Source organism: Streptomyces viridiviolaceus (assembly GCF_014650995.1).
Taxonomy (GTDB): Bacteria; Actinomycetota; Actinomycetes; order Streptomycetales; family Streptomycetaceae; genus Streptomyces; species Streptomyces viridiviolaceus.
The window spans coordinates 43798-101468 of sequence record NZ_BMWA01000019.1; the positions used below are offsets into that span (position 1 = coordinate 43798).

Annotated in this window: 48 protein-coding genes and 1 riboswitch (1 of these 49 running past the window's edge); of the genes, 17 read left to right on the plus strand and 31 right to left on the minus strand. The window is 71.5% G+C overall.

What is annotated here, in order from left to right:
• Positions 1-197: 197 nt before the first annotated feature.
• A complete protein-coding gene (locus IE260_RS26410; RefSeq protein WP_189876077.1) occupies positions 198-1208 on the minus strand; it encodes a polyprenyl synthetase family protein in 1011 nt (336 codons plus the stop codon).
• A gap of 828 nt (positions 1209-2036) precedes the next feature.
• A riboswitch (cyclic di-AMP (ydaO/yuaA leader) is annotated at positions 2037-2204 on the plus strand.
• 1 nt (position 2205) lies between these two features.
• Here IE260_RS26410 and IE260_RS26415 point away from each other — a divergent pair.
• Positions 2206-2703, plus strand: coding sequence for a transglycosylase SLT domain-containing protein (locus tag IE260_RS26415; protein ID WP_189876079.1), 498 nt, complete (start codon positions 2206-2208; stop codon positions 2701-2703).
• Between the two features lie 21 nt (positions 2704-2724).
• On the opposite strand, the gene IE260_RS26420 is transcribed toward IE260_RS26415, so the two are convergent.
• Positions 2725-3534, minus strand: a complete 810-nt coding sequence (locus IE260_RS26420) for an HAD family hydrolase (protein WP_189876081.1) — start codon at positions 3532-3534, stop codon at positions 2725-2727.
• A gap of 235 nt (positions 3535-3769) precedes the next feature.
• Here IE260_RS26420 and IE260_RS26425 point away from each other — a divergent pair, with 235 nt between their 5' ends.
• From IE260_RS26425 to IE260_RS26435, 3 genes are all read left to right on the plus strand, one after another.
• Positions 3770-4828, plus strand: a complete 1059-nt coding sequence (locus IE260_RS26425) for a GNAT family N-acetyltransferase (protein ID WP_189876301.1) — start codon at positions 3770-3772, stop codon at positions 4826-4828.
• Between the two features lie 59 nt (positions 4829-4887).
• Complete coding sequence (locus tag IE260_RS26430; RefSeq protein WP_189876082.1) at positions 4888-6189, plus strand: glycosyltransferase family 2 protein; 1302 nt, start codon at positions 4888-4890, stop codon at positions 6187-6189.
• Positions 6190-6632: 443 nt separating this feature from the next.
• Positions 6633-7388 carry a polysaccharide deacetylase family protein gene (locus IE260_RS26435; RefSeq protein WP_229881305.1) on the plus strand — a complete coding sequence of 252 codons (756 nt, stop codon included), beginning with the start codon at positions 6633-6635 and terminating at the stop codon, positions 7386-7388.
• Positions 7389-7398: 10 nt separating this feature from the next.
• Here IE260_RS26435 and IE260_RS26440 read toward each other — a convergent pair whose 3' ends face one another.
• From IE260_RS26440 to IE260_RS26460, 5 genes are all read right to left on the minus strand, one after another.
• On the minus strand, positions 7399-8394 hold the full coding sequence (locus IE260_RS26440; protein ID WP_229881280.1) for a glycosyl hydrolase: 996 nt from the start codon (positions 8392-8394) through the stop codon (positions 7399-7401).
• Positions 8395-8558: 164 nt separating this feature from the next.
• Complete coding sequence (locus IE260_RS26445) at positions 8559-9011, minus strand: hypothetical protein (RefSeq protein ID WP_189876087.1); 453 nt, start codon at positions 9009-9011, stop codon at positions 8559-8561.
• A gap of 21 nt (positions 9012-9032) precedes the next feature.
• Complete coding sequence (locus IE260_RS26450; protein WP_229881282.1) at positions 9033-11396, minus strand: glycosyltransferase; 2364 nt, start codon at positions 11394-11396, stop codon at positions 9033-9035.
• Positions 11397-11501: 105 nt separating this feature from the next.
• Positions 11502-13907, minus strand: coding sequence for a lipopolysaccharide biosynthesis protein (locus IE260_RS26455; RefSeq protein ID WP_189876089.1), 2406 nt, complete (start codon positions 13905-13907; stop codon positions 11502-11504).
• The gene (locus tag IE260_RS26460; protein ID WP_189876091.1) at positions 13900-15156 is read right to left on the minus strand and encodes a DegT/DnrJ/EryC1/StrS family aminotransferase; all 1257 of its coding nucleotides are present in this window, start codon (positions 15154-15156) and stop codon (positions 13900-13902) included. Before IE260_RS26460 ends, IE260_RS26455 begins: the two co-directional genes overlap by 8 nt.
• 375 nt (positions 15157-15531) lie before the next feature.
• On the opposite strand from IE260_RS26460, the gene fahA reads away from it, so the two are divergent.
• The 8 genes from fahA (at position 15532) to IE260_RS26500 (ending at position 24904) form a co-directional block, all read left to right on the plus strand.
• Entirely contained in the window at positions 15532-16743 is a 1212-nt protein-coding gene (gene fahA / locus IE260_RS26465; protein ID WP_189876093.1) for a fumarylacetoacetase, read from the plus strand.
• Between the two features lie 187 nt (positions 16744-16930).
• Complete coding sequence (locus IE260_RS26470; protein WP_189876095.1) at positions 16931-17869, plus strand: M56 family metallopeptidase; 939 nt, start codon at positions 16931-16933, stop codon at positions 17867-17869.
• Positions 17870-18071: 202 nt separating this feature from the next.
• A complete protein-coding gene (locus IE260_RS26475; RefSeq protein ID WP_189876097.1) occupies positions 18072-18860 on the plus strand; it encodes a GntR family transcriptional regulator in 789 nt (262 codons plus the stop codon).
• Positions 18861-18905: 45 nt separating this feature from the next.
• Positions 18906-19133: a 4Fe-4S dicluster domain-containing protein gene (locus tag IE260_RS26480; RefSeq protein ID WP_189876099.1), complete on the plus strand. Its 228-nt coding sequence runs from the start codon at positions 18906-18908 to the stop codon at positions 19131-19133.
• A gap of 15 nt (positions 19134-19148) precedes the next feature.
• Positions 19149-20510, plus strand: coding sequence for an ABC transporter substrate-binding protein (locus tag IE260_RS26485; RefSeq protein ID WP_189876101.1), 1362 nt, complete (start codon positions 19149-19151; stop codon positions 20508-20510).
• The gene (locus IE260_RS26490) at positions 20507-21394 is read left to right on the plus strand and encodes an ABC transporter permease (protein ID WP_189876103.1); all 888 of its coding nucleotides are present in this window, start codon (positions 20507-20509) and stop codon (positions 21392-21394) included. Before IE260_RS26485 ends, IE260_RS26490 begins: the two co-directional genes overlap by 4 nt.
• A complete protein-coding gene (locus IE260_RS26495) occupies positions 21372-22163 on the plus strand; it encodes an ABC transporter ATP-binding protein (protein ID WP_189876105.1) in 792 nt (263 codons plus the stop codon). The genes IE260_RS26490 and IE260_RS26495 overlap by 23 nt, the downstream gene beginning before the upstream one ends.
• A gap of 11 nt (positions 22164-22174) precedes the next feature.
• Positions 22175-24904 carry a fumarate reductase/succinate dehydrogenase flavoprotein subunit gene (locus tag IE260_RS26500; protein WP_189876108.1) on the plus strand — a complete coding sequence of 910 codons (2730 nt, stop codon included), beginning with the start codon at positions 22175-22177 and terminating at the stop codon, positions 24902-24904.
• 12 nt (positions 24905-24916) lie between these two features.
• On the opposite strand, the gene recQ is transcribed toward IE260_RS26500, so the two are convergent.
• From recQ to IE260_RS26575, 15 genes are all read right to left on the minus strand, one after another.
• The gene (gene recQ / locus IE260_RS26505; RefSeq protein WP_189876110.1) at positions 24917-26893 is read right to left on the minus strand and encodes a DNA helicase RecQ; all 1977 of its coding nucleotides are present in this window, start codon (positions 26891-26893) and stop codon (positions 24917-24919) included.
• Positions 26894-27081: 188 nt separating this feature from the next.
• Positions 27082-28740: an NADH-quinone oxidoreductase subunit NuoN gene (gene nuoN / locus IE260_RS26510; RefSeq protein ID WP_189876112.1), complete on the minus strand. Its 1659-nt coding sequence runs from the start codon at positions 28738-28740 to the stop codon at positions 27082-27084.
• On the minus strand, positions 28737-30308 hold the full coding sequence (locus IE260_RS26515; RefSeq protein WP_189876114.1) for an NADH-quinone oxidoreductase subunit M: 1572 nt from the start codon (positions 30306-30308) through the stop codon (positions 28737-28739). Before IE260_RS26515 ends, nuoN begins: the two co-directional genes overlap by 4 nt.
• 5 nt (positions 30309-30313) lie before the next feature.
• On the minus strand, positions 30314-32278 hold the full coding sequence (nuoL, locus tag IE260_RS26520; RefSeq protein WP_189876115.1) for an NADH-quinone oxidoreductase subunit L: 1965 nt from the start codon (positions 32276-32278) through the stop codon (positions 30314-30316).
• 14 nt (positions 32279-32292) lie between these two features.
• Positions 32293-32592: an NADH-quinone oxidoreductase subunit NuoK gene (gene nuoK, locus IE260_RS26525; protein WP_004927567.1), complete on the minus strand. Its 300-nt coding sequence runs from the start codon at positions 32590-32592 to the stop codon at positions 32293-32295.
• Complete coding sequence (locus tag IE260_RS26530; protein ID WP_189876117.1) at positions 32589-33431, minus strand: NADH-quinone oxidoreductase subunit J; 843 nt, start codon at positions 33429-33431, stop codon at positions 32589-32591. The genes nuoK and IE260_RS26530 overlap by 4 nt, the downstream gene beginning before the upstream one ends.
• A complete protein-coding gene (gene nuoI / locus IE260_RS26535; RefSeq protein WP_189876119.1) occupies positions 33428-34069 on the minus strand; it encodes an NADH-quinone oxidoreductase subunit NuoI in 642 nt (213 codons plus the stop codon). Before nuoI ends, IE260_RS26530 begins: the two co-directional genes overlap by 4 nt.
• Positions 34062-35438, minus strand: a complete 1377-nt coding sequence (gene nuoH, locus IE260_RS26540; protein ID WP_189876121.1) for an NADH-quinone oxidoreductase subunit NuoH — start codon at positions 35436-35438, stop codon at positions 34062-34064. The genes nuoI and nuoH overlap by 8 nt, the downstream gene beginning before the upstream one ends.
• Positions 35435-37939, minus strand: a complete 2505-nt coding sequence (locus tag IE260_RS26545) for an NADH-quinone oxidoreductase subunit G (protein ID WP_189876123.1) — start codon at positions 37937-37939, stop codon at positions 35435-35437. The genes nuoH and IE260_RS26545 overlap by 4 nt, the downstream gene beginning before the upstream one ends.
• Positions 37936-39288, minus strand: a complete 1353-nt coding sequence (gene nuoF, locus IE260_RS26550) for an NADH-quinone oxidoreductase subunit NuoF (RefSeq protein WP_189876125.1) — start codon at positions 39286-39288, stop codon at positions 37936-37938. The genes IE260_RS26545 and nuoF overlap by 4 nt, the downstream gene beginning before the upstream one ends.
• On the minus strand, positions 39285-40157 hold the full coding sequence (nuoE, locus tag IE260_RS26555) for an NADH-quinone oxidoreductase subunit NuoE (protein WP_189876127.1): 873 nt from the start codon (positions 40155-40157) through the stop codon (positions 39285-39287). Before nuoE ends, nuoF begins: the two co-directional genes overlap by 4 nt.
• Positions 40154-41494 carry an NADH-quinone oxidoreductase subunit D gene (locus tag IE260_RS26560; RefSeq protein ID WP_189876129.1) on the minus strand — a complete coding sequence of 447 codons (1341 nt, stop codon included), beginning with the start codon at positions 41492-41494 and terminating at the stop codon, positions 40154-40156. Before IE260_RS26560 ends, nuoE begins: the two co-directional genes overlap by 4 nt.
• Positions 41491-42231 (minus strand): NADH-quinone oxidoreductase subunit C, encoded by a 741-nt coding sequence (locus IE260_RS26565; RefSeq protein WP_189876131.1) that lies wholly within the window; start codon positions 42229-42231, stop codon positions 41491-41493. The genes IE260_RS26560 and IE260_RS26565 overlap by 4 nt, the downstream gene beginning before the upstream one ends.
• The gene (locus IE260_RS26570) at positions 42228-42782 is read right to left on the minus strand and encodes a NuoB/complex I 20 kDa subunit family protein (protein ID WP_055635348.1); all 555 of its coding nucleotides are present in this window, start codon (positions 42780-42782) and stop codon (positions 42228-42230) included. The genes IE260_RS26565 and IE260_RS26570 overlap by 4 nt, the downstream gene beginning before the upstream one ends.
• Before the next feature lie 13 nt (positions 42783-42795).
• Complete coding sequence (locus IE260_RS26575; RefSeq protein WP_030420561.1) at positions 42796-43155, minus strand: NADH-quinone oxidoreductase subunit A; 360 nt, start codon at positions 43153-43155, stop codon at positions 42796-42798.
• 743 nt (positions 43156-43898) lie between these two features.
• Here IE260_RS26575 and IE260_RS26580 point away from each other — a divergent pair.
• Both IE260_RS26580 and def read left to right on the plus strand, forming a co-directional pair.
• Positions 43899-44744 (plus strand): C40 family peptidase, encoded by an 846-nt coding sequence (locus IE260_RS26580; protein WP_189876133.1) that lies wholly within the window; start codon positions 43899-43901, stop codon positions 44742-44744.
• Between the two features lie 166 nt (positions 44745-44910).
• A complete protein-coding gene (gene def, locus IE260_RS26585; RefSeq protein ID WP_189876135.1) occupies positions 44911-45540 on the plus strand; it encodes a peptide deformylase in 630 nt (209 codons plus the stop codon).
• Here def and IE260_RS26590 read toward each other — a convergent pair whose 3' ends face one another.
• On the minus strand, positions 45541-46875 hold the full coding sequence (locus IE260_RS26590) for a geranylgeranyl reductase family protein (RefSeq protein WP_189876137.1): 1335 nt from the start codon (positions 46873-46875) through the stop codon (positions 45541-45543).
• Positions 46876-46922: 47 nt separating this feature from the next.
• Between IE260_RS26590 and IE260_RS26595 the strand changes: the two genes are divergently transcribed.
• A complete protein-coding gene (locus IE260_RS26595; protein WP_189876139.1) occupies positions 46923-47447 on the plus strand; it encodes a GNAT family N-acetyltransferase in 525 nt (174 codons plus the stop codon).
• A 110-nt stretch (positions 47448-47557) separates the two neighbouring features.
• Positions 47558-47902 carry a PASTA domain-containing protein gene (locus tag IE260_RS26600; RefSeq protein WP_189876141.1) on the plus strand — a complete coding sequence of 115 codons (345 nt, stop codon included), beginning with the start codon at positions 47558-47560 and terminating at the stop codon, positions 47900-47902.
• On the opposite strand, the gene IE260_RS26605 is transcribed toward IE260_RS26600, so the two are convergent.
• Genes IE260_RS26605 through IE260_RS26620 form a run of 4 tightly spaced genes read right to left on the minus strand, consistent with a single transcriptional unit; the run spans position 47899 to position 52308 of the window.
• Positions 47899-48594 (minus strand): demethylmenaquinone methyltransferase, encoded by a 696-nt coding sequence (locus IE260_RS26605; RefSeq protein ID WP_189876143.1) that lies wholly within the window; start codon positions 48592-48594, stop codon positions 47899-47901. The two genes, IE260_RS26600 and IE260_RS26605, sit on opposite strands and share 4 nt — an antisense overlap.
• A 23-nt stretch (positions 48595-48617) precedes the next feature.
• Positions 48618-49709, minus strand: coding sequence for an acyltransferase family protein (locus IE260_RS26610; RefSeq protein WP_189876145.1), 1092 nt, complete (start codon positions 49707-49709; stop codon positions 48618-48620).
• Positions 49709-51958 carry a bifunctional polysaccharide deacetylase/glycosyltransferase family 2 protein gene (locus tag IE260_RS26615; RefSeq protein ID WP_189876148.1) on the minus strand — a complete coding sequence of 750 codons (2250 nt, stop codon included), beginning with the start codon at positions 51956-51958 and terminating at the stop codon, positions 49709-49711. Before IE260_RS26615 ends, IE260_RS26610 begins: the two co-directional genes overlap by 1 nt.
• Positions 51959-51975: 17 nt before the next feature.
• Positions 51976-52308 carry a hypothetical protein gene (locus tag IE260_RS26620; RefSeq protein ID WP_308434696.1) on the minus strand — a complete coding sequence of 111 codons (333 nt, stop codon included), beginning with the start codon at positions 52306-52308 and terminating at the stop codon, positions 51976-51978.
• A 401-nt stretch (positions 52309-52709) separates the two neighbouring features.
• On the opposite strand from IE260_RS26620, the gene IE260_RS26625 reads away from it, so the two are divergent.
• Positions 52710-53741, plus strand: coding sequence for a chitinase (locus IE260_RS26625; RefSeq protein WP_189876151.1), 1032 nt, complete (start codon positions 52710-52712; stop codon positions 53739-53741).
• A 162-nt stretch (positions 53742-53903) separates the two neighbouring features.
• On the opposite strand, the gene IE260_RS26630 is transcribed toward IE260_RS26625, so the two are convergent.
• The 4 genes from IE260_RS26630 to IE260_RS26645 all read right to left on the minus strand — a co-directional run.
• Entirely contained in the window at positions 53904-54362 is a 459-nt protein-coding gene (locus tag IE260_RS26630) for an imidazolonepropionase-like domain-containing protein (protein ID WP_189876153.1), read from the minus strand.
• A 17-nt stretch (positions 54363-54379) separates the two neighbouring features.
• On the minus strand, positions 54380-55579 hold the full coding sequence (gene mqnC / locus IE260_RS26635; protein WP_189876155.1) for a cyclic dehypoxanthinyl futalosine synthase: 1200 nt from the start codon (positions 55577-55579) through the stop codon (positions 54380-54382).
• Between the two features lie 69 nt (positions 55580-55648).
• A complete protein-coding gene (locus IE260_RS26640; protein WP_189876158.1) occupies positions 55649-56470 on the minus strand; it encodes a prepilin peptidase in 822 nt (273 codons plus the stop codon).
• Between the two features lie 10 nt (positions 56471-56480).
• Positions 56481-57671, minus strand: partial view of a BTAD domain-containing putative transcriptional regulator gene (locus tag IE260_RS26645; RefSeq protein WP_189876160.1) — the end only. 1752 nt of this gene lie beyond the right edge of the window; the window shows 1191 of its 2943 coding nt (coding positions 1753-2943); its start codon lies off the right edge, out of view; it ends in the stop codon at positions 56481-56483.

The following is a 57671-nucleotide window of genomic DNA, read 5'->3' on the forward strand; positions in this document are numbered from 1 at the left end:
CGCACTCCGCCGGGCGGGGACCGAGGCGCGGCACGCACTCCGCCGGGCGGGGACCGAGGCGCGGCACGCACTCCGCCGGGCGGGGACCGAGGCGCGGCACGCACTCCGCCGGCCGGGGACCGAGGCGCGGCACGCACTCCGCCGGCCGGGGACCGAGGCGCGGCACGCACTCCGCCGGGCGGGGACCGGCCGGCGTCTCAGCCGGCCCGGTGGACCACCGCGTCGCACAGCTCGACCAGCGCGGTCTTCGCGTCGCACTCCGGCAGCGGGGCCAGCGCCGCGCGCGCCTCCTCGGCATAGCGGACGGTGTCCCGTCGCGCCTGCTCCAGTGCGGGGTGGGCGCGCAGTCCGTGCAGCGCCCGGGCGTGCCGGTCGTCGTCGCTCAGGTCGGAGTCCAGCAGCTCGCACAGCGCGATGTCCTCGGCCAGCCCCAGCCGGGCCGCCCGCTCGCGCAGCCGCAGCACCGGGAGGGTCGCGATGCCCTCGCGCAGGTCCGTGCCCGGGGTCTTGCCCGACTCGTGCGAGTCGGAGGCGATGTCCAGGACGTCGTCCGCGAGCTGGAAGGCGACGCCGAGCCGCTCGCCGTACTGGGTCAGCACGTCCACGACCGTCTCGTCGGCCCCGGACATCATCGCGCCGAACCGGCAGGAGACCGCCACCAGCGATCCCGTCTTGCCGCCCAGCACGTCCAGGTAGTGGTCGACCGGGTCCCGTCCGTCCTGCGGCCCCGCGGTCTCCAGGATCTGGCCGGTGACCAGCCGCTCGAACGCCAGTGCCTGCACCCGGACCGCCTCGGGCCCGAGGTCGGCGAGGATCTGCGAGGCACGGGCGAACAGGAAGTCGCCGGTGAGGACGGCGACCGAGTTGCCCCAGCGGGTGTTCGCGCTGGGCACGCCGCGCCGCACCTCGGCCTCGTCCATCACGTCGTCGTGGTAGAGCGTGGCGAGGTGGGTCAGCTCCACGACGACGGCCGAGGGCACGATGCCGGGGGCGTACGGGTCGCCGAACTGCGCCGCGAGCATCACGAGCAGCGGCCGGAACCTCTTGCCGCCCGCCCGCACCAGGTGCTGGGCGGCTTCCGTGATGAAGGGCACCTCGCTCTTGGTTGCCTCAAGCAACCCTTCCTCGACAGCCGCCAATCCGGCCTGGACATCGGCTTCCAGAGCCTGGTCCCGCACGCTCAGCCCGAACGGCCCGACGACGGTCACGAGGGGTCTCCTGTCTGCTGGTGTCTACTGGCGGTTACACGGTTTGTCGATAGGTCGCTGCCACCACTCAAGTCAGCGTATCCGGTCACGTTTCGATCACCGATAGCGCCCACCGTTACAGGCCGGTCGGTATCGGATCATGCACGGTATGTTTTTGATCAGGTGATATGAGCAGATATTGATCGACATCGCCAGGAGGACACGACGCGGGACGCGCCACTGGATGCAGCACGGAGTGCGCACGGAGCGCGGCACGCCGGGAACCGCCACCCAAGATCCCACCACTCCTCCCAACGCCCCGCACCCCGAGAACGTCACCCGCGCGCGGCACCCACTCCTCCCGCGCTTCCCCCTCCCGAACGGGTGCCCCCGCCGCGCGACGGAACACCGGGCGGCACCGGCCGGACACCGGGCGGCACCGGGGGACACCGGCCGGCGGAACACCGAGCGACACCGCCGACCGGCCGTCGGCCGGGACCGCCGGCGGCGACCGCGGAGACACCGGCACGCCACCGGCACCCAACCCAGGGCCGGTTGGCACCTAGTTAGCCCTAATGCCCGATTTGCCGCCCTTGTTGACGCAAGTGAGTTGGGTCACTCCGGCCACCCCGCCGACCCCACGCCACACAGCCGCCCCACAGACCGCCACCCCTTTGCCTCAAAGGCCAGTTGAGCCTTGGCAACCGCAAAGGATCAAGTACCCCAAACGCCCCAGACCAAGGTCAACATGCGTGTTGGGTGATTCCTGCACTTGTTCCGGACATGTGCTCTCGCATACGTTCCCGGCCTGTCAGGCGGACGCCGAATCCTGCCACCGCCTAGACAACAGTCATCCACTCGACAAACTCGCGGGCAGGAGCGGGGGACCCAGGTAAGTCGCCGCACCGGGCACCACACCGGAGCGGCTTGGGGTGAAGCCGTGCCCGTCAGGGCACGGCCGGGCACCTCCCCGCCCGAACCCGACAGCTCACCTCGCAGGCGTAGGAGAGGAACCCACATGTCTGCGAACGGTCAGCAGCGCTCCACCCGAACCGCCCGCCTCGCCCGCAAGCTCACTGTGGCCGGCACCGGCGCAGCCGTGCTCGCCCTGCCGCTCATCGGCGCGACCAGCGCCTCCGCCGCCACCCCGGCCGCCCCGACGACCGCCACCACGGTCGCGAAGGCGGCGACGTACCCGGACAACCTCGACGGCTGGATCCGCGAGTCGCTCGCCATCCTGAAGCAGAACGGCATCCCCGGGACGTACCACGGCATTCACCGCAACATCATGCGGGAGTCGTCGGGCAACCCGCTCGCCATCAACAACTGGGACATCAACGCCCGCAAGGGCACCCCGTCCAAGGGCCTGCTCCAGGTGATCGACCCGACCTTCCGGGCGTACCACGTGGCGGGCACCTCCTGGGACCCGTACGACCCGGTCGCCAACATCACCGCGGCCTGCAACTACGCGGCCGACCGGTACGGCTCCATCGACAACGTCTTCGGGGCGTACTGAGCCTGAGGAACAAGGCGGGCCCTAGTCCCCGCCGAACAGTCGCTCGAGGACGACGGCGATGCCGTCGTCCTCGTTCGACAGGGTGACCTCGTCGGCCACCGCCTTGAGCTCGTGATGGGCGTTGGCCATGGCGACGCCACGGGCGGCCCAGTGGAACATGGGGATGTCGTTGGGCATGTCCCCGAAGGCGATCGCCTGCCCCGGGCTCAGCCCCAGGTGCTCGGCGGCCAGCGCCAGACCGGTCGCCTTGGTGATGCCGCACGGCTGGAGCTCGACGGTCCCCGGCCCCGACATCGTGACCGTCGCGAGGGAACCGACCACCGCGCGCGCGGTCGCCGCCAACTCGTCGTCCGTCAGGTCGGGGTGGCGCAGCAGCACCTTGCTGATGGGCTCGCTCCACAGTTCCCCGCGCCTCCCCACCCGCACGGCGGGCAGGGTCGGGTGGGGCATCAGGTACCCCGGCTCGATGAGCGTCAGCCCGTCGACGCCGTCCTGGTCGACCGCGGCGTACACCTCGCCCACCTCGGCCTCGATCTTGCCGAGCGCGGTCTCCGCCAACTCCCGGTCGAGGGTGACCGACCACAGCAGCCGGTCGGCGCCGGCGTCGTACACCTGCGCTCCCTGCCCGCACACGGCGAGTCCCGTGCAGCCGAGCCCGTCGAGCAGCGGCCGCACCCGCGGCGCCGGCCGCCCCGTCACCACCAGGTGCCGCGCACCTGCCTCAGCCACCCGTGCGAGCGCGGCCAGCGACCGGTCGGAGACGGTGTCGTCCCCGCGGAGCAACGTTCCGTCGAGGTCGGTGGCGACGAGTGAGTACGCGGTGCGGTGCATGATCAGAGAATACGGACACGGCGACCGTCCGACTCACCCGCGGAAGCCACACGCACGGGGCCTACGTGTCCGAAAGCTGACTCATCATCGGCTAAAGGCAGTTAAAGCCCTGTGCACCGGTTGGCAACAACATGCTCCGCTACCTACCCTCCGGACGGCCCCGGGGGTACCTTCCTTCTGTTCAGGGGGACTTGATCGGGGGGTCGGGTTGAACAGCGGACGTATCCGTGTGCTGATGCCGGAGGAACTGGGCGAGGGGGAACGGGAGCACTGGCGGGAGCTGCGCGCCAAGTCGGGAACGCCGCGCAATCCGTTCATGGAACCGGAGTTCACCGACGTCGTGGGCCGAGTACGGCCGCGGGCGCGGGTGGCGGTCCTGTACGACGGGCGCGAGGCGGCCGGTTTCCTGCCGCACGAACGCGGACCGCTGGGCCAGGGGCGCGCCATCGGGCTCGGGGTCTCGGACTGCCAGGGCGCGGTGCTGCGCCAGGGCCTCGCGCCGGACACCCGTGCGCTGCTGCGGGCCTGTTCGCTGTCGAGCTTCGCCTTCGACAACCTGGAGGCCGAGCAGGGGCTGTTCGTGCCGTACGCCGCCGAGGAGCACACCACCTACGTCATCGACGTGGAGAAGGGGTACGAGGCCTACGAGAGCGTCCTGCGCGCCCAGTCGCCGAAGTTCCTGAAGACCACCCTCGCCAAGGAGCGCAAGCTCGGCCGCCAGGTCGGGGACGTGCGGTTCGTGTTCGACGAACGCGACCCGGCGGCGCTGCGCACGCTCATGGAGTGGAAGTCGGCGCAGTACCGCAGGACCGGGCGCCGGGACCGGTTCGCGCAGGAGTGGATCACCCGGCTCGTCGGCCGGCTCGCCGAGACCCGGGCGCAGGAGTGCACGGGCACGCTGTCCGTGCTGTACGCCGGCGGCCGGCCGATCGCCGCCCACTTCGGGCTGCGCTCGACGACGGTCCTGGCCTGCTGGTTCCCTGCGTACGACCCGGACTTCGCGAAGTACTCCCCGGGGCTGGTGCTGCATCTGCGGATGGCCGAGGCCGCCGCGGCCGAGGGCATCGGCATGCTCGACATGGGGCGGGGCGCGGCCGAGTACAAGGACTCGCTGAAGACCGGCGAACTGCCCGTTTACGAGGGGGCGGTGACGCGTCCGGGGGCGGGCGCGGCGCTGCACTGGCTGAGCCGCGAGCCGGCCCGCCGCGCGCACAGCTTCGTGCGCCAACGGCCGCGGCTGGCATCGGTGGCGGCACGGACGCTGAGGGGCGCGGCCCGACTGCGCCGTTCGTGACGGGTCTGTCATGACGGGCCTTTCATGGCTCAGGTGCGACAAGTGAGGGGGGCGGGCGCATGTCCCGTACAGCACGTGCGCGGCAGGAGACACGGCAGGAGATCGAGCGGTTTCTGAGCATCGATCCGGTGCAGGTCGCCGAGCTGGATCTCAGCGAGGGGGAGGTGGTCCTCAGACCGGGGCCGGGCAGCGCACCGGTGACGTCCGGGCCGGTGTTCGCCCTGGTCAGGAGGGAGGGCCTGCCCGTCGGCACCGTGCTCGGGCACGTACCGGAGGGCGCGGACGCCACGGAGGTGCTGGCCGGGCTCGCCCGGGAGCTGCCCCGGGGGGCGCCGCCGGAGCCGCTGCCCGAGCCGCCGTCCGCCAGTGTCGTCGTCGCCACCCGGGAACGCGCCGATCAGCTCGCCCGCGCGCTCGACTCCCTGCTGGCGCAGGACCACCCGGACTTCGAGATCGTGGTCGTCGACAACGCGCCGGTCACGCAGGAGACCCGGGAGCTGGTCGAGCGGAAGTACGGCGAGCGCGTGCGGTACGTGTGCGAACCGGTCCCCGGGCTCGCGATCGCGCACAACCGGGGGCTCACGGCCGTCCAGGGGGAAGTGGTCGCCTTCACCGACGACGACGTGGTCGCCGATCCGCGCTGGCTCACCGAACTGACGGCGCCGTTCGCCGCGGACCCGCGTCTGGGCTGCGCCACCGGCCTGATCCTGCCCGCGCGGCTGCGCACCCCGGCGCAGGTGCTGCTGGAGAGCCACGGCGGCTTCGCCAAGGGCTTCACACCTCGGACGTACGACCCGGAGCACCCGCCCGCCGACGAGCCGCTGTTCCCCTTCACCGCCGGGCGGTTCGGCTCCGGCGCCAACATGGCCTTCCGTACGGCGGCGCTGCGTGCCGTCGACGGCTTCGACCCGGCCACCGGCGCGGGCACGCGGGCGCGGGGCGGCGACGACCTCTACGGCTTCGTCCGCGTCCTCGCCCAGGGGCACCGGCTGCGGTACACCCCGCGGGCCCTGGTGTGGCACCACCACCGGGAGACGTGGCGGGACCTGGAGACCCAGGCGTACGGCTACGGCGCGGGCCTCACCGCCTACCTCACGGCGATCCTGGTCAACCGCCCCGCGCTGTTCCCGGCGTTCCTCGCCCGGCTGCCGCGCGGCCTGGCGCACGCGCGTGCGCTGACCGCCGTCCGGGACACCGGCGAGGGGGACGCCGCGGCGGGCGTACCGGGCGAGCACGACGCCCGCACGCACCCCTGGCCGCGACGCCTGTCACGCCTGCAACGCCGGGGCATGCTGTACGGCCCCGTCGGCTACCTGCGCGCCCGCCGGGCGCTGCGCAAGGTCGGACTGGAGGCACGATGAGCGAGGGCACTAGAGAGGCCGGGACGGGAGAGGGCGCGAGAGCGGGGGACCCGACGACCGGAGGCACCACCCCACGCGGCGCGAGGACCGGGGACCCGGAAGCGGGAAGCACCAAGGCCCGGGCCGCCTCGGCGGGCAACCCGAAAACGGCGAGCACGCCGGTCCGAGCCGCCTCGGCGGGAAACACGAAGGCGCGAGGCGGGAAGGCCAGGGTCCCCGGAGGCAGCCGCACGACAACCGAGGACGCCGAGGCCGGAGACGCGAAGGCCAAGGTCTCCCGAGGCAGCGGCACGACAACCGAGGACGCCGAGGCCGGAGACGCGAAGGCCAAGGTCTCCCGAGGCAGCGGCACGACAACCGAGGACGCCGAGGCCGCAGGCGGGAGGGCCGGAGGTGTCTCGGTGGGGCGGGGGCACATTCCCGTGTTCCTCTATCACGCCGTGATGGACGATCCGCCCTCCTGGATCGCCGAGTTCACCGTCACGCCCAAGGAGTTCGCCGCGCATCTGGACGCGATCGCCGACAGCGGCCTGACGCCCGTCACGATCAGCGCCCTCGCCGACCACCTCGCGGGACGGGCGCCCCTGCCGGCCAGGCCGGTGCTGCTCACCTTCGACGACGGCTTCGCCGACCTGCCGGGTCCCACGGCCGAGACCCTGGCCGGGCGGGGGATGCCGGCCACCGCCTACCTCACCACCGGTGCCATCGCCCCGGGCGGCCGCAGTCTGCTGCCGCCCGCCCCGATGATGACCCTGGCCCGGGCGGCCGACCTGGAGAGCGCCGGCATGGAGATCGGCAGCCACACCGTCACCCACGCCCAGCTGGACACCCTGTCCGCCAGGGACCTGGCGTACGAACTGCGCGACTCCAAGGCCGTCCTGGAGGACGCCCTCGGCCACCCGGTCCGCCATCTCGCCTACCCGCACGGCTACAACAGCGCCAAGGTGCGGTCGCTGTCGGCCCGCGCCGGGTACGAGACGGCGACGGCCGTGCGGCACGCGCTCAGCTCGGACCGCGACGAGCGGTACCGCATCGCCCGGCTCATCGTGCGGCGGAGCCACACGGTCGCCGACGTCCGGGCCTGGCTGGCCGGAGAGGGCGCCCGGATCGCCCCCTACCGCGACGGACCGAAGACCGTCGCGTGGCGGTGGTACCGGCGGGGCCGTGCCATGCTCCGGGGGCCCGAATTCGCCGGGTGACCGGCTCCGGTCACTTCAGCGGCTGGTTGAGATAGGGGTCGGCGGCCACCTTGCGCAGGCTGGCCCACGCCTGGTCGTTGGCCACCGCCAGATTGCAGTGCGGCCCCGGGTCACGGTAGTTCCACTGGAGGGCGGCCTTGACCCCCTCCAGTCCCTTGAGCACCCGGGGCACCTGCGCGTACCAGTCCGCCTGCCGGTCCGGCCGGTTCGCGTCGGAGGCGCTGCCGAACTCCGAGAGCATCAGCGGCTTGTCGTCGGACAGATGCGTGCGGATCCACTCGTGCGTGGCGGTCTGGGTCTGGGCGAAGGACAGCCAGTCCGCCTTGTGGCAGCGGTAGTAGTTGTACTGGTTGTAGCCGATCCAGTCGACGTACTCGTCCCCGGGATACATCCGCTCGAACAGGTCGGCGTGGTCGAGGTAACCGGTGATGATCCAGGTCCACACGACGTTGTCCACGCCCAGCTCGCGGAAGCGGTCGTGGATGTGCCGGTAGGCCCGGACGTACTCCGCGGGGGTGCCGGCCTCGGGCGTGCGGGTGTCCATCTCCAGGTCGAAGGAGAGGAACACCTTCTTCCCGGTGCGCTCCCCGTACTCCTTCACGCGCTGCGCCTGGACGTCGATCACGGAGGCGTCCAGGTCTCCGTCGGCGATCTGCTTCCAGGTGGGCTGCTGTTTCTTCGTGCCGCCCCACCACTTGCTCTCCCAGGACAGCAGCAGCATGCGGTCCTCGCCGACGCGCTGCTCCTGTTCGGTCAGCAGCTGGCCCTCCAGACGGGTGCCCTCGACCGCGGACATGTCGTGGTACGTGTACACGATGTCGAGCTTGCGGCCCACGTTCTTCTCGTAGCCGTGGACCTTCTCCGCGAGGTTCGCCTTGTCGTGCGGCACGAAGGCACCGAACCAGGCACCGCAGGGCGGTTCGAGGAGCGCGGTCGGCCGGCACTTGGCGTCGGCGGCCGATCCGCTCGCGCCGTTCGGCCCTGAGGCGTCGCGCAGGGCGAGCACGGCCAGCAGGACCGCGCAGGTGGCCGTGGCGGATGTGACGAGCAGGCGGCGGCGCCGGTTCGGGACCTTCGGTCTGCGGTGCTGTCCGGTCGTCGACGAGTCGGCTGAGGTACTGCGGAACGGGCCGGATCGAAACCGGCTACGGCGATCGGGACGGGCGAACCTCACAGAGTGGAACCCTTCCGTGTCCTCGGCGCCGCCCCCGGCGCCGTCCTCGGCGCCGGGGAAGCGCGCAGGCGCGGGCAGAACGCGGCGAGCGTGGTCAGCAGCGTGAGCGTCAGCAGCACGCGCTCCCCGCTGAAGGCGTGCGCGGCGATCAGCACGGTCGAGACGAGCATTGCGGCGCTCACGCTCAGGAAGACGGCCAGCATCAGCCGTTCCAGTTGGTCGGAGTGGCGTTCGAAGTCCGCGTCCCGGCTCTCGACGGGGCCTTCGGCCCGCCGCGACCGCAGCGCGGGGCCGCAGATCCTGACCAGGGCGGCGCCCGGACCGGCGGCCAGGAAGACGGCGACCGCCGCGCCGCGCAGCGGGGAGCCGCCGGGCAGGGCGAGCGCGGCGAGCGCCAGCCAGCCGCCGAACGGGGGCAGCATGCGGATCACAAGGTCCTGAGGTGTCATGGCTGTGCCTCGCTCCCCTTCTCAGCTCGCCGTTTTCAGGACGTAGAGCACGCCGGCGCTGTTCTCCGCCACGCGCTCGAAGCGCGGCGATCCAGCGACGGACTCGCGGATGCGTCTCAGCTGGGCCTGGTCGAGCTGGCCGTTCATCTCCGAGTTCGCCACCTGCCCCTGGGTGAGCAGGAAGTAGGCCCGGGCCGGCCGCTCCACGGCGGCCATGTCGCGGGCGAGCGTGGTGGCCGGGTTGCGCACGATCTCGTCGACGTGGCGCCGGTCGTCGTCGAGGAACCAGTAGTGGTCGACGCGCCAGTACGAGTCGTAGGCGAGCGGATAGTTGCGGTTCGCGGCGACCACGAGGGAGCCGTCGGGCGCCTGGTCGAAGAGCTGCTGGACGAGGGCCACTTCCCGGGGTGGGAAGTAGTTGATCCGGTCCTTGCCGGAGTAGCTCGGCACGAACGCGAGCGTCCCCGTGAGCAGCGCGAGCAGCGGCACCCACGCACCGTACCGCAGCCGGGGCAGCGGGAACCCGCGGCGCCCGGCGGTGCCGGCGGGCTCCCGCCCGCCCCTCTCGCGCGCGGCGGCGTCGGCGGCCAGCGTACGCACCTTGGGCAGCAGCGCGGCGGCGGCGAAGAAGGCCGCGCCGGGCAGCATGAACATCAGCACCCGGAAGATCATCTCGCTGCCGTAGCTGCTCGCCACGAACATCGGCAGCGGGGCCGCCGCGATCAGCAGCAGCGGCAGCGCCCGGTGCCTGAGCACCCGCTGGCGCAGTACGCCCACCAGCGCCAGCAGCAGCACCGAACCCGACAGCAGCCGGGCGGCCCAGGACGTCGCCACCGCTCCGGCGCCGGTCGGGGTGGCCCCGTAACCGGTCTCGACGTTGGCGCCCACGTCACCGACGGAGCGGATCATGTCCGGCATCGCGGCGGACAGGAAGGGCAGCGCGGCCGTCAGGCACCAGGCCAGGAAGATCACGACCGTCGTGACCGTCGGGACCCAGTCGCGGTAGCGGCGCGTGAGGCACAGCGCCAGCAGCGAGACGACCAGCATGCCGGGCGTCAGCTGGTGCGAGACGACGATGGCGGTGACCAGCACGGTGATCAGCACCGTCCACATGGCCTGCCCCTGCCGCCCGCGCCGCCCGCCGGAACGGCCGTACCGGCGCAGCACGACCGCCAGGACGCCCACGTGCAGGGCGAAGGCGACGGACTGGGGCGAGAAGTAGTCCTGGCCCACCCAGTTGGCGACGAAGAACAGCCATACGGCGGTCCAGATCAGCCGCCGGTCCTGGGTGAAGGTGCGGTAGATCAGCAGCAGCGGGAGCAGCAGCATCAGGCTGGAGACCAGCGGCCACCACGCCATGTACATCGCGGTGTTGTCCACGCCGAGCAACCGCACCAGCGCGGCCTGGGCGGCGAAGAAGCCGGGCCACTGGTCGTACACGGCCATGTCGCCGAGCTGGTCCTCGGTCTGGAGTCCGCCGGCCGTCAGCAGGTGGTCGATGACCGCGTCGTGCTTCCACGCCCAGGCGTACAGCGGGGTCGGGTACAGCACGGCCTGGGTGGCCCGCTCCATCACCAGCAGGCCCAGGACGTACGCCAGCGACCAGCCGTTGCCGCGCCGCGGGTTGCGGACCGTGAACCAGAAGCCCGTGGTGAGCACGACGAGGCCGGCCCAGAAGGTGGGATGCAGCGCGGTGACGAGTCCGTAGTCGTCCAGGGCGGACACGTCGGTGTGCCGCATCGCGTAGACCCACAGGGCGAGCGCGGCGAGCAGGGGCAGGGCCGGCCAGGCGGCGGCAGCGCGCCCGGGCCAGGCAGCAGGGGAAAGGTCGGAGAGATCCGTCACGGGCGGCTCGGCGGCGGAGCCGGGTGACTCCTGGGTAGGGGGACGGGTGCCCGAGGCGCCCGGCCGGCTCGGGGTGCGCGAGGCGCGGGACGGACGCGGGGACCGGACGGCCACGTCCTGACCGGGCCGGACGGCCGCTTCCTCACCGGGCCGGACGGCAGGCTCCCGCGCGGGCACCAGGACGGACTCCTCCTCGGAGAGGAGGGAAGGCTCGTCGGCGGACTGCAGGGATGCCTTCTCGGGTGGACGCAGGGAGGCCTCGCCGCTCGGCCTCAGGGACGCCTCGCCCGTGGGCCGGGCGGCCGCGTCGCGCGGTGGGCGGGGGGACGCCTCTTCCGAGGTCCCCGCGGCGGACTCCTGCGAGGCGCGGGGAGCCGCGTCCAGCCGGGCGGCGGCGTCGGCCGCCTGCTCGTGATCGGACTCCGGCTCACGCCCCGAGCGGGTGTCGGAGGCGGCTTCGGTTCCCGGTGCACGCTGGGCCCCGGACTCGCCCGGCGCTTCCGGCTCGGCCGGCGTTTCCGGCGTGTCGGAGGCCGGCACGTCCGGGGTTTCCTGCCCGGGCACGGGCTCTGGTGCGGATCTCTCCCGTGGAGTTGCTGGCGGACGCACGACGGTTCCCCCCTGGCGGTTCGGCTCTGTGCTTGATCAGTCCCTGGATCTGCCGTTCGATCTGGTGCGTTGCGGGGGCTCCGCCGGAAACGCCGGGCGGCGCGGTGACAGGAGCAGGACGACGAGGACGAGCAGCAGGAGGAGAGGCGGCGCGACCGGCGCGAGCGCCTGCCGCCAGACCCAGCCCCCCACCGCGGCGAGATACAGAACCCCCCAGCGTCCCGTCCACGGCAGCCGCCCGCCCACGTGCGCGAGCAGCAGCCACAGCGGTACGAGACACAGCAACTGCAGGACGAGCGGCGCCCAGCGCAGCAGTGGCCCTGGCCCGTCGAGCCCCACTGCCTCCGCGAGAAAGCCGGCCGTCTCCGCATACAACGCCCCATCGACCGGCCGCGGTTCCCGGCCCAGCGCGACGGGCGCCGCGTACAGGGCGAGTACGGCGGCTCCCAGCGCGGCACCGGGGAGCCACGGGTCGGGCCGGGTGCACAGTGTCACCGAGGCCACGAACACCACGAGCAGTGCGGCCCCCGCGAGAAGCGCGGGCAGCGGCAGGCCGTCCAGCAGCTCCCGTCCGGTGAGTTCGGCCGTGGATCCCGACGCCCCGCTCAGCCACGGCAGTTCGCTCAGCGCCGCCCAGAAGACCACGGTGGCGACACCGAGCAGCCCCCACAGGACGAACCGGATCCGCCTCTCCTGGGTCTCGTGCGGGTCGCCCTGCCCCGACGCCTCATCGCGCTCGTACGTGTCGTACGGCCCGTGCCGTCCGTATCCGCCGCCGTCCGCGCCGCCGGCCTCGGCCTCGTCCCGCGCGTCGGTTTCGTCCCGCGCGTCGGCACCGGCCTGTGCCCCCGGGCCGGCCTCCGCCCCGGAACCGGGCTGCTGGGGCCGGACGATGACCGCGAGGGCGTCCGCCTCCAGGGCCTCCCGTTCGTATCCGGGACGCCCGATGAACAGCGTGACCGTGTCCTCCCGCTGCGCCGCGTCGGACTGGCCGCGCTCCTCGTAGGCCGCCCGGCGCGCCCAGCCCGTGCCGTACCCGGCGGTGGCGTTCAGCCGTGCCCAGCGCGTGCCGTAGGCGGGGCTGCCGGAAGCCGGGTCCCGGTCGCCGCGCCGCCCGGTGCCGCCGGAGGCGTCGATGCCGCGCAGGGCGGCACGCAGGCCGGGGACGCAGCCGACGGCGACCACCGTCATGCTCAGCAGCACCGCCCAGCCCGCGCCCGCGATCCCGGCCGGGGTGAACAGCACGGCCGCGCTGCCGAGTACGAGGGTGCACATGGCGCCCTGCACGGCGGCGAGCACGCCGGTACGCCCCTGGACGCGCAGCACGCCGATGTACAGCTCGACGACGATCCTCGGCAGCGCCCCGATGGCGAGGAGCCGCAGCACCGTGGAGCCGTGCTCGGCGTAGTCCGCGTCGAAGGGCGCGAGGATCTGCGGGGCGAAGACGACCAGCACCAGCACCACCGGCACCAGCAGCAGCGTCATGCGGCGCAGCGCGCCGCGGACGCCGTCGGCGAGGCGGCGGGGGTCGTGCGAGGCGTGGGCGGTGAGGGAGGAGGCCATGTTGATGGCCATGAACTCCATGGTGCCGCCGACGGTGTAGGCCACGTAGAAGTAGCCGTTCTCCGCTGCGCTGAAGCGGACCGCGACCATCACCGGCAGCAGGTTGATCATCGCCAGGCTGAACAGCGCGCCCAGTGAGTCCCCGGCGAGGAAGCGGCCCATCTCCCGGACCTTGGGCGGCTCCACGTCGCGGTCGGCGGCTGCCTGGCGCGGAATGAGCCTGCGGAAGATCAGCCAGCCGAGCGGCAGGGTGGAGAAGGCGATGGCCACGGCCCAGGACACGAAGATGCCGAGCACCGGCAGCGCCGAGGCGAAGACGGCCAGCAGGATCAGCTTCCCGACCGAGAACACCGCGTTCCCGGCCGGCACCCACTCGGCCTTGCGCAGCCCGGTCAGCACCCCGTCCTGGAGGGTGAGCAGAGCCCAGGCCACGCAGGCGGCGACGAACAGCGTCCCCGCCTCCAGGGTGCCGAGCGGCGCGTACGACGCCCCCCACAGGTCGAGGGTGAGCAGGAAGACCACGGCGGCCAGGGCGACGACCACCGAACTGGCCGCGTACGTACGCCACACCAGCGGCCCGGTCGCGCGGCCGGCGCGCGGCACGAAGCGGACGACGGCGCCGATCATCGTGGTCGCCGTGATGCTGGCGAGCAGCCGCATCGCGGCGATCGCGGCGGATCCCTGGCCGACGGCCTCCTCCGAGTAGTAGCGGGCGGCCACGAGCCAGAAGCCCAGGCCGAGCACGGCGGAGACGCCGGTGCTGAGCATGAGGAAGTAGGCGTTCTTGAACAGCGAGTCGGCGCCCCGCCCGCTGTCGGGCAGCTTCGAGTCGCCGTCCGCCGGTGCCTCGGCGGCTTCGTGCACCCGAGTCTCAGCCACCGAACGGACCCAGCCCTTCCGGTGCCTCCGCCGGCCGCGCCCCGGACTCCTCCAGCGCCTCCACGACCGTACGGGCGCGCAGCGGATCGACGGGCAGCGCGTGCCGCGCGAACCAGCGCGCCCCCTCGGGCGAGGGCGACGGGTCGGTGAAGTCCGCGCCCGCGTAGTCGTCCAGAGGCGGGTCGTAGAGGTAGCCGACGACGACGCCCCGCCGGGCCAGCGCTGCCGTCGCCGCGTCCCGGTCAGCCACGAACAGCGGCACCCGGAACAGGGGCTGGGCTCTGCCCGACGGCCCGGCACCCCGTCCCGTCCGCCCGGCGGGTCCCGCCCAGGGTGTCGACAGAAGCAGTTCCGTGCCCGCCCGGCACCGCGCCAGCACGTCGTCCAACCGGTCGAGCTTCCGGCCGATGCGCGTGAGCCGGAACCGGCCGGACCGGAGGCGGTAGTCGTGCATGTCGACGCGGACCCAGGGGTCGTGCGCCCCGAGGTCCGGGGCCGAGGCGACCGCGCGGGCCAGCTCCTCCGGACGCAGCGGCATCCGGATCTCCTCGCGCTCCATCAGGCCCAGCATCCGCATCGTGGCCCAGGCGGCCCGCCGCAGCCGCAGCCCGCGCACGGCTGCCTCGGCGTACGGCCGTACGGCATAGGCGACTTCGGCCGTCGTCCGGCGCGGCAGCAGCAGGTCGTCGCAGGTCTTCTCCAGCGCTTCCCGCAGCCCCGCGTCGGCGACCGAGAGGATCCCTCCGGCCTTGGCGCCGACGTGTTTGGACAGGCTGAAAACGGAGGCGTCGCCCCAGGCACCGACGGGGCGTCCGCCCACCTCGCTGCCGATGGCGTGCGCCGCGTCCTCGAACAGCGGGATGCCCAACGCGTCACAGCGGGCCCGCAGTTCGGGCGCCGAGTCCGGGTTGCCGTACAGATTGGTCGTCAGCACGGCGGACAGCGAGCCCCACACCTCCTCGGGCACGGCATCGACGTCGATGGACGCGTCCGCCGGGTTCAGCGGCGCCTGCACGGGCCGCAGCCCGGCCGCGAGCACGACGAAGAAGATGACGTCGTCGTTGACCGGCGACATGAGCACCCGGCCGCCCGGCGGGCACCAGTGACGCAGTGCCGCGTAGAGCCCGAAACGGCACGACGGTACGTACACGCTTTCCCGGCCGAGTCGGCTGCGCATGGTCTCTTCGAGCCGCTCTCTCGGCTGCGAAGTCGACCGCGCCTGACCCGGACCGGCCTCCCCTGTGGCCATCCGCCCCCCTGATGTGCCATGGGAACGCCCCCTCCCCGAGGCCTTCCGGCACCCGCCCAGAGTCGCCCCGTTCGCACCGCTCCGTCAAGATTGCGTTCCGGCCTGTGGACAACTTCCCGCACACAAACGGAAGCGGAGCGCCACGCCCCGGCTCGTCCCCCGACGGTCGGCGAGCCGTCCCACCGGCCACTTTCCCCTCCCTCCGTACCGTCCCCCGGGTCACTCCGCGCACGCCGGCCCGCCCCGTCGAAAACACCACCCGCAGCGCGCCGCCACCTCCCTGCGCTCTGCACAAGACCGCCACGTCACCCGTAACGTGTGGCGCGGCCACGGATCACGTGGCGCACGGCGAGCACGAAAGCGAGGCAGCACCCGATGCCCCCCTTCGATGTCCCCGAGGGCGACCCCTTCGGCCCGCACAACCTTCCGTACGGCGTGTTCTCGATCCCCGGCACGCGGGAGCGGACGGTGGGCGTCCGGCTCGGCGACCACGTCCTCGACGCCGGCGCGGCGGCCCACGCGCTCGGATCGCCGTACGCCTCCCTGCTCGCGCGCCCGACTCTGAACCCGCTGCTGGCGGCCGGCCGCACCACCTGGTCGGACGTACGGCGCGCGCTGACGGCCTGGGTCACGGTCCCGTCCCACCGGGAAACCCTCGAACCCCTCTTCCACCCGCTGTCGTCGGTGACCCTGCACCTGCCCTTCGAGGTCGCGGACTACGTCGACTTCTACGCCTCCGAGAACCACGCCCGGAACGTGGGCCAGATCTTCCGCCCCGACGCCGCGGACTCCCTCACCCCGAACTGGAAGCACCTCCCGATCGGCTACCACGGCCGCTCCGGCACGGTCGTCGTCTCGGGCACGGACGTCGTACGGCCGTCGGGGCAGCGCAAGGCACCGGCCGACCCCGTTCCCGTCTTCGGCCCGTCCGTCCGGCTCGACATCGAGGCCGAGGTCGGCTTCGTGGTGGGCACGCCGTCCAACCTCGGCAAGCCGGTCGCGCTCGGCGACTTCCGCGACCACGTCTTCGGGCTGTGCCTGCTCAACGACTGGTCCGCGCGGGACGTCCAGGCCTGGGAGTACGTCCCCCTCGGCCCGTTCCTCGGCAAGTCCTTCGCCACGTCGGTGTCGGCCTGGATCACGCCCCTGGACGCGCTGGAGGAGGCGCGGGTGGCCCCGCCGGAGCGGACGCACGAACTGCTGCCGTACCTGGACGACGCGGACGAGGAACCCGGCGGTTACGACCTGCGGATCTCCGTCGCCATCAACGGCCACACGGTCTCCGAGCCGCCCTTCTCCACGATGTACTGGACGGCCGCCCAGCAGCTGGCCCACATGACCGTCAACGGGGCCTCGCTGCGCACCGGCGACCTGTACGGCTCGGGAACGGTGAGCGGACCGGCCGAGCGGCAGCGCGGGTCCCTGCTGGAACTGACCTGGAACGGGCGCGACCCGCTGGAACTCCCCGACGGCAAGCGGACGTTCCTGGAGGACGGCGACGTGGTGACCATGTCCGCCTGGGCGCCGGGGCCGGACGGCACCCGGGTGGGGCTGGGCGAGGTGACCGGGCGGGTGGTCGCCGGCTGACCCACGCGCGCCCGGATCCGATGGTCCTCGGCACCTGACTCGCGACGCCCGTCACCGTCATACTGGCGACGGGCGGTGCGCGCTCGGCACGCCTGCCCTCCCGCACGAGCCAGAGCCGCACCATCGCCGAACCACCGCACCACCACAGCCAGAGCCGCCTTTCCGACCAGGATCCGGAGCCCGTGGCATGACCGTCTGCCTGCTCCTGCTGTTCGTCGTCGCCGTCACCGCCGCCGTGCCGGTGCCGCGCGCCCTCACCCGGTCCGCGTGGCCGGAGCGGGATCCCGTGGTCGCGCTGTGGGTGTGGCAGTGCCTGGTCGCCACCGTCCTGCTCTGCTGTCTGACGGCCCTCGCCCTGGGCGCCGCCGCCGTGTTCGGCACCGTCCGCGCCCAGCTCTTCGCCCCGGCGCCGCCGGCGGTGACGGCGGCGTACGACCTCTCCGCGGGCCCGGCCTGGGCAGCCGCCGTGACCCTGCTGCTGGCCTGCGGCGCCGCCTGGACGACCGCCATGCTCGCCCGCGAGCTCGTCGAGGCCCGCCGACGCCACGCCCAGGCCCGCGCCCACCTGCGCGAACGTGCCCCCGACCTGCCCGCCGGGCTGCCCGCCGCCCGCGGTCCCCTGCTGGTGCTGGAGGACGAGTACCCGGACGCCTGGTGGATGCCCGGCAGCCCGCCCCAGCTGATCGTCACCACCGGTGCCCTGCACCGGCTCACCGACCACCAGCTCGACGCCGTCCTCACCCATGAGCGCGGCCACGCCCGCGCCCGCCACGACTGGCTGCTGCACCTGTCCACCGCCCTGGCGACCGGCTTCCCGCGCATCCCGCTCTTCGCCCACTTCTGCGACCAGACCCACCGCCTGGTCGAACTCGCCGCCGACGACACCGCCTCCCGCCGCTGCGGGCACCTGACCACCGCCCTGGCCCTGATCGAGCTGAACCAGCACCGCGGCGTCCTGTCCTGCGCCTCCAGCCACCGCCTCCTCGGCGAACGCGTCGACCGCCTCCTGGAACCCCAGCCGCGCCTGGACCGCCGCCACCGAGCCCTGACCACGGCGACGGCCGCCCTGGTGCCCCTGATCCCCGTGCTGATCACCTTCGCGCCGGGCCTGACGGCCTTGTCGTGAGCAGCGGAGCCACCCGGCGCGGACCCACGCCGCGCCGGTTGCGTCCACCCCGCTCCCACCCCACGGCAACCGGGCGGCACCGGTGGCAGATCTCGCCCTCGTCCCAGAGAAACCGCAGCTCAACGGTGCCCCTGACGGAGCCCGCAGTGGCGCAACAATCCAGCAACACCACCAACCCGACCGGATAGGTATGGTTCCGGCCATGCCACCCACCGACCGCATCCGGGACCACGCCGGTCAGGGCGCGACCACCGTCGCCGCCCACCGCACGCGGCGTCGGCTGCGCGCCGACCGGGCCCGGCAACTCGCCGATCTGCTCCGCCGCCAACTGCTCACCGACGCCTACCCCGACGGCACACTGCCCCACGAGGACGCCCTGGCCACCGACTACGGTGCCTCCCGCAACACCGTCCGCGAGGCACTGGACCTGCTCCGCGCCGAAGGGCTCGTGGCGCGCCAGCCCGGCGTCGGCACCGTGGTCGTGGCCCGCAAGTACCCTCACGGGCTCGACCGGCTGATGGGCCTCGCGGAAACCCTCCACGAACACGGCCGGGTCACCAACGAGGTCCGCACCATGGGCCCGGTCCCGGCACCCGCCCCGGTCGCCGAGCGCCTCCAGGTCGCGCCCGCTTCCGACGTCCTCTACATCGAACGCCTGCGCCGCCTCAACGCCATCCCCCTCTCACTCGACCTCACCTACCTCCCTCTCGACATCGGCTCCGCCCTGCTCGGCGCCGACCTGGAGAACACCGACGTCTTCCGCCTCCTGGAGTCCGTCACCGGCCGGTCCCTCGGGCACGCCGAGATCACCCTGGAGGCGGTCACCGCGGACGCGCATTCCGCCGCGGTGCTCGAGGCCCCGCGCGGCGCGGCGGTCCTCATGCTGGAACGGCTGACCCACCTCGCGGACGGCCGCCCCGTGGACCTCGAGTTCATCCGCTTCCGCGGCGACCGCATCGCGATGAGCGGCCTGCTGCGCCGGTCACTCTGAACGCCTCGCCCACCACCTCTCCCGCGCACCTTCCTGGAGACAGCCATGCCCTTGGCGCCCCAGCGGGCCGACGTGCCCGTGACCATCGACGAGTCGAAGTGCATCGAAGGCTGCACCCTCTGCGTGGACATGTGCCCGCTGGACTCCCTCGCCATCGACGAGAGCAACGGCAAGGCGTACATGCACGTCGACGAGTGCTGGTACTGCGGCCCGTGCGCCGCCCGCTGCCCCACCGGGGCCGTCACGGTCAACATGCCCTACCTGCTCCGGTGAGAGGCCCGAACTCCCATGAAACCCCAACGCTCCGCGATCCCCGCGACGGCAGCCGTCACCGCCCTGCTCCTTCCCCTCACCGCCTGCGGCGGCGACGCGTCGGCCGGCGGTGACGGTTCCACGGTCACCGTGACCGTCGGCTACCAGTCCAGGACGATCAACACGGTCACGGCCGGCACCCTGCTGCGCTCCCTCGGCTACTTCGAGAAACAGCTGAACTCCCTGGGCGACGGCGTCACCTACAAGGTGAACTGGCAGGACTACGCGACCGGCGCCCCCATCACTGCCCAGATGACCGCCGGGAAGATCGACATCGGCTCGATGGGCGACTTCCCGCTGCTCATCAACGCAGCCCGTGGCAAGCAGCTCAACCGCCCGACCCGCCTCGTCTCGGTCACCGGCTACAACCTCCGCGGCGGCCTCAACACCATCGTCACCGCACCCGGCTCCTCGCTCAGCTCCCTGAAGGACCTCAAGGGCAAGAAGGTCTCGACGAGCGTCGGCTCGGCCGCCGACGGCACCCTCGTACGCGCCCTGCAGCGCGCCGGACTCGACCCCGGTAAGGACATCGAGAAGCTCAACCAGCAGCCGGCCGTGGGCGCTTCGGCGCTCGCCGCGGGCAGCGCGGACGCCCTGTCGCAGTTCGTCGCCTGGCCCGGCCTGCTCGCCCACCAGGGCAAGGCCGAGGCCCTGTACGACGGCGCGCAGCTGAACCTGCCCACCTTTCACGGCGTCACGGCCCGCGAGGACTTCGCGAAGAAGCGCCCGGCGGTGCTGGAGGCGTTCCTGAAGGCCCAGACGCAGGCGACCGAGTACCTGGACGACCACCCGGTGGCAGCCGCCGAGAAGGTCGCGAAGGCCACGGGCCTGCCCGCCGAGGCCGTCTACCTCTACAACGGCGCCCAGGGCATCGCCACCTTCGACCCGGCGATCAAGCCGCAGCTCGTCTCGGCCCTGAAGCAGGACGTGGCGATCCTGAAGGCCGCGAAACTGACCGGCGACGTGGACGTGGACGCCTTCGTCGACGACCGGTACGTGAAGAAGGCGCTCGGACCGACGGCGTACGCCGAACGTCTCTCCTCCACACCGCCGCCTCCGGCCGGCGAGGTCTGGCCCGAGGGCGCGCGCGAGACCCTCCGCTTCACCTCGCCCACCGCGCTGCTGCGGCACGTGGCCGAGCACCGCGACACCGTCCGGGCCGCCTACGTCCCCGACGCCACCACCGGCACCCTGTGGTTCGCCGACCGGGCGGTGTGGGTGGCCGACGGCGACGAGCTGCTGCCCTTCGTCGCACCGGCGACCGCGCGGGCGTACGTCGCCGGGCACGGCGGCGCCCGCGTCGTCACGTACGCCGAGGCGCTGGAGCGTGCGTCGTGACCCGGTACGCGCTGCGCGTCGCCTCCCTGGCCCTCGCCCTCGGCCTCTGGCAACTGCTGACCAGCCGGGACGTCGACCTGTGGCTGCGCTTCTCGCAGTTCCCCACCGTCACGGACGTGGGCCGTGCCTTCGCCGACCGGCTGTCCGGGCCCGACTACTGGACGGACCTCACCGACAGCCTCACCCGCATCCTCACCGGTTTCCTGCTCGCCGCCGTCCTGGGCGTGGCCACCGGCGTGCTCGTGGCGCGCTCGCGGCTCGCCGAGGACCTGCTCGGCCCGGTGCTGGAAGTGATCCGCCCGATCCCGGCCATCGCTCTCGTGCCCGTGGCGATCCTCCTGTTCCCCTCCAACGAGCAGGGCATCGTCTTCATCACCTGCACCGCTGCCTTCTTCCCCGTCCTGGTCTCCACCCGGCACGCGGTCCGTGCGCTGGCCCCTGTGTGGGAGGAGGCGGTCCGCACCATGGGCGGCGGCCGTCGGCGGGTCCTCGGCTCGGTGGTCCTTCCGGGCGCGCTGCCCGGCGTCTTCGGCGGCCTGTCGGTCGGCATCGGCGTCTCGTGGATCTGTGTGATCTCCGCCGAGATGATCTCCGGCCAGTACGGCGTCGGTTACCGCACCTGGCAGGACTACACCGTCGTCGACTACCCGGGCGTGTTCGTCGGCATGGTCACCATCGGGGTGCTCGGCTGGGTCACCTCCACGGCCGTGGAACTGCTGGGCCGCCGCCTGACCCGCTGGCTGCCGCGCACGTCGTACGTCCCCGGCACCGCACGCCCGAAGGCCGCCCGGACGACCGCGACCACGTCCCCCGCCCCCGTCCCCGCCGTACGCACCGGGCCCGAAGCCGAGGAGGCACGCGATGAGCACCTCGTCCGAGACTGAGACCCGCCCGAAGACCCGCGCGCGGACGTCGTCCCCGCGCGGCGCCCGGCTCGCCCTCCGCGACGCCACCCTCGGCCGCCCGGACTCCCCCGCACTGACCGGCGTGGACGTCGACGTCTCCCCCGGCGAGGTCCTCACCGTGGTCGGCCCGTCGGGCTGCGGCAAGTCGACGCTGCTGCGCACCCTGGCCGGGCTGCTGCCCCCGCTGGCCGGGGCGGCCGAGCAGGACGGGCACCCGATCGACGGGCCGGGGGCGGACCGTGCCCTGGTCTTCCAGGAGGACGCCCTCCTGCCCTGGCGCACCCTGCGCGCCAACGTCGAACTACCCCTCGCGATCCGGGGCCTGGCGCGTACCGAACGCCGGCAACAGGCGACGTCCTGGCTGGAGCGCGTCGGACTCGCCGCGCAGATCCGGCAGTTGCCGCACCGCGTCTCCGGCGGCCAGCGCCAGCGCGCCCAGCTGGCCCGCGCCCTGGCCGGCCGTCCCCGCGCCGTGCTGATGGACGAGCCGTTCGGCGCGCTGGACGCCCAGACCCGCGCGGGCATGCAGGACGTGCTGGTGGAGGTGCTGCACGGCACGGGCGCGACCGTCGTCTTCGTCACCCACGACGTGGACGAGGCCCTGTTCCTCGGCGACCGCGTCGCCCTGCTCGGCTCCGGCCGCCTGACCGCCGTACGCGACGTGCCCAGCCCCCGGGACCGTACGGCGCACGACGACCCGGCCCGCGTGGCGCTGCGGCGCGACGTCCTGTCCTCCCTCGGTACCTGAAAGGCCCTCTGGTGGAGATCCCCGCCCTCACCGACGCCGAAGAGCTCTCCTGCGACGTCCTCGTCATCGGCGGCGGCACCGCCGGCACCATGGCCGCGCTGACCGCCGCCGAGCACGGCGCGAACGTGCTGCTCCTGGAGAAGGCCCACGTCCGGCACTCCGGCGCCCTCGCCATGGGCATGGACGGCGTCAACAACGCGGTCGTCCCCGGCCGCGCCGAACCCGACGACTACGTCGCCGAGATCACCCGGGCCAACGACGGCATCGTCGACCAGTCCACCGTCCGCCAGACCGCGACCCGCGGCTTCGCCATGGTCCAGCGGCTGGAGTCCTACGGCGTGAAGTTCGAGAAGGACGAGCACGGCGAGTACGCGGTCCGCCAGGTGCACCGCTCCGGCTCCTATGTGCTGCCGATGCCGGAGGGCAAGGACGTCAAGAAGGTCCTGTACCGGCAGCTGCGGCGGCGCGAGATGCGGGAGCGGATCCGCATCGAGAACCGCGTGATGCCGGTGCGGGTGCTGACGGCGGAGGGCCGGGCCGTGGGCGCGGCGGGCTTCAACACGCGCACCGGGCGGTTCGTGGCCGTCCGCGCCGGCGCGGTGATCCTGGCGACCGGTGCCTGCGGCCGGCTCGGCCTGCCCGCGTCCGGCTACCTCTACGGCACCTACGAGAACCCCACCAACGCGGGCGACGGCTACGCCATGGCCTACCACGCGGGCGCCGAGCTGACCGGCATCGAGTGCTTCCAGATCAACCCGCTGATCAAGGACTACAACGGCCCGGCCTGCGCCTACGTCGCCAACCCCTTCGGCGGCTACCAGGTCAACCGGCACGGCGAGCGCTTCGTCGACTCGGACTACTGGTCGGGCCAGATGATGGCCGAGTTCGCCGCGGAGGTCGCCGGCGACCGCGGCCCGGTGTACCTGAAGCTCAGCCACCTCCCCGAGGAGTCGGTCTCCGCCCTGGAGAGCATCCTGCACTCCACCGAGCGCCCGACCCGCGGCACCTTCCACGCGGGCCGCGGGCACGACTACCGCACCCACGACATCGAGATGCACATCTCCGAGATCGGCCTGTGCGGCGGGCACTCCGCCTCGGGCGTACGGGTCGACGACCACGCCCGCACCACCGTCCCCCGGCTGTACGCCGCCGGCGACCTGGCCTGCGTGCCGCACAACTACATGATCGGCGCGTTCGTCTTCGGCGACCTGGCGGGCGCGGACGCCGCCCGGTACCGGCCGTACGCGGGCGAGTTGCCGACCGAACAGCTGCGCGCCGCGCACGAACTGATCTACCGACCGCTGCGCAACCCCGACGGCCCGCCGCAGCCCCAGGTCGAGTACAAGCTGCGCCGCTTCGTGAACGACTACGTGGCCCCGCCGAAGTCCGGCGCCCGGCTGTCGCTCGCCCTGGAGGCCTTCGAGCGGATGCGCGCGGACATCGCGGCGATGGGCGCCCGCACCCCGCACGAGCTGATGCGCTGCGCCGAGGTCACCTTCATCCGCGACTGCGCGGAGATGGCCGCCCGGGCCTCCCTGGCCCGCACGGAGTCCCGCTGGGGCCTCTACCACGACCGTCTCGACCACCCGAGCCGGGACGACGCGTCCTGGTTCCACCATCTCGATCTGCACAAGTCCCCCTCCGGTGCGATGGAGTTCACGGCACGTCCCGTGGCTCCCTATCTGGTTCCGGTCGACGAGTTCACCCCTGTCGGCGGCCCCTCCCGGCACCTCGGCGAGGTACACCCCGAGCAGGTCGCCACGGCCGGCGCCCGCGACGTCGCGCCGATCGCCGCGGGACTCCAGCCTCCGGTCACCGAGGCGGGCGGCGACCACGCCGGCGTGGAGCCGACGGCGACGGCCTCCCCCCGGCTGCTGGAACTCCTGGCCCTTGCCGAGAGCGAACCCGAACTCTCCGCCCTCCGGTCGTACCTGACGGACCCCGAGCCCGCCGTCCGGCGTACGGCGGTCACCGTCCTCACCGAGACGGTCCCTGCCGGCACCGGTCCGGCCCTCGCCACTGCCCTGTCCGACTCCGACGGCGAGGTACGCGGCGCCGCGGCGGCCTCCCTGCGCGAACTCGTCGAGACGCTGACGCCCGAACCCGCGCTGGGCGAGCCTCTCGATCAGGCGCTGTCCCAGTCCGACCCGGTCGTCCGCGCCACCGCACTGGACCTGCTGCGCATACTGCGGCTGGGCAACGCCGACACGTTCACCACGGCCCTCGCCGACCCGGACACCGCCGTGCGCATCGAGGCGGTGCGCGGGCTCGTCTCCCTGGACGCCCCGGAGTCGCTGTCCCCGGCCGCCGCCGACCCGTCCCGCGAGGTCCGGGTCACCGTGGCCAAGGCGCTGGGGACGCTCAAGGCCGACCCTTCGGCCGACGGCTCCCTCCGTCGGCTCACGGAGGACTCCGACGCCCTGGTCCGCGGCGCGGCTTTCACGGCCCTGGCGGAGACCGGCTGCCCCGCCCCGCTGGCGGCACGGGCGGTCTCCGCGCTGGCGGACCCCTCCTGGCAGGTCCGCGCCGGCGCGGCCACCGCGCTGTCCGCCGCCGCTCCCGAGACCGCGGTCCCGGCCCTCGCCAAGGCGCTCGCCGATCCGAACGCCGACGTCCGCAAGGCCGCGGTCCTGGCCCTCACCCGGCACACCGGCACCACGCAGGACGCCCGGTCGGCGCTCGCCACCGCCACGAGCGACACGGACGCGGACGTCAGGGCGTACGCGGCCCGGGCCCTGTGAGGCCGGCGCCGCCTATATCCAGTCCTCCGGCTCCGGCTCCGGCTCGGGCCACTCGTCCGCGTCCGGACCGGCACCGCTCACCGGCGCCGGGGCCGGGGCCGTCTCGCCGGCCGGTGCGCCCAGCCCGGCCAGCACCGCCAGCACTCCCTCCCCGTAGGTCGCCAGCTTCTTCTCGCCGACGCCGCTGATGCCGCCGAGCTGCCCGATCGACGTGGGCCACACCGTGGCGATCTCCCGGAGCGTGGCGTCGTGGAAGATGACGTACGCGGGCACGCCCTGTTCGCGGGCCTGCTCCGCGCGCCAGGCGCGCAGCGCCTCGAAGGCGGGGAGCAGTTCCTCGGGCAGGTCGGCCGCGGCGGCTTTGGGCTTGCGGTCCCCTCGGGTGCCCGCCGCCCGCGCGGCGGCCTGCTTCTTGGGCTCCTTGCGCAGCGGCACCTCCCGCTCGCGCCGCAGCACCGCTCCGCTGGCCTCGGTCAGCACGAGCGTGCCGTACTCCCCCTCGACCGCGAGCAGGCCCTGGGCGAGCAGCTGCCGTGCGACGCCCCGCCACTCACCCTCGGTCAGCTCCTCGCCGATGCCGAACACGGAGAGCTGGTCGTGGTCGAACTGGATCACCTTGGCGGTGCGCTTGCCCAGCAGGATGTCGATGATCTGCCCGGCGCCGAACTTCTGTCCGCGCTCCCGCTTCAGCCGCACCACCGTGGACAGCACCTTCTGCGCCGCGATCGTGCCGTCCCAGGTCTCGGGCGGGGTCAGGCAGGTGTCGCAGTTGCCGCAGCCGGACGGGTCCGCTTCCTGTCCGAAGTAGGCGAGGAGCTGCCCGCGGCGGCACTGGGCGGTCTCGCACAGGGCGAGCATCGCGTCCAGGTGGGACTGGGCCCGCCGGCGGAACGCCTCGTCACCCTCGCCGGACTGGATGAGCTTGCGCTGCTGTATGACGTCGTTGAGTCCGTACGCCATCCAGGCCGTCGAGGGCAGTCCGTCCCGTCCGGCTCGGCCGGTCTCCTGGTAGTAGCCCTCGACCGACTTGGGCAGGTCGAGGTGGGCGACGAACCGCACGTCCGGCTTGTCGATGCCCATCCCGAAGGCGATGGTCGCCACCACGACCAGGCCCTCCTCCCGCAGGAACCGGGACTGGTGCGCCGCGCGGGTGCCCGCGTCCAGACCCGCGTGGTACGGCACCGCCTCGACACCGTTGCGCGTGAGGAACTCGGCCGTCTTCTCGACCGAATTGCGCGAGAGGCAGTACACGATGCCCGCGTCCCCGGGGTGCTCCTCGCGCAGGAAGCTCAGCAGCTGCTTCTTGGGGTCCGTCTTCGGCACGATCCGGTACTGGATGTTGGGCCGGTCGAAGCTCGCCACGAAGTGCCGCGCCCTCGGCATGTTCAGCCGCTCGGTGAGCTCCTGGTGCGTCGCGCGCGTCGCCGTGGCCGTGAGCGCGAGCCGGGGCACGTCCGGCCAGCGCTCGCCGAGCAGGGACAGGGCGAGATAGTCGGGCCGGAAGTCGTGGCCCCACTGCGAGACGCAGTGCGCCTCGTCGATCGCGAAGACGGAGATCTTCCCCCGGGTGAGCAGGTCGAGGGTGCCCTCCAGCCGCAGCCTCTCGGGCGCCAGGTAGAGCAGGTCCAGCTCGCCGGCGAGGAACTCGGCCTCCACCACGCGCCGCTCGTCGAAGTCCTGCGTGGAGTTGATGAACCCGGCGCGCACCCCGAGTGCCCGCAGCGCGTCCACCTGGTCCTGCATCAGCGCGATGAGCGGTGAGATCACGATGCCCGTGCCGGGCCGCACCAGGGCCGGGATCTGGTAGCACAGCGACTTCCCGCCGCCGGTGGGCATGAGGACGACGGCGTCCCCGCCCGCCACCACGTGCTCGACGACCGCTTCCTGCTCGCCGCGGAAGGCCTCGAACCCGAAGACCCGGTGCAGCGTGGCCAGCGCCTCGCTGTCCGTCGACCCTGCCATCTCGCCGATCACGCCCGTCCCGCCCATCGTCCTGTCCCCCGTACGTCCTGCCTCGTCCGTCCTGCCTCGGCCACTGCATCCACGATAGGGGTCCGCGCCGACAGCCCCCGGAGTTATCCACAGGCTCCCGGCCCCGAGCAGCGCGACGGCCCGGTTCCCCGCGTGCGGAACGCGGGGAACCGGGCCGCTGCCGTGCAGGGACGCGCGCCGCTGCGTCAGCGCACGAAGACTCCCGCCTGACCCGCCAGGTCCAGGAAGTACTGCGGCGCCACACCGAGCACCACCGTGACCGCCACACCGACGCCGATCGCCGTCATGGTCAGCGGGGACGGCACGGCGACGGTCGGGCCCTCGGGCCGTGGCTCGCTGAAGAACATCAGCACGATCACGCGGATGTAGAAGAACGCCGCGACCGCCGACGAGATCACACCGATCACGACCAGCGGGGCCGCACCGCCCTCCGCCGCCGCCTTGAACACGGCGAACTTGCCCGCGAACCCGGAGGTCAGCGGAATGCCCGCGAAGGCCAGCAGGAACACCGCGAACACGGCGGCCACCAGTGGCGACCTGCGTCCGAGCCCCGCCCACTTCGACAGGTGCGTCGCCTCGCCCCCCGCGTCGCGCACCAGCGTGACCACCGCGAACGCGCCGATGGTCACGAACGAGTACGCGGCCAGGTAGAAGAGGACGGACGAGACACCGTCCGGCGAGGTCGCGATGACACCCGCGAGGATGAAGCCCGCGTGCGCGATCGACGAGTACGCCAGCAGTCGCTTGATGTCGGTCTGCGTGATCGCGACGATGGCGCCGCCCAGCATGGTGACGATCGCCACGCCCCACATCACCGGCCGCCAGTCCCAGCGCAGGCCCGGCAGGACGACGTACAGGATCCGCAGCAGCGCGCCGAAGGCCGCCACCTTGGTCGCCGCCGCCATGAAGCCGGTCACCGGCGTCGGCGCGCCCTGGTACACGTCCGGTGTCCACATGTGGAACGGCACCGCGCCCACCTTGAACAGCAGGCCCATGACGAGCAGCGCGGCGCCGACGAGCAGCAGTGCGTCGTTGCCCATGGTGTCGGCGAGCGCCGGGGTGACGTTCTGCACCGTGCCGTCGACGACCTGCGCGATCGTCCCGTACGACATCGAGCCCGCGTAGCCGTACAGCAGGGCGATGCCGAACAGTGTGAACGCCGAGGCGAACGCGCCGAGCAGGAAGTACTTGACCGCCGCCTCCTGCGACATCAGCCGCTTGCGGCGGGCCAGCGCGCACAGCAGGTACAGCGGCAGGGAGAAGACCTCCAGGGCCACGAAGAGCGTCAGCAGGTCGTTGGCCGCCGGGAAGATGAGCATGCCGGCCACCGCGAAGAGCAGCAGCGGGAACACCTCGGTGGTGGTGAAGCCGGCCTTGACCGCCTTCTGCTCGCCCTCGCTGCCCGGTACGGCCGCGGCCTGCGCGGCGAAGGAGTCGACACGGTTGCCGTGCGCCGCGGGGTCGAGCCGCCGCTCGGCGAAGGTGAACAGGCCGATCAGTGCCGCCAGCAGGATGGTGCCCTGGAGGAAGAGGGCCGGTCCGTCGACGGCGATCGCGCCCATCGCGGCGATGCGCGCCTTGGTCGTGCCGTATCCGTCCGCCGCCAGCGCGACGACCGCGGCGAAGGCGGCCGTGAGCGCGACGACGGACACGAACGTCTGTGCGTAGTAGCGGGACCTGCGCGGGACGAACGCCTCGATCAGCACGCCGACGATCGCCGCGCCGACCACGATCAGGGTGGGCGACAGCTGCCCGTACTCGATCTTCGGTGCGTCGATCTTCGAGAGCGGTTCGGCCGCCGTCGCCGCTGTTGTCCACAGGCTGTGGACGGCTGTTGTGCTCACTTGGCCGCCTCCACCTCGGGCCGGGGGTCCTTCTGTTGTACGTCGGACATGGTCTGCTTCACCGCCGGGTTGACGATGTCCGTGACGGGCTTCGGATAGACGCCCAGGAAGATCAGCAGCGCCACCAGCGGCGCGACCACCACCAGCTCACGCACCCGCAGGTCGGGCATCGCCGACACCTCGGGCTTGACCGGGCCGGTCATCGTCCGCTGGTAGAGGACCAGGGTGTAGAGCGCGGCGAGGACGATGCCGAAGGTGGCGATGATGCCGATCACCGGGTACCGCGTGAACGTGCCGACCAGGACCAGGAACTCGCTGACGAAGGGCGCCAGGCCCGGCAGCGACAGGGTCGCCAGACCGCCGATCAGGAAGGTGCCGGCGAGTACCGGGGCGACCTTCTGCACACCGCCGTAGTCGGCGATGAGCCGCGAGCCGCGCCGGGAGATCAGGAAGCCCGCCACCAGCATCAGCGCGGCGGTCGAGATCCCGTGGTTGACCATGTACAGCGTCGCGCCGGACTGGCCCTGGCTGGTCATCGCGAAGATGCCCATGATGATGAAGCCGAAGTGGGAGATCGACGCGTAGGCGATCAGACGCTTGATGTCGCGCTGGCCCACCGCCAGCAGCGCCCCGTAGATGATGCTGATCAGGGCCAGTACGAGGATGACGGGCGTCGCCCACTTGCTCGCCTCCGGGAACAGCTGGAGGCAGAAGCGGAGCATGGCGAAGGTGCCGACCTTGTCGACGACCGCCGTGATGAGCACGGCGACCGGCGCCGTGGACTCCTGCATGGCGTTGGGCAGCCAGGTGTGCAGTGGCCACAGCGGCGCCTTCACCGCGAACGCGAAGAAGAAGCCGAGGAACAGCCACCGCTCGGTGCCGGTCGCCATGGTCAGCTCGCCGCTCGCCCGGGCCTCGGCGATCTCGGTGAGCGAGAAGTTGCCCGCGACCACGTAGAGCCCGATCACCGCGGCCAGCATGATCAGACCGCCGGCCAGGTTGTAGAGGAGGAACTTCACCGCGGCGTAGGACCGCTGGGTGGAGGCCGCCTTCTCTCCGTGCTCGTGGGCCCGGTCCCCGAAGCCGCCGATGAGGAAGTACATCGGGATCAGCATGGCTTCGAAGAAGATGTAGAAGAGGAAGACGTCGGTGGCCTCGAAGGAGAGGATCACCATCGCCTCGACGGTCAGGATCAGGGCGAAGAAGCCCTGCGTCGGCCGCCACCGGCTGCTGCCGGTCTCCAGCGGGTCGGCGTCGTGCCAGCCCGCGAGGATGATGAACGGGATCAGTACGGCGGTCAGGGCGATCAGCGCAACGGCGATGCCGTCCACGCCCAGCTCGTACCGGACGCCGAAGTCCGCGATCCACGCGTGGGACTCGGTCAGCTGGTAGCGGTCGCCGCCGGGGTCGAAGCGGATCAGGACCGCGATCGCCAGCGCGAGCGTGGCCAGCGAGAACAGCAGCGCCAGCCACTTGGCCACGGTGCGCTTCGCGGCCGGCACGGCGGCCGTGGCGATGGCCCCGACGGCCGGGAGCACCGCCGTCGCTGTCAGCAGGGGAAAGGACATCGGTATCAGACCGCCCTCATCAGCAGGGTCGCGGCGACGAGGATCGCCGCGCCGCCGAACATCGAGACCGCGTAACTGCGCGCGAAGCCGTTCTGCAGCCGGCGCATCCGCCCGGACAGGCCGCCGACCGACGCCGCCGTGCCGTTGACGACCCCGTCGACCAGGGTGTGGTCGACGTAGACCAGCGAGCGCGTGAGGTGCTCGCCGCCGCGGACCAGGACGACGTGGTTGAAGTCGTCCTGGAGCAGGTCGCGCCGGGCGGCCCGGGTGAGCAGCGAACCGCGCGGGGCGACGGCCGGAACCGGGCGGCGGCCGTACTGCGCCCAGGCGGCCGCCACGCCGATGACCATCACGGCCACCGTGGACACCGTGACCGTCATGGCGCTGATCGGCGCGTCACCGTGGTCGTGCCCGGTGATGGGCTCCAGCCAGTGCAGGAAGCGGTCGCCGATGCTGAAGAACGCGCCGCCGAACACCGATCCGACCGCCAGCAGGATCATCGGGACCGTCATGACCCTCGGCGACTCGTGCGGGTGCGGCGGGGTGTACTCGCCGCGGGTCTCGGCCGCGGGTTCCACGTCCGGCTCGGCCGGGGACGGCGTCGGGGCGTTCCGCCAGCGCTCCTCGCCGAAGAACGTCATCAGCATCACGCGCGTCATGTAGTACGCCGTGATGGCGGCGCCCAGCAGGGCCGCGCCGCCGAGGATCCAGCCCTCGGTGCCGCCCTTGGCGAACGCCGCCTCGATGATCTTGTCCTTGGAGAAGAAGCCGGACAGGCCCGGGAAGCCGATGATGGCCAGGTAGCCGAGGCCGAAGGTGATGAACGTGATCGGCATGTACTTGCGCAGTCCGCCGTAGCGGCGCATGTCGACCTCGTCGTTCATGCCGTGCATGACCGAACCGGCGCCGAGGAACAGCCCGGCCTTGAAGAAGCCGTGCGTCACCAGGTGCATGATCGCGAAGATGTAGCCGATGGGGCCGAGGCCCGCGGCCAGCACCATGTAGCCGATCTGCGACATGGTCGACCCGGCCAGTGCTTTCTTGATGTCGTCCTTGGCGCAACCGACGATCGCACCGAACAGCAGCGTGACCGCGCCGACGATGGTGACCACCAGTTGGGCGTCCGGCGCGCCGTTGAAGATCGCCCCGGAGCGGACGATCAGGTACACGCCCGCGGTCACCATGGTCGCGGCGTGGATCAGGGCCGAGACCGGGGTCGGGCCCTCCATCGCGTCCCCGAGCCAGGACTGCAGCGGCACCTGGGCGGACTTGCCGCAGGCGGCGAGCAGCAGCATCAGGGCGATCGCGGTGAGCTTCCCCTCGCCCGCCTCGCCCGCGAGCCCGGCCTCCCCGTGGCCGCCGAGCACCGGCCCGAAGGCGAAGGTGCCGAACCACAGGAACATCAGCATGATCGCGATCGACAGGCCCATGTCGCCGACGCGGTTGACCAGGAACGCCTTCTTGGCCGCCGTGGCGGCGCTGGGCTTGTGCTGCCAGAAGCCGATCAGCAGGTAGGAGGCGAGACCGACGCCCTCCCAGCCAACGTACAGCAGCAGGTAGTTGTCGGCGAGGACGAGCAGCAGCATCGCCGCGAGGAACAGGTTCAGGTAGCCGAAGAAGCGGCGGCGGCGCTCGTCGTGCTCCATGTACCCGACCGAGTACAGGTGGATCAGCGAGCCGACGCCGGTGATCAGCAGGACGAACGTCATCGACAGCTGGTCGAGCCGGAAGGCGACGTCGGCCTGGAATCCCTCCACCGGGATCCAGCTGAACAGGTGCTGCGTCAGGGTGCGGTCGTCGGCGCCGCTGCCGAGCATGTCGGTGAAGAGGACGACACCGATCACGAAGGACGCGGCGGCCAGCAGCGTGCCGATCCAGTGGCCGACGGCGTCCAGCCGGCGTCCGCCGCACAGCAGGACCGCCGCTCCGAGCAGGGGCGCCGCCACCAGCAGCGCAATCAGATTCTCCACGATTCAGCGACCCCTCACAGCTTCATCAGGCTGGCGTCGTCGACCGAGGCCGAGTGGCGGGAACGGAACAGGGACACGATGATCGCCAGCCCGACCACGACCTCCGCGGCGGCGACGACCATCGTGAAGAAGGCGATGATCTGGCCGTCGAGGTTGCCGTGCATCCGGGAGAAGGCGACGAACGCGAGGTTGCAGGCGTTGAGCATCAGCTCGACGCACATGAACACGACGATCGCGTTGCGCCTGATCAGCACCCCGGTGGCACCGATCGTGAACAACAGGGCCGCGAGATAGAGGTAGTTGACGGGATTCACTTCGACGCCTCCTCGGCCCGCTTGAAGTTCGCCGGTTCGATCGCGCCGCGTTCCAGCCGCTCCTCGGCACGCTGCTCCAGGGCCTTGAGGTCGTTGAGCGCCTCCGTCGACACGTCGCGGATCTGGCCCCGTTCGCGCAGCGTCTTGCTGACGGTGAGCTCGGACGGGGTGCCGTCGGGCAGCAGTCCCGCGATGTCGACGGCGTTGTGCCGGGCGTACACACCGGGGGCAGGCAGCGGCGGCAGGTACTTGCCGTCCCGGACGCGCTGCTCGGCCAGCTCGCGCTGGGTCTTGGCGCGCTCGGTGCGCTCGCGGTGGGTGAGCACCATGGCGCCCACCGCGGCCGTGATGAGCAGGGCGCCGGTGATCTCGAAGGCGAAGACGTACTTGGTGAAGATCAGGGACGCGATGCCCTCGACGTTGCCGTTCGCGTTCGCCTGGCCGATTCCGCTGAACTCCTTCAGGGAGGCGTTGCCGATGCCGGCGATCAGCAGGATGCCGAAGCCGAGCCCGCACAGCAGGGCCAGCCAGCGCTGGCCCTTGATCGTCTCCTTCAGGGAGTCCGCCGCGGTGACACCGACCAGCATCACCACGAACAGGAACAGCATCATGATCGCGCCGGTGTAGACGACGATCTGCACGACGCCGAGGAAGTAGGCGCCGTTGGCGAGGTAGAACACCGCCAGGATGATCATGGTGCCGGCGAGGCAGAGCGCGCTGTGCACGGCCTTCTTCATGAAGACGGTGCACAGGGCGCCGATCACCGCGATCGTGCCGAGGATCCAGAACTGGACGGCCTCTCCGGTGGAGGTGGAGTAGGCGGCGAGCTGCGCGGTCATCGGCGGATCACCTTCTCCGACGCCGGTTCCTCCTCGCCGAACGTGGAGGCGGCCTCCTGGACGACCTCGCCCTTGGAGTGGGCGACCTGGCGGACCGTGCCGGGCGCGGCCTCGGTCACCAGGCCCCGGTAGTAGTCCTGCTCGTCCGTCCCCGGGTAGATGGCGTGCGGGGTGTCGACCATGCCCTCGTCCAGACCGGCGAGCAGCTGCTCCTTGGTGTAGATGAGGTCGGCGCGACTGGAGTCGGCCAGCTCGAACTCGTTGGTCATCGTCAACGCGCGCGTGGGGCACGCCTCGATGCACAGGCCGCACAGGATGCAGCGGGCGTAGTTGATCTGGTAGACGCGGCCGTAGCGCTCACCGGGCGAGTAGCGTTCCTCGTCGGTGTTGTCAGCGCCCTCCACGTAGATCGCGTCGGCGGGGCAGGCCCACGCGCACAGCTCGCAGCCGACGCACTTCTCCAGACCGTCCGGATGGCGGTTGAGCTGGTGCCGTCCGTGGAAGCGCGGAGCGGTGGTCTTCTGCTGCTCCGGGTACTGCTCGGTCAGCCGCTTCTTGAACATGGCCTTGAAGGTCACGCCGAAGCCGGCCACGGGGTTCTGGAAACCGGGCTTGGTCTCCTTGGGCTCCTCAGCCATCGGACGCCTCCTTTCCATCCGTAGATCCACCCAGAGGTCCGTCACTCTGAGTATCGGGCCCGCCACTGACAATCAGCTCCCGCTCGCGGCGCGGGCGGCGTCGCGGCACCGGCGGCAGTTCCTGCCCCGGCAGCGGCGGCACGGGGAACCCGCCGGCCATCGGGTCGAAGGCGACCGGCTCCTCGACGGGCCGGTCGGCCTGCTTGGCCTTGTCGCGGTACATGTCGACGACGAAGGACAACAGCAGCAGGACCAGCACGCCGCCGCCGATGTAGAGGGCGATGTCGGCGAAGTCGTAGTTCTCGTTCCTGAGGGCCCGGACGGTGGCGACGAGCATCAGCCAGACCAGGGAGACCGGGATGAGGACCTTCCAGCCGAGCTTCATCAGCTGGTCGTAGCGGACCCGTGGGAGCGTGCCGCGCAGCCAGATGAAGAAGAACAGCAGCAACTGGACCTTGACGACGAACCAGAGCAACGGCCACCAGCCGTGGTTCGCGCCCTCCCAGAAGGTGCTGACCGGCCACGGGGCCCGCCAGCCGCCGAGGAACAAGGTGGTGGCCACGGCCGCGACCGTCACCATGTTCACGTACTCGGCGAGCATGAACATCGCGAACTTGATCGACGAGTACTCGGTGTTGAACCCGCCGACCAGGTCGCCCTCGGACTCCGGCATGTCGAAGGGGGCGCGGTTGGTCTCGCCGACCATCGTCACGATGTAGAGGAGGAACGAGACCGGCAGCAGCAGGATGTACCAGCGGTCGCCCTGCTGCTCGACGATCGCCGAGGTCGACATCGATCCCGAGTACAGGAAGACGGAGGCGAACGCGGCGCCCATCGCGATCTCGTAGGAGATCATCTGCGCGCAGGACCGCAACCCGCCGAGCAGCGGGTACGTCGATCCGGAGCTCCAGCCGGCCAGCACGATGCCGTAGATGCCGACCGAGGCGACCGCGAGGATGTACAGCATCGCGATCGGCAGGTCGGTGAGCTGCATGGTGGTGCGGTGACCGAAGATCGAGACCTCGTTGCCGGCCGGCCCGAAGGGGATCACCGCGATCGCCATGAAGGCCGGAATGGCCGCGACGATCGGCGCGAGGATGTAGACCGCCTTGTCCGCGCGCTTGACGACGACGTCTTCCTTCAGCATCAGCTTCACGCCGTCGGCGAGCGACTGGAGCATGCCCCAGGGGCCGTGCCGGTTCGGGCCGATGCGCAGCTGCATCCAGGCGACGACCTTGCGCTCCCAGACGATGGAGAACAGCACGGTCACCATCAGGAAGGCGAAGCAGAAGACCGCCTTGACGACGACCAGCCACCAGGGGTCGGTGCCGAACATCGAGAGGTCTTCAGCGGCGAGGTACGGGCTCATGCCTCCACCTCCTTGGGGGCTACGCCTGCGGGCGTCGCCGGGCCGATGCGGACGAGGGATCCGGGCAGCACCCCGGCGTCGGAGGCGACGCCGGTACCGGCCGAGTTCAGCGGGAGCCAGACCACCCGGTCGGGCATGTCGGTGATCTGCAGCGGGAGTTCCACGACCCCCGCGGGACCGGTCACGGCGAGTACGTCGCCGTCCTTGACGCCCGCCTCGGCGGCCGTGGCGGGCGACACGCGTGCGCGTGCGGCGTGCCGGGTGCCGGCGAGCGCCTCGTCGCCCTGCTGGAGGAGACCGAGGTCCAGCAGCAGCCGGTGCCCGGCCAGTACGGCCTCCCCGGCGGCCGGCCGCGGCAGCGCGCTCGCGGTGTGCAGCGGCTCGGTGGCCCGCGGACCGTCCCAGGCGCCGAGCCGGTCGATCTCCGCGCGCGTGGTGCGCAGATCCGGCAGTCCCAGGTGTACGTCCATGGCGTCGGCCAGCATCTGCAGCACCCGTCCGTCGGAGGGCGCGAGGCGGCGGGTCATCTGGTCGGGCTTGAGCGCAGAGTCGAAGGAACGCACCCGGCCTTCCCAGTTGAGGAAGGTCCCGGCCTTCTCGGCGACCGCTGCGACCGGCAGGACGACGTCGGCGAGTTCGGTGACCTCGCTGGGCCGCAGCTCCAGCGACACCAGGAAGCCGACCTCGGCGAGTGCCTCACGCGCGCGCGCCGGGTCGGGCAGGTCGGCGACCTCCACGCCCGCGACCAGCAGGGCCTGGAGTTCGCCCCCGGCGGCGGCCTCGACGATCTGACCGGTGTCGCGTCCGTAGCGGTGCGGCAGCTCGGCCAGGCCCCAGACCGCGGCGACCTCCTGACGCGCCCGAGGGTCGGTGGCCGGACGCCCGCCGGGCAGCAGCGTGGGCAGCGCACCGGCCTCGATCGCGCCGCGCTCCCCGGCCCGGCGCGGGATCCACACCAGCCGGGCGCCGGTCGCGGAGGCGATCCGTACGGCGGAGGTGAGACCGCCGGCCACGGACGCCAGGCGCTCGCCGACGACGATCACGGCACCCTCGGCGCGCAGCGCTTCGGCGGCCCGGGCACCGTCGCCCTCCAGGCCGACGCCGCTCGCGAGCGCGTCGAGCCATTCGGTCTCGGTGCCGGGAGCGGCCGGCAGCAGCGTGCCGCCGGCCTTGTCCAGGCCGCGGGTGGCGTGCGTGGCGAGGGCGAAGACCCGCTGACCGTGCTTGCGCCACGCCTTGCGCAGCCGGAGGAAGACGCCGGGCGCCTCCTCCTCGGCCTCGAACCCGACCAGGAGAACCGCGGGCGCCTTCTCCAGGGAGGTGTACGTGACGCCCGTGCCGTCGAGGTCGTGGCCGCGGCCGGCGACCCGCGAGGCCAGGAAGTCGGCTTCCTCGAAGCTGTGCACGCGCGCGCGGAAGTCGATGTCGTTGGTGTCGAGCGCCACGCGCGCGAACTTGCTGTACGCGTAGGCGTCCTCGACGGTGAGCCGCCCGCCGGTCAGGACACCGGTCCGGCCCCGCGAGGCGAGCAGACCCTGCGCGGCGATCTGCAGGGCCTCCGGCCACGAGGCCGGCTGCAGCTCCCCTTCGGCGTTGCGCACCAGCGGGGTCTGCAGCCGGTCCCGCATCTGCGCGTACCGGAAGGCGAACCGTCCCTTGTCGCAGATCCACTCCTCGTTGACCTCGGGGTCGTCGGCCGCGAGCCGCCGCATGACCTTGCCGCGCCGGTGGTCGGTGCGGGTGGCGCAGCCGCCGGAGCAGTGCTCGCAGACGGACGGGGAGGAAACCAGGTCGAAGGGGCGGGAGCGGAAGCGGTACGCCGCCGAGGTGAGCGCGCCCACCGGGCAGATCTGGATGGTGTTGCCGGAGAAGTACGACTCGAACGGGTCGCCCTCGCCGGTACCGACCTGCTGGAGCGCGCCGCGCTCGATCAGCTCGATCATCGGGTCGCCCGCGACCTGGTTGGAGAAGCGGGTGCAGCGGGCGCACAGTACGCACCGCTCGCGGTCGAGCAGCACCTGGGTGGAGATCGGCACGGGCTTCTCGTAGGTCCGCTTCTTTCCCTCGAAGCGGGACTCGGCGTTGCCGTGCGACATCGCCTGGTTCTGCAGCGGGCACTCGCCGCCCTTGTCGCAGACCGGGCAGTCCAGCGGGTGGTTGATGAGCAGCAGCTCCATCACGCCGTGCTGGGCCTTCTCGGCGACGGGCGAGGTGAGGTGGGTCTTCACCACCATCCCGTCGGTGCAGGTGATGGTGCAGGACGCCATGGGCTTGCGCTGGCCCTCGACCTCGACGATGCACTGGCGGCAGGCGCCGGCCGGGTCGAGGAGAGGGTGGTCGCAGAACCGGGGGATCTCGATGCCGAGCTGCTCGGCGGCGCGGATGACCAGGGTGCCCTTGGGCACGCTGATCTCGATGCCGTCGATCGTCAGCGTGACGAGGTCCTCCGGCGGGACCGCCGCCTCTCCTCCGCCGGAGGGAGCGCTTGTGGTCACAGTCATGCGTTCACCTCCGTACGGTGATCGGCCCAGGCCGTCGACTTGGCCGGGTCGAAGGGGCAGCCGCGGCCCGTGATGTGCTGCTCGTACTCCTCGCGGAAGTACTTCAGCGAGGAGAAGATCGGCGAGGCGGCACCGTCGCCGAGGGCGCAGAAGGATTTGCCGTTGATGTTGTCGGCGATGTCGTTCAGCTTGTCGAGGTCGGCCATGACGCCCTTGCCGGCCTCGATGTCGCGCAGCAATTGCACGAGCCAGTACGTCCCTTCGCGGCAGGGCGTGCACTTGCCGCAGGACTCGTGGGCGTAGAACTCGGTCCAGCGGGTGACGGCGCGGACGACGCAGGTCGTCTCGTCGAAGCACTGCAGGGCCTTGGTGCCGAGCATGGAACCCGCGGCGCCCACTCCTTCGTAGTCAAGAGGGACGTCCAGGTGCTCGGCGGTGAACATCGGCGTCGAGGAGCCGCCCGGCGTCCAGAACTTCAGCCGGTGGCCGGGGCGCATGCCGCCGCTCATGTCGAGCAGCTGGCGCAGCGTGATGCCGAGCGGGGCCTCGTACTGACCGGGGCTGGCGACGTGGCCGCTGAGCGAGTAGAGCGTGAAGCCCGGGGACTTCTCGCTGCCCATCGACCTGAACCACTCCTTGCCCTTGTTCAGGATCGCGGGAACCGACGCGATGGACTCGACGTTGTTCACCACAGTCGGGCACGCATAGAGGCCCGCGACGGCAGGGAAGGGGGGACGGAGCCGCGGTTGACCACGGCGGCCTTCGAGCGAGTCGAGCAGCGCGGTCTCCTCACCGCAGATGTACGCGCCCGCGCCCGCGTGCACGGTGAGTTCGAGGTCGAGTCCGCTGCCCAGGATGTTCTCGCCGAGGAAGCCCGCCGCGTAGGCCTCGCGCACGGCCGAGTGCAGCCGCCGCAACACGGGGACGACTTCACCACGCAGATAAATGAAGGCATGCGACGACCTGATGGCGTAACACGCGATGACGATGCCCTCGATGAGGCTGTGCGGGTTCGCGAAGAGGAGCGGGATGTCCTTGCAGGTGCCCGGCTCCGACTCGTCGGCGTTGACAACAAGATAGTGAGGCTTGCCGTCCCCCTGGGGAATGAACTGCCACTTCATCCCCGTCGGGAACCCCGCGCCGCCGCGGCCGCGCAGACCGGAGTCCTTGACGTACGCGATCAGGTCGTCCGGCGACATCGCCAGCGCCTTGCGGAGCCCCTCGTACCCCTCGTGCCTCCGGTAGACGTCCAGAGTCCAGGACTCGTCCTCGTCCCAGAAGGCCGACAGCACGGGTGCGAGCAGCTTCTCCGGGCTGGTGTCCTTGATCTCGGTTGCCAAGGTCATCACTCCCCCTCCTCGGCGGTAGGCCCGGCCGGGTGGGACGGGTCGGATGCCGATGTGTCCTGCGGCGCGTCGTGCGAGCTCAGGTGCTCCGTGGGGGACGGCTCGTGCACGACCCGGTCCTGCGGCGCGTCGTGCGGCCCGCCGTCCCGCGGGTGCACCACGCGCGCGGGTGCGGTCTCTCCCTTGGCCAGGCGGAGACCCACCAGCGAGGCGGGACCCGCGCTGCCGCCGGCCGCGACGGCGCCGTCCCGCTCGTCGGGGAAGCCGGCGAGGATCCGGGCGGTCTCCTTGAAGGTGCACAGCGGCGCCCCGCGCGTGGGCGTCACCGGCCGTCCCGCGCGCAGGTCGTCGACGAGGCGCCTGACGCTCGTCGGGGTCTGGTTGTCGAAGAACTCCCAGTTGACCATCACGACCGGCGCGTAGTCGCAGGCCGCGTTGCACTCGATGTGCTCCAGGGTGACCTTGCCGTCCTCGGTGGTCTCGCCGTTGCCGACGCCCAGGTGCTCCTGGAGGGACTCGAAGATGGCGTCGCCGCCCATTACCGCGCACAGCGTGTTGGTGCACACGCCGACCTGGTAGTCGCCGCTCGGCCTGCGCCGGTACATGGTGTAGAAGGTGGCGACGGCGGTGACCTCGGCCGTGGTGAGGCCCAGCATGTCCGCGCAGAACTGCATCCCGGTGCGCGTGACGTGCCCCTCTTCCGACTGCACGAGGTGCAGCAGCGGCAGAAGGGCGGACCGGGAGTCCGGGTAGCGGGCGATGACCTCGCGCGCGTCGGTCTCCAGCCGCGCTCGGACGTCGTCCGGGTAGGCGGGCGCGGGCAGCTCGGGCATGCCCAGGCTGACGCCGCGCTCCGAAGAACTGGTGGTCACCGGTCGACGCCTCCCATCACGGGGTCGATGGACGCGACGGCGACGATGACGTCGGCGACCTGGCCGCCCTCGCACATCGCCGCCATGGCCTGCAGGTTGGTGAAGGACGGGTCGCGGAAGTGGACCCGGTAGGGACGGGTGCCGCCGTCGGACACGACGTGCACCCCGAGCTCGCCCTTGGGCGACTCGACCGCGGCGTACGCCTGTCCCGGCGGGACGCGGAAGCCCTCGGTGACCAGCTTGAAGTGGTGGATCAGGGCCTCCATGGAGGTGCCCATGATCTTCTTGATGTGGTCGAGGGAGTTGCCCAGTCCGTCCGGTCCCAGGGCGAGCTGGGCGGGCCAGGCGATCTTCTTGTCGGCGACCATGACCGGGCCGGGCTGGAGCCGGTCCAGGCACTGTTCGACGATCCTGAGCGACTGGCGCATCTCCTCCAGCCGGATCAGGAAGCGGCCGTAGGAGTCGCAGGTGTCGGCGGTCGGGATGTCGAAGTCGTACGTCTCGTAGCCGCAGTAGGGCTGCGTCTTGCGCAGGTCGTGGGGCAGGCCGGTGGAGCGCAGGATCGGACCGGTGGCGCCGAGGGCCATGCAGCCTGCCAGGTCCAGGTAGCCGACGTCCTGCATGCGGGCCTTGAAGATGGGGTTCCCGGTGGCGAGCTTGTCGTACTCCGGGAGGTTCTTCTTCATCTTCTTCACGAACTCGCGGATCTGGTCCACCGCGCCGGGCGGCAGGTCCTGGGCGAGTCCGCCGGGGCGGATGTACGCGTGGTTCATCCGCAGGCCGGTGATCAGCTCGTAGATGTCGAGAATCAGTTCACGATCACGGAAGCCGTAGATCATGATCGTGGTGGCGCCGAGCTCCATGCCGCCGGTGGCGATGCACACCAGGTGGGAGGAGAGCCGGTTCAGCTCCATCAGGAGCACTCGGATGACCGAGGCCCGGTCCGGGATCTCGTCCTCGATGCCGAGGAGCTTCTCGACGCCCAGGCAGTACGCCGTCTCGTTGAAGAACGGCGTCAGGTAGTCCATGCGCGTCACGAAGGTGGTGCCCTGCGTCCACGTCCGGTACTCGAGGTTCTTCTCGATGCCGGTGTGCAGGTAGCCGATGCCGCACCGGGCCTCGGTGACGGTCTCTCCGTCGATCTCCAGGATCAGACGGAGCACGCCGTGCGTGGACGGGTGCTGCGGTCCCATGTTGACGACGATGCGCTCGTCGTCGGCGCGGGTGGCGGACTGGACGACCTCGTCCCAGTCGCCTCCGGTGACCGTGTAGACGGTGCCTTCCGTGGTCTCGCGCGCCGAGGCTGCGGACGCCGCGGATGCGTTCGAGGTGCTCATGAGTACGACCTCCGCTGGTCCGGAGCCGGGATCTGGGCGCCCTTGTACTCGACGGGGATGCCGCCGAGGGGGTAGTCCTTGCGCTGCGGGTGGCCCTGCCAGTCGTCCGGCATCATGATCCGCGTCAGGGCCGGGTGACCGTCGAAGACGATGCCGAAGAAGTCGTACGTCTCGCGCTCGTGCCAGTCGTTCGTCGGATAGATGGAGAACAGCGACGGGATGTGCGGGTCGCTGTCGGGCGCGCTGACTTCGAGACGGATCACCCGGTTGTGGGTGATCGAGCGCAGGTGGTAGACGGCGTGCAGCTCGCGGCCCTTGTCGTTCGGGTAGTGGACACCGCTGACGCCGGTGCACAGCTCGAAGCGCAGGGCCGGGTCGTCGCGCAGGGTGCGGGCGACGAGGACGAGGTGCTCACGTTCGATGTGGAAGGTCAGCTCGTCGCGGTCGACGACCGTCTTCTCGATGGCGTTGGCGGGCAGGAGCCCCTGCTCCTCCAGGGCGCCCTCCAGTTCGTCGGCGACCTCGTCGAACCAGCCGCCGTAGGGCCTGCTCGCCGGTCCCGGGAGGCGGACCGAGCGGACCAGCCCGCCGTAACCGGAGGTGTCGCCGCCGTTGTTGGCGCCGAACATCCCGCGCTGGACGCGGATCTCCTCACCGCCCTGGCCGCGCTGGCCGGGCAGGTTGGAGGCGGAGAGGTCCTTCTCGGGGTTGACCCCGTTGCCGTTCGCGTCGCTCACCGCAGCAGCCCCTTCATCTCGATGGTGGGCAGGGCCTTGAGCGCCGCCTCCTCCGCCTCGCGGGCCGCCTCCTCGGCGTTCACTCCGAGCTTGGAGTTCTGGATCTTGTGGTGGAGCTTGAGGATGGCGTCCATCAGCATCTCGGGCCGCGGCGGGCAGCCGGGGAGGTAGATGTCGACCGGGACGATGTGGTCGACGCCCTGGACGATCGCGTAGTTGTTGAACATGCCGCCGGAGGAGGCGCAGACCCCCATGGAGATCACCCACTTGGGGTTCGGCATCTGGTCGTAGACCTGCCGCAGCACCGGCGCCATCTTCTGGCTGACCCGGCCCGCGACGATCATCAGGTCCGCCTGTCGCGGCGAGCCGCGGAAGACCTCCATGCCGAAGCGCGCCAGGTCGTAGCGGCCGGCACCGGTGGTCATCATCTCGATGGCGCAGCAGGCGAGGCCGAAGGTGGCGGGGAAGACCGACGCCTTGCGCACCCAGCCCGCGGCCTGCTCGACGGTGGTGAGCAGGAAGCCGCTCGGCAGCTTTTCTTCGAGTCCCATGACTAAAGGCCCCTCAGTCCCATTCCAGGCCGCCGCGCCGCCATACGTACGCGTACGCGACGAAGACGGTGAGCACGAAGAGCAGCATCTCCACGAGCCCGAAAATCCCCAGGGCGTCGAAGGTGACGGCCCAGGGGTAGAGGAAGACGATCTCGATGTCGAAGACGATGAAGAGCATCGCCGTCAGGTAGTACTTGATGGGGAAACGCCCGCCGCCGGCCGGCGTGGGGGTCGGCTCGATGCCGCACTCGTAGGCCTCGAGCCTGGCCCGGTTGTACCGCTTCGGACCGATCAGCGTGGCCATGACCACGGAGAAGATCGCAAAGCCTGCCCCGAGGGCTCCCAGTACGAGGATGGGCGCATACGCGTTCACCGCTCCTCGCTCCTCTCAGTCGGCACTGACTGCTGGCGGTTTGCCTGGACTCACGGCCGCCCCAGCAGTCCCACGAGCCCCGCTCGTCCCGGCGAAGATCGCGAACATGTGAAGCAGGTCACAAGCCCGACTGCCACGCATCTTATGCCCGCCGCTCTGTGATCTGCGACACGGGGTATTGCACAAGCTTTGTGATCTCCACCACCTGACGAAGGATCATGAAGTCGGATGAGCAGTGATCTTCATACAAGAAGCGTTCGACTGGTCACCAGAGGTGACAATTTTACGTGTCATCGCTGATCAGGAGGGGCGTCTCCATATCAAGATGCTTCCCTTGCATGCAAATTGGTGCTGGACGCGATCTCTTGGTAGAGGCGCCCGTTCACACATCAGAGGGAGGGGCGGGGTGCGATGTGGACGCGTGCACGCGTTCACGAGCGCCGCGGGGCCGAATCCGCCCGGGGACGCGACCGCCCCGGTAACCGTTCCGTGACCTCCGCCACATCCATGAGAGGCGCCTGAGAACCGGGCTTGGCCAACTGCCTCAACAAGTGGTAGGCGCGGGGCAATTCGGGCGTAACGATCAAAGTCCGTGATCACAGGCCGATTACGGTGCGCCCGCAATGTCCGTTACGGCGTCAATAAAGGGCGACACGCCCGGGATTCAAGTGCCCCATTGAACAATTGTGGCGCAGGACACGTTTCTTGAAGGTATGGAGGAGCTCCTGATACCGGTTGTACTCATGTCCCACACCGCTCACATACGCAGCCACCGGAAGCCCCGCCGCAGCGCGTCCACTCTCGCGATGCGGGCCGGAGTTGCCGGTGGCGTCCTCAGCACCCTGGCAGTCGCCGGGGCGTCCGGCTCGGCGAACGCGGCCGAGCCGGTGACGCAGACCCTCGAACTGCCCACCCTGACGGCCGACCTGGCCGCTCAGGTCGCCCAGTCCGCGGACGCCACGCAGCAGGCCGCCGCGAGCTACGAGCTGCGGGCCGAGCGCGACGCGGCCGCCGCCAAGGCGGCCAAGGAGGCCAAGGCGGACCTCGCCGAGGCCAAGAAGAAGGCCGCGGAGGCCAAGAAGAAGGCCGAGGAGGCCGCCCGCAAGGAGGCCGCCGAGCGCGCCGCCCGCGCCACCGAGCGCGCCACGCTCAGCGCCTCCGTGGACACCGGCTCCTCCGCGAGCACGGGCAGCAGCGCCGGCTCAAGCACCAGCACCAGCACGTCCACGGCCACCGGTTCGGCCGCCGCGGTCGTCTCCTTCGTCCAGTCGCAGGTCGGCGACGCCTACGTCTCCGGCGGCACCGGTCCCAACTCCTGGGACTGCTCCGGCCTCGTCCAGGCCGCCTTCAAGCAGGTCGGCATCGACCTGCCGCGCGTCTCCCAGGCCCAGTCGACCGCCGGCACCCAGGTGTCGCTGAGCAACCTCCAGCCGGGCGACATCCTCTACTGGGGTGGTGCGGGCAGCGCCTACCACGTGGGCGTGTACGTCGGCGACGGCATGTTCGTCGGCGCGCAGAACCCGTCCACCGGCGTCGCGCTGAAGCCGCTGTCGTACGACCCGCCGAGCGGCGCGGTGCGCGTGCTCTGACGCTCGCACCGGGCACAACCGTACGAAGGGCCGCAGCCGCTCGGGGGCTGCGGCCCTTCGGGCTCTCCCCGCTCTCCCCGCTCTCCCCGCTCTCCGGGCGCTCCTGGCATGCTCGGCGCGGGCCGGCTCTCCACCGGCCCGTCCACGAGACGAAGGAGAGAACGTCATGCCGAGCGTGTTCGTACAGGGGCGGCCCGTCGCCTCCTACCCGCCACTCGCGCCGGAGGCGCTGCGCGGTTCGGTCCGGCGTGTCACCGAGGTCGGCGAAGAGGTGCTGCACAAGCCGTGCCGGGACGTCACCGAGTTCGGTCCCGACCTCGCCGCGCTGATCGACGACATGTTCCGGACGATGTACGTCGCCGAGGGAGCCGGACTGGCGGCCAATCAGGTCGGTGTCGGCCTGCGCCTTTTCGTCTACGACTGCCCCGACGACGACGGTGTCCGACATGTCGGGCACATCGTCAATCCGGTGCTGGAACCGCTCGACCCCGCCGGACGGCGCCTGCTCGACGAGGGCGAGGGATGCCTCTCGGTGCCGGGCGCCGTCATGGACGTACCGCGGCCCGACCGCGCCGTCGTGCGGGGTCTCGACAAGGACGGCGGTCCGCTCCTCGTGGCAGGCACCGGCTACTTCGCACGCTGCCTCGCCCACGAGACCGACCACGTGAACGGTCACGTCTACCTGGACCGGCTCTCCAAGCGTGACCGGCGGGCGGCGCTGCGGCAGTCGGCGGACCGGCGCGAGGAGGTGTTCGCCCGCCGGGCCGCCAACGCCGCCGCTCTCAGCGGGGGCTGATCACGCCTTCGGGGCCACCTTGCTCAGCCCGTTGATGATGCGGTCCATCGCGTCGCCGCCCGTCGGGTCCGTCAGGTTGGCGAGCATCTTCAAGGTGAACTTCATCAGCAGCGGATGGGTCAGGCCGCGCTGGGCCGCGATCTGCATGACCTTCGGGTTGCCGATGAGCTTCACGAAGGCGCGGCCCAGCGTGTAGTAGCCGCCGTAGGTGTCCTTCAGGACGCGCGGGTAGCGCTGCAGGGCCGTCTCGCGCTGGGCCGGCGTCGCCCGCGCGTGGGCCTGCACGATGACGTCGGCGGCGATCTGGCCGGACTCCATGGCGTAGGCGATGCCCTCGCCGTTGAAGGGGTTCACCAGGCCGCCGGCGTCGCCGACCAGCAGCAGCCCGCGCGTGTAGTGGGGCTGGCGGTTGAAGGCCATCGGCAGCGCGGCACCGCGGATGGGCCCGGTCATGTTGTCGGGGGTGTAGCCCCAGTCCTCCGGCATGGACGCGCACCAGGCCTTGAGGACCTCGCGCCAGTCCAGTTCCTTGAAGGAGTCGGAGGTGTTCAGCACGCCCAGGCCGACGTTGCTCGTCCCGTCGCCCATGCCGAAGATCCAGCCGTAGCCCGGCAGGAGGCGGTCCTGCGGGCCCCGGCGGTCCCACAGCTCCAGCCAGGACTCCAGGTAGTCGTCGTCGTGGCGCGGGCTGGTGAAGTACGTGCGGACCGCCACACCCATCGGACGGTCCTCGCGGCGGTGCAGGCCCATCGCCAGGGACAGGCGCGTGGAGTTGCCGTCCGCGGCGACCACGAGCGGCGCGTGGAACGTCACCTCGCGCTTGTCCTCACCGAGCTTGGCGTGCACGCCGGTGATGCGGCCGGTGCGGTCGTCCACGACGGGGGCACCGACGTTGCAGCGTTCGTACAGGCGCGCGCCGGCCTTCTGGGCCTGCCGGGCCAGTTGCTCGTCGAAGTCGTCGCGCTTGCGGACGAGTCCGTAGTCCGGGAAGGAGGCGAGTTCCGGCCAGTCCAGCTGCAGCCGCACGCCGCCGCCGATGATCCTGAGGCCCTTGTTGCGCAGCCAGCCGGCCTCCTCGGAGACGTCGATGCCCATCGCCACGAGCTGCTTGGTCGCGCGCGGGGTCAGGCCGTCGCCGCAGACCTTCTCCCGGGGGAAGGCGGTCTTCTCCAGCAGGAGCACATCGAGCCCAGCCTTGGCCAGGTAGTACGCGGTCGTGGAGCCGGCTGGCCCCGCGCCCACGACGATCACATCGGCGGTGTTGTCGGAGAGGGGCTCGGTCACGGCGGGATCTCCCCAAGGTTCGAAATCTGCGTGCCGACGGGCACTGGACATGGGCAGTCTATTCAGCGTCACCGATCACCCGGCTGAAGGGCTGCCCCGTGAACCGAGCTCTCCCCGCTGTACGGCTGCGCGTCCCCACCGACGAGGACGCCGTCGCCTGGCACCGGATCTTCGACGATCCGGACGTCATGGAATTCCACGGCGGGAGGTCCGCGGAGCTGTCCGTCTACGAGGAACTCACCGCCCGCCAGCGCCGGCACGACGCCGAGCACGGTTTCTGCCTGTGGACGGTGCTCGACGAGTCCGGTCAGGCGATCGGCTTCACCGGCGCCCAGCCGTGGCCGCAGGACTGGGGCCCCAAGGGCGAGATCGAGATCGGCTGGCGGCTCGGCCGGGCGCACTGGGGCAAGGGGTACGTCACCGCCGCGGCCCGGCAGACGCTGGAGCGGGTGCGCGCGGCCGGCGTGGCCGAGGTGGTCGCGATGGTCAACGCCCGCAACACCCGGTCCATCGCGGTCACCCGGCGGCTGGGCATGCGCCTCGCCGAGGTCTTCACGACCCCGGTCTCCCAGCAGCAGGGCCACTGCTACCGGCTGGGCCTGGTGACCCCGACGGTCGAGTGACCCGACACCGAAGAGTGACACACCGTAATCCTCTGTTACGGAACGCCACTTGATGCTTCCGGCCGGTGCGCGGCGGGGCTACTCTGCCCGTACCGCTGGGGGTGACGACTGTGCGCAGAACACCCAAGACACCCGAAGTGCGCGTACCCCGCCTGATCGGACTGATGGCGACGGACGCGCGCGAAGCCGCCGAGGCGTACGGCGTCCTGCTCGCCGCGCCGGACCGGCCCGACTTCGCCCGCACCGTCGTCGACCACGTCGTACGGCAGTACCCGCTGCCCGGCGTCGAGGTGCCGCGGGGCGCCGTGGTCACCGTGTGGTTCGACTTCGGAGAGGGCGAGGGCGGCGGAGGCGCCGGGGTCCGCGAGCCACGGGTGCCGGAACCGCCCGGGGGCGGGCTGCGCCGGGAGCTGGACGAGCCGGCGGCCCCGTACCCGGTCCTCAGCTACCGCTAGCGGTCCTTGAACCCGCGGTGCAGCGCCACCACGCCGCCCGTGAGGTTGCGCCACGCCACCTTCGACCAGCCGGCCTTCTGCAGCCGCCCGGCCAGGGCGGGCTGGTCGGGCCAGGCGCGGATGGACTCGGCGAGGTAGACGTACGCGTCCGGGTTGGACGACACCGCGCGGGCCACCGGCGGCAGCGCGCGCATCAGGTACTCGGTGTAGACGGTGCGGAAGGGCGCCCAGGTCGGGTGCGAGAACTCGCAGATCACGACCCGGCCGCCGGGCTTCGTCACCCGGTACATCTCCCGCAGCGCCGCGTCGGTGTCCTGCACGTTGCGCAGCCCGAAGGAGATGGTGACCGCGTCGAAGACGTCGTCCCTGAACGGCAGCCGCGTCGCGTCGCCCGCGGTGAACGGCAGCCAGGAGTGCCGCTGCTTGCCCACCTGGAGCATGCCGAGGGAGAAGTCGCAGGGCACGACGTACGCACCGGTGCGGGCGAAGGGCAGCGAGGACGTGGCCGTGCCGGCGGCCAGGTCGAGGACCTTCTGCGCCGGGCGGGCGTCGACGGCTCTGGCCACCTCCTTGCGCCACACCCGGTCCTGGCCGAGCGACAGCACGTCGTTCGTGAGGTCGTACCGTTCCGCGACGTGGTCGAACATCGAGGCGACTTCGTGCGGCTGCTTGTTCAGGGAAGCGCGGGTCACGGCCCCATTGTTGCAGTACGGGTTCACGGCAGCAGGCGCGGCCTCTTCCGCGCGGCGACGTCCTCCACCCATCCGGCCAGCACCACGAACACGGCGATCAGGACCCAGCCGACGCCGAGCAGGAACCACTGGCTCGCCAGCGGCAGGTACGCCTCGAACGCGGGCACCTGCCAGCACAGGTCGATCAGCGGCACGGCCAGGACCAGCGCGATCTCGTGCCACAGGTAGATCGTCACCGCCCGCGCGTTGAAGACGGTCACGAGCCGGTGCAGCCACCGCATCCGGGACAGCCCGGCGAAGTCGGTGCCGAGCCGGGCCTTGGCGTACATCAGCAGCGTCACGAACCCGGCCGACCAGAAGGCCTGCGCGAGGGGGTTCTCGTCGAGGTCGTAGGTGCCGTACTCGGCCCGGTGCGCGAAGGCGTACCAGGCGCCGAAGGCGAGGGCGGCCGACGACAGCGGGACGACCGCGGCCGGCTTCAGACGGCGCAGCACACCGTCGCGGTGGGCGAAGCCGAGGATCCAGCAGAAGAGGTAGGTCGCCAGGTCCAGCAGTGCGGTGCCGAGACGGTCGTCCGGTGGTTGCCGGACGAACTGGAAGACGACGATCGGGGTGAGGGACAGGAGCAGCACCGGGACGGGGGCGAGGCGGAACAGGCGCAGCAGCAGCGGGGAGAGGAGGACGAACCACAGGTACGTCCGCAGGTACCAGAGGATCTCCCAGGCCTGCTCGCCCCAGGCGCTGCCCGGCGGGTCGCCGAGGGGGACGACCCAGTAGACGATCCGCCACCCCGGCATCCAGCCGTGCACCAGCATCGCGACGACCACGAAGAGGCCCCAGAACCAGAACGGCGGCAGCAGCCGGCGCAGCCGGCTCCTCACCACCTTCAGCGCGGGGCGTGCCAGGGACTTCGCCATCAGGGTGCCGGCCAGGGCGAACATGATCCCCATGGAGGGGAAGACCAGGCCGGCCCACGGCCAGCCGAGGGCGTGGTACGCGACGACCCGGACGAGGGCGAGGGCGCGGAGGGTGTCGAAGTACCGGTCCCGCCCCGGGGCCTGGCCCGGCGCGGTGGCGGTGTCCGGCGCCGGGCCCCCCTTGCGGTGCGTGCCCATCACCCGGTCCCCGCCGGCGTCCCCACCTCGCCGGTCCGCTTCAGCTTCTGCCAGCGCAGCCGGCCGCCGGTGAGGGCGGTGATGCAGGAGTGGATCAGGACGAGGTACATCATCTGGCGGTACGCGAGCTGCTGCAGCGGCATCATCAGCAGGTACCGGTACTTCTCCCGGTCCAGGCGGAAGGCGTAGGCCGCGCACAGCAGCTGGACGCCCAGCACCGCCAGCCACGCCAGCAGCGCCGCCGTGAAGTCGACGAAGACCATGGAGTAGACGGTGAACACGTCGATGAGCGGGGCGAAGACGGGCGTGACGATCTGGAAGACGACCACCAGCGGCATGCCGACGCGCCCGAAGCGGCCCGAGGGGCCCTTGTCCGTCAGGGACCCGCGGTGCTTCCACAGCGCCTGCATGGTGCCGTACGACCAGCGGTAGCGCTGGGACCAGAGCTGCTTGAGGGAACCCGGTGCCTCGGTCCAGGCCCGGGCGTGCTCCTGGTAGACGACCCGCCAGCCCGCGCGGTGCAGGGCGATGGTGATGTCGGTGTCCTCGGCGAGGGTGTCCTCGCTCATGCCTCCGACCTGGAGGACCGCCTCTCGGCGGAAGGCGCCGATCGCGCCGGGAATGGTCGGCATGCACCGCAGCAGGTCGTACATGCGCCGGTCGAGGTTGAAGCCCATCACGTACTCGATGTGCTGCCAGGCGCCGATGATCGTGTTGCGGTTGCCCACCTTGGCGTTGCCCGCCACCGCGCCGACCTCCGGGTCGGCGAAGGGCTGCACCAGCTGCCGCACGGTGTCCGGCTCGAAGACGGTGTCGCCGTCCATCATCACGACGATGTCGTGACTGGCGTGCCGCACCCCGTTGTTCAGCGCCGCCGGCTTGCCCGCGTTCTCCTGGTGGACGACCCGGACGTTGGACATGCCGAGCGAGGCGGCCGCCTCGCGGGCGATCTCCGAGGTGCCGTCCGTGGAACCGTCGTCCACGACGATGATCTCGATCGGGTGGGTGCTCCGGGCCAGTGAGCCGAGGGTGTTGGCGATGCACTCCTTCTCGTTGTACGCCGGGACGATCACGCTCACCGGCCGGGTGACCGGCTGTCCCCAGCTGAACCGGCGTCTGTTGCGCTGTCTGTGGTGGCGGCGGGCGAGCAGCAGCATCATCCCGAAGCGGCCCAGGACGGCCACGCCCACGACCGTGAGCCCGACCGACAGCGCCGGCACGGCCCACTCGGCGACGGCGACCGCCGCGATGAGGGCCTTGCCCTCGTAGAGGGTCGCCCCGGTGGCCTCGTGGTGGGCGGCCTGGAGAGCGTCGCCCGAACCGGCCCTTCCGGCGGAGCCCGGCCCGGCCGCGGGCTGCTGTTGTTGCTGCTGTTCGGCCATGACGCCGCTGACGGTGGTGAAGGTGTACCCCTTCGCCTTCATCTTCTCGATGTACTTCGGCAGCGCCTCGATGGTCTGCGACCGTTCGCCGCCGGCGTCGTGGAAGAGGACGGAGGCGCCCTCGTCGTCCTCCGGGGTGGCCCACTTGACGATGTTCGACACGCCGGGCCGCTTCCAGTCGTCGCTGTCGGTGTCGATGAAGACGCTGGTGTAGCCGTCCTGGCCGAGCTTCTCGTAGACGGGCCAGCTGTAGTTGTCGATGGCGTCCGTCTCCGAGGAGTACGGCGCCCGGAACAGCGTGGTGGTGATGCCGGCCGCGCCCGCGAGCGCGAGCTGCGTCTGCTCGATCTCGCGGGTGACACGGGCGTCGCTCTGGTACGACAGGTCGACGTGGGTGAAGGTGTGGATGCCGACCTCGTTGCCCTGGTCCACCAGGTCCTTCACGATGTCCGGGTAGCGCGAGACCATCGAGCCGACCACGAAGAACGTGCCCGGGACGTCGTACTCCTCGAGGATGTCGAGGACCTTCGGTGTCCAGGTGGGGTTCGGGCCGTCGTCGAAGGTGAGCGCGATCGTCTTGTCCGGCACGGAGACCGTGGTGGCCTGGCCGCCCCGGAAGGTGAGGATCGGTCCTCCGTCCAGCACCTCGTCCGGTACGTCGCTCGCGCTGGCGCCCGTGCGTACGCGCTGGTCACCGCCGACCTCGGCGCGGAGGTAGCCGTCCAGCAGCATCACGCAGGTGAGCGCCAGCAGGAGGAGCAGGGCGAGGATGACGCGCGGCTTCTGCAGCGCGGCGGCCTTTCCGGCGGCGCGTTCCATCCGGGTGGGCGCGCGTCGGCGGCCGCGTGAGGGTGTCGTCGTGGTCATGGAAGAGGGCGCTCCGGTCAGTCGGCGGAGGCGGCGGAGGCCGTGGTGGAGGCGGAAGCGGTTGCCGTCGGTGCGCCGCTGGGCGCGGTGCCGAGGGAGGGAGCGCCGGTGGGCGCGCCCGTCGGGGCGGTGCCGTCCGGCAGGGTGCCGCCCTGCGGCCGCATGCCTCCGCCGGGGGCCGAGCCGTCGGGGCCGCCGGCGAACGGCAACAGCGAGGACGGGTTGATCGAGGTGCCGATGCCCATGAAGGCCATGCCGAGGACGAACGCGTAACCGACGCAGAGAGTCCCCAGAAGGAGGCCGACCCGGCGCAACAGCTTCGAGCGGCGTCCGGAGTTGTCGACGAACACGGGTCCTTCGACGGACCCACTGCCGGGTTTACGGCGGCGACCGCGCGCGGCGGCGCGGCTTTCGATGACAGGCTCGGAATGCATTCCCCGAACATTAGAGAGCTTTTGTGTGCCGCAAACTCTGACTTCCTTGTGAGGCGCCCATGAGAAACCGCGCAACCTGTCTTTTCCCTGAGAGATACCTGGAAAGACCAAACGGCCCGCCCCGGGTCGGCCGAGACCAGGCGGGGTCAAATGCCCCACTCCTCCGCCCTTTCCGCCCCTTTTGTCCCGCTATGGCCATACACAGCCTGTGCACCGGCCGCCCCGCCGAACCCCAGCCCCGTATGAGACATTTCCATTCCGGAAACGCACTTTGTTTCCGTCCTGGGACAGAAATCACGAGAGCGGGTGCTTACGCAATGAGGAGTTTCCTGAAGCCGCTGGCCGGGCTCACCTGCCTGTTCGCCCTGGCCGCGGTGGGGTGCTCCGCGGGCTCGGGCGCCACCTCGGACGCGGGAGCCGCGGCGCCGCCGCAGCCGTCCCCTTCGCAGTCCCCTTCCTCCACCGCCTCGTCGGCCACCTCCTACGCCCCCTATGTCAGCGCCACCACGGCGTCCGACAACGACTCGGCGGGCTCCCCGACGACGTACAACCTGGCGTTCGTGCTGTCCTCCGGCAGCGGCTGCACGCCGAAGTGGAACGGCACCCACGCGATCGGCGACTCGGCCGTGAAGGCCCGTATCGCGCAACTGGAGGAGGACGGCGCCACGGTCCGTGTCTCCTTCGGCGGGGCCTCCGGCAAGGAGCTCGCGGCGGCCTGCGACAGCGCGTCGGAGCTGGCGGAGGCGTACGGAGAGGCGCTGGACGCGGCCGGCTCCACCCAGGCCGACTTCGACATCGAGGGCGACGAGCTGACCGACTCCGACTCGGTCGACCTGCGCTCCGAAGCGCTCGCGCTGCTCCAGGAGGAGCGCGACGGCCTGGAGGTCTCCTTCACCCTCCCGGTCATGCCCTCCGGGCTCGACGACGACGGCCTGGCCCTGCTGGAGTCCGCCAACAACCACGGCGTGGCGGTCTCCGCGGTCAACCTCATGACCATGAACTACGGCGAGTCCTACACCGACGACATGGGCGACTACGCCCTCACCTCGGCCGCCGCCGCGCACACCCAGCTGAAGTCGGTCTTCGGTCTGTCCGACGCTGCGGCCTGGCGCGGCATGGCCCTTACTTCGATGGTCGGCGTCAACGACGTGGACGGCGAGACGTTCACCCTCTCGGACGCGGCACAGGTCCGCTCCTTCGCCGAGGAGAAGGAGATCGCCTGGGTGTCGATGTGGTCGACGTTCCGGGACCGGCAGTGCGGCGACGACTCCTCTTCGGACGACGCGCTGACCGACTGCAGCGGGGTGGACCAGGAGGACGGCGCCTTCGCAGAGGCGTTCACGGGGTGAGCGCGGTCGCTCCCGCGGCACGCAGCAGCGTTCACACGACGAGCCACGCCACACCCGCGGCACGCAGCGGCGTTCACACGACGAGCCACGCCACACCCGAGGTGCGCGCGTTGCGAGCCGTGGTCGCCCGCGCCCACGGGGTGAAGCCGCGTACGCGCGCGCTCAGCGGCGCCGGTGCACCAGCCGGCCCGCGCAGACCGTCGCGATGCACGCGCCGGTCTCGTCGAGGACGGCGAGGTCGGCACGGCCGTTCCGGCGGATGGCGGGCTCCCAGGACGGCGACGGCACCCCGGGCCACACCGCCACGCCGTTGCGCTCGGCGGCCGCGCGGAGTTCGGGTGTGCCGACGTGCTCCTCCAGAACCACCACGGCACCCAGCTTCAGCACCGCGTGGATGCGTTCGCGAGGCGTCGGCGCGTCCGGCAGCGGGCCCTCGTGGACGCGCGCGGGGCCGAGGACGCCCGGCCATCTGCGTACGCGCGCCCCCGGGAACCGCTCACGCAGTTCCTCGAACGTCCCGACGTCCCCGATCCGGTCCCGCCCCACCACGACGGCACCGTCCCTGATCGGCTCCGAGCTCCAGCTGACCCGGACCTCGTCCGCCGTGTGAATGGTCTCCAACTAGGTCCGCCACCGGGTCAGTTGGAGGCCAGCAGCTTCAGCTCGGGGTGAGCCGTCCCGCCCTCGATCGCCGTGGACGAGATGTGGGAGACGACCCGCTCGTCGACGGGGTCGTTCGCCGGGTCGTCGTGCACGACGAGGTGCTCGTACGTCGTGGAGCGCTGGGCCGGGACGCGTCCCGCCTTGCGGATCAGGTCGATGATCTCCAGCCGGTTGGAGCGGTGCTTGGCCCCGGCGGAGGAGACGACGTTCTCCTCCAGCATGATCGAACCGAGGTCGTCGGCGCCGTAGTGCAGGGAGAGCTGGCCGATCTCCTTGCCCGTGGTCAGCCACGAGCCCTGGATGTGGGCCACGTTGTCGAGGAAGACACGGGCGATGGCGATCATCCGCAGGTACTCGAAGATGGTCGCCTGCGTCCGGCCCTTCAGGTGGTTGTTCTCGGGCTGGTAGGTGTACGGGATGAAGGCGCGGAAGCCGCCGGTGCGGTCCTGCACGTCCCGGATCATCCGCAGGTGCTCGATGCGCTCGGCGTTGGTCTCGCCGGTGCCCATGAGCATCGTGGACGTCGACTCGACACCGAGGTTGTGGGCGGCCTCCATGATCTCCAGCCAACGCTCGCCGGACTCCTTCAGCGGCGCGATGGCCTTGCGGGGACGGGCGGGGAGGAGTTCCGCGCCGGCACCCGCGAAGGAGTCGAGGCCGGCCTCGTGGATACGGGTGATGGCCTCCTCGACCGACACGCCGGAGATCCGGGCCATGTGCTCGACCTCGCTCGCCCCCAGGCTGTGGATGACGAGCTGCGGGAACTCCTTCTTGATGGCGGAGAAGTGCTTCTCGTAGTACTCGACGCCGTAGTCCGGGTGGTGACCGCCCTGGAACATGATCTGCGTGCCGCCCAGCTCGACGGTCTCCGCGCAGCGGCGCAGGATGTCGTCGAGGTCGCGGGTCCAGCCCTTGGCGGTGTCCTTGGGCGCGGCGTAGAAGGCGCAGAACTTGCACGCCGTGACGCACACGTTCGTGTAGTTGATGTTGCGCTCGATGATGTACGTCGCGATGTGCTCGGTGCCGGCGTACTTCCGCCTGCGCACGGCGTCGGCCGCCGCGCCCAGCGCGTGCAGCGGGGCGTCGCGGTAGAGGACGAGGGCCTCTTCGGGGGTGATCCGCCCACCGGCGGCTGCACGGTCGAGGATGGGCTGAAGGTCGGCCTTCTCGGTCACCGGCGTCCCTTTCGTAAGGGTTGTGGACGGACCCGACCAGCCTACGCCAGCGGGTTTTCGCGGTCGCCGTCAGGCCGTGTACGCGCCGACCAGCAGCCCGAGGAACGCACCCGTGATCAGGAACGGCCCGAACGCGAGGGCGGTCTTGCGCCCCGCCCTGCCCGCGACGACGAGCACACCGCCGTACAGCGCCCCGAGCAGGAAAGCGGCGAAGGTGCCGAGCATCAGCGTCGGCCAGCCGTACCAGCCGAGGACGGCGCCCGCCCCGAGTGCCAGCTTGACGTCGCCGAAGCCCATGCCGGCGGGGTTGATGAACCACAGCACGAAGTAGCCGGCGCCGAGCGCGAGGGCGCCCAGCAGGGCGGTCGTCCACTCCCCGGCGTGCTCGGGGACGAGGGCGGTGAGGCCGAGGAGGGCGAGTGCGGCACCGGCGAGCGGCAGGGTGAGGGGGTCGGGCAACCGTCGTACCCGCAGGTCGACGACGGCCAGCAGCACGCCGACGGGCGCGATCAGCAGCCAGACGGCCAGTTCGGGACGGGTTCCGGTGGCGGCGGCGAGGGCGGCGCAGACGAGTGCGGTGACGGTGACGAGGACGGCCGCACCGGCGCCGTACACCGGGCTGCCCGGCGCACTGTTCGCCGCACCGCGCGTCGCGCCGTCGGCTGAACTGCTCACCACCCCGTCCGCGGCAGTGCGCGTCGCGCTGGCCCTCCCGCACTGGCCGCACCGTGCCCGTCCGAGCCAGCCCCGGACGGGATGCCCGTCCGGGCACCGGTCCCGCCAGGGCTCCCCGGCCGGGGCGGAGAACCGGTAGGCGGCCCGCGGGAGCACCGCCCCCGTCACCGCGCCCCACAGCGCGGCGACGGCGACGACCAGCAGGTCGGTGCTCATCCGCCGCTGCTCATCCCGCGGCCGCGACGCCGTCGCGCCACGTCGGCAGCAGCTCGTCGAGGAGCGCCTCGGTGCGCGGCGGCAGACCGCGCGCCCCGCTGCGGCCGATGAGGTCGGCGGCGAGCGCGCGAAGCCGGTCGGTGTCGCCGGTGGCGTGCGTGGCGCGCAGCAGCTCGTTCCACAGGCGCTCGTCGGAGGGAGCCGTGCGCAGGGCCGCGGTCAGCGCCTCGATGGCCTTCTCCGCGCGGTCCTTCTCCAGGTGGAACTCGGACAGTGCCAGCCCGGTGTCCGCGACGAGCAGCGGGAGCTGGGCGTCGATGATCTCGTGGGTGAGCCAGCGGTAACGGCCCTCGGGCCGGTCGGCGAGCAGCGGCCCGCGCACCAGCACCAGCGCGTCGGTGAGCAGCCGGCCGCGCACCTGGCGGCTGTCGACACCCCGGCCCTGCGTGGCCTCGTAGTAGAGGGAGCGCAGCACGTCCAGGTCGGAGACGACGGACTTGGCGAGGGTGAGCCGCCCGGTGGCGTCGGTGCCCAGCCTCGGCGTGCCGTCGGGGTCGGTACCGAGCCAGGCGCGCAGCCGCTCGACCAGCGCGTCGCGCACGTCCTCGGTCACGCCCCGCGGCCACAGCGCGGAGGCCAGGACGCGCGGGTGGACGCCCTCGCGGTGCAGCAGGAGCAGCGCGAGCGCCTCGTGGAGCTGGGCGCTGCGGTCGTCGTCGGGGGCGTCGAGGCCGATGATCTCGTACGACCCGACGAGGCGCGCGTACACCGCGGGCCGCCCCTGCTCGCTGATGTCGACGAGGAACGGCGGGGTGTTGGTCGGTCCGTCGGGCCCCTGGTCGGGATCGGCGTCGGTGAACAGCTCGACGACGGCACGCTGCTGGGCGGACGGCAGGAGCTGGGCGTCGAGTTCCAGCCCGAGCAGCGGGGCGAGCAGCTTGCCCTCGCCGGTGATCTCCATCTCCCAGGCGGCGCCGGGCAGGTCGGCGCTGTCGGTGCCGACTAGGTATCCGATGCCGAGACGGCCGGCGTCGGCGGCGAGTTCGGCGAGCCGCAGGGCGTCCTCGTCGGACGGCTGGGCGGCGAGCAGCACGAGGTGCGGTCCCCAACGGGTGTGCTGGGCGGGGCCGGTGCGTCCGGTCAGCACGGAGTCGTGCCCGGCGGCCCCCAGGGCACCGCGCCGCTGGCGGGTCTCGGCCGC

Coding starts and splice junctions, on each gene's coding strand:
- IE260_RS26415 (WP_189876079.1), top strand. CDS start 2,206: ATGTCTGCGAACGGTCAGCAGCGCTCCACCCGAACCGCCCGCCTCGCC.
- IE260_RS26420 (WP_189876081.1), bottom strand. CDS start 3,534: ATGCACCGCACCGCGTACTCACTCGTCGCCACCGACCTCGACGGAACG.
- IE260_RS26425 (WP_189876301.1), top strand. CDS start 3,770: ATGCCGGAGGAACTGGGCGAGGGGGAACGGGAGCACTGGCGGGAGCTG.
- IE260_RS26430 (WP_189876082.1), top strand. CDS start 4,888: ATGTCCCGTACAGCACGTGCGCGGCAGGAGACACGGCAGGAGATCGAG.
- IE260_RS26435 (WP_229881305.1), top strand. CDS start 6,633: ATGGACGATCCGCCCTCCTGGATCGCCGAGTTCACCGTCACGCCCAAG.
- IE260_RS26445 (WP_189876087.1), bottom strand. CDS start 9,011: ATGACACCTCAGGACCTTGTGATCCGCATGCTGCCCCCGTTCGGCGGC.
- IE260_RS26460 (WP_189876091.1), bottom strand. CDS start 15,156: ATGGCCACAGGGGAGGCCGGTCCGGGTCAGGCGCGGTCGACTTCGCAG.
- fahA (WP_189876093.1), top strand. CDS start 15,532: ATGCCCCCCTTCGATGTCCCCGAGGGCGACCCCTTCGGCCCGCACAAC.
- IE260_RS26470 (WP_189876095.1), top strand. CDS start 16,931: ATGACCGTCTGCCTGCTCCTGCTGTTCGTCGTCGCCGTCACCGCCGCC.
- IE260_RS26475 (WP_189876097.1), top strand. CDS start 18,072: ATGCCACCCACCGACCGCATCCGGGACCACGCCGGTCAGGGCGCGACC.
- IE260_RS26480 (WP_189876099.1), top strand. CDS start 18,906: ATGCCCTTGGCGCCCCAGCGGGCCGACGTGCCCGTGACCATCGACGAG.
- IE260_RS26485 (WP_189876101.1), top strand. CDS start 19,149: ATGAAACCCCAACGCTCCGCGATCCCCGCGACGGCAGCCGTCACCGCC.
- IE260_RS26495 (WP_189876105.1), top strand. CDS start 21,372: ATGAGCACCTCGTCCGAGACTGAGACCCGCCCGAAGACCCGCGCGCGG.
- recQ (WP_189876110.1), bottom strand. CDS start 26,893: ATGGGCGGGACGGGCGTGATCGGCGAGATGGCAGGGTCGACGGACAGC.
- IE260_RS26515 (WP_189876114.1), bottom strand. CDS start 30,308: ATGTCCTTTCCCCTGCTGACAGCGACGGCGGTGCTCCCGGCCGTCGGG.
- IE260_RS26530 (WP_189876117.1), bottom strand. CDS start 33,431: ATGACCGCGCAGCTCGCCGCCTACTCCACCTCCACCGGAGAGGCCGTC.
- nuoI (WP_189876119.1), bottom strand. CDS start 34,069: ATGGCTGAGGAGCCCAAGGAGACCAAGCCCGGTTTCCAGAACCCCGTG.
- nuoH (WP_189876121.1), bottom strand. CDS start 35,438: ATGAGCCCGTACCTCGCCGCTGAAGACCTCTCGATGTTCGGCACCGAC.
- IE260_RS26545 (WP_189876123.1), bottom strand. CDS start 37,939: ATGACTGTGACCACAAGCGCTCCCTCCGGCGGAGGAGAGGCGGCGGTC.
- IE260_RS26560 (WP_189876129.1), bottom strand. CDS start 41,494: ATGAGCACCTCGAACGCATCCGCGGCGTCCGCAGCCTCGGCGCGCGAG.
- IE260_RS26570 (WP_055635348.1), bottom strand. CDS start 42,782: ATGGGACTCGAAGAAAAGCTGCCGAGCGGCTTCCTGCTCACCACCGTC.
- IE260_RS26580 (WP_189876133.1), top strand. CDS start 43,899: ATGTCCCACACCGCTCACATACGCAGCCACCGGAAGCCCCGCCGCAGC.
- def (WP_189876135.1), top strand. CDS start 44,911: ATGCCGAGCGTGTTCGTACAGGGGCGGCCCGTCGCCTCCTACCCGCCA.
- IE260_RS26590 (WP_189876137.1), bottom strand. CDS start 46,875: ATGTCCAGTGCCCGTCGGCACGCAGATTTCGAACCTTGGGGAGATCCC.
- IE260_RS26610 (WP_189876145.1), bottom strand. CDS start 49,709: ATGGGCACGCACCGCAAGGGGGGCCCGGCGCCGGACACCGCCACCGCG.
- IE260_RS26615 (WP_189876148.1), bottom strand. CDS start 51,958: ATGACCACGACGACACCCTCACGCGGCCGCCGACGCGCGCCCACCCGG.
- IE260_RS26625 (WP_189876151.1), top strand. CDS start 52,710: ATGAGGAGTTTCCTGAAGCCGCTGGCCGGGCTCACCTGCCTGTTCGCC.
- IE260_RS26640 (WP_189876158.1), bottom strand. CDS start 56,470: ATGAGCACCGACCTGCTGGTCGTCGCCGTCGCCGCGCTGTGGGGCGCG.